The sequence below is a fragment of the Pseudomonas sp. 313 genome, from assembly GCF_000316965.1.
GTDB classification, from domain to species: domain Bacteria; phylum Pseudomonadota; class Gammaproteobacteria; order Pseudomonadales; family Pseudomonadaceae; genus Chryseomonas; species Chryseomonas benzopyrenica.
This window is the reverse complement of the sequence record NZ_ANBZ01000023.1, coordinates 57,294-100,742: the sequence shown is the minus strand read 5'-3', so window position 1 is coordinate 100,742 and position 43,449 is coordinate 57,294. Positions and strand designations below refer to the sequence as shown.

Here is a 43,449-nt window from a genome sequence, read left to right as displayed (position 1 = left end):
ACTGGAGAAGCAGACTACACCCCACTCCCGCATCTGGTCTCGCCACTGGAAGTACGGTGCGCCCATAGGGATGCCTAGGCGCTTAGCTTCGCGGGTGCGAGCAATAACGCAGCCGTCGTTGTTGCTCAGCACCACGACTGGCACGGCGTCGAGCCAAGGTCGGTAGACGCGTTCACAGCTGGCGTAGAAACTGTTGCAGTCAATCAGCGCGAACATAGGCTGTGCAGGTTGTGTGTGGCCACGCCCCACACGTGCAGCGATTCGGTGACGGCCAACGCCCTGTAATCGGTGTTTTCAGGCTGCAGCCACACGCCCGCACCGGAGATCTGCAGGCGCTTGACCGTCATTCCTCCGTCCACGTACGCGACAACTACGTTGCCTGACCGCGCCTCGAGGGCGCGGTTGACCACCAGCACATCCCCATCATAGATCCCAGCGCCAATCATACTTGGCCCACTCACTCGCAAAGGTAGACGTTGGGTGCCCGCAAATCGACCAAGTCGTCGATCGATAGAGTGAGCTCCTCGTAGTCGGCGGCAGGTGATGGGAAACCCGCCGGCACCCGGCTGTCCACGTACTGAGAGAATATTTTTGCGGGGCTGAGGCGCCCCAGAATAGTGACCCGCATTGTCGTACTGCTCTGCGATAACTGTATATATATACAGATACCAGAGGAGCGCCACGTGGGTCAATTTAACTGCGATGACCGGAGGGTTCATGTGCGGACGATTCAGCCAATACCGAACAGCAATCGAGTACCTCGAGGCGCTGCGCTACGACAAGCCCATCGATAGCGGCATCGACCCAGAGCCCATCAGCCGCTACAACGTACCGCCCCGCTCCAGGGTATTGGTGTTCTTTGAGACCGCTTCTGGTCTGCGCATGGCCAAGCTCCCGTGGGGTTACCAGCCCTGGTGGGCCAAGGGCAAACGCCCGCCGGCAATTAACGCTCGCGTGGAGACGGTCTCCACCAGCAAGTTCTTTCGGGATGTCTGGCGCACCGGCCGCATGTTGGTCGGCGCTGACGGCTGGTACGAGTGGGTGAAAGACCCGGTCGATCCAAAAAAGAAGCAGGCTTACTACATCCGATTGAGATCAGGCGAGCCGATGTGGTTCGCGGCGCTGGGGCAGTTCAGGCGAGAGGACAGGATGGAAGAGCAGGAAGGCGACGGGTTCGTGATCATCACGGCTGACAGCGACCAAGGGATGCTCGACATCCACGACCGGGGGCCAGTCGTGCTGCCTCCGGATCTAGCGCGGGAATGGATCGAGCCCGGCATATCGCCTGAGCGCGCCGAGGAAATCGTGAGTAATTTGGCGCTGCCGGTGCAAGCATTCGAATGGCACGCAGTGGACCGGGCGGTCGGGAACGTGAGGAACGAAGGTGCGCACTTGATCGAGCAAATCGATGACCCTTCTTTATAGGCACAGCGGGGGTTACATAGGCCGTTTTACTACCAAAGCTTTAAGCACTGGGCGCCGCCAGCCTAATCCGTACAATGCCGTTTCGTTTTACCCGAGTAGCCCCTATGAAGCGCTTGATAGTGGCGAGCCTTGCCACGCTGGTCATCACCTCCCTCGCCCTCGCCGAACCACCGTCGACCTTCACCGCCGCAAAAGCGATCGCCAAGAACAAGGTGTTCTATGACCAGGCGTCTACCGGGCTCGGAGATCTTTACTGCGGCTGCGCATGGAAGTGGGTGGGCAAATCAGGCGGGCGAATCGACGCCGCCTCGTGCGGTTACGATACGCGGGCTCAGCAGACGCGCGCGGAGCGGATTGAATGGGAACACATCGTGCCAGCCTGGATCTTCGGCCACCAACGGCAGTGCTGGCAGAACGGTGGGAGGAAGAACTGCGTGGCGGACGACCCAGTCTTCAGGGCGATGGAGGCCGACCTTTTCAATCTTTACCCGTCCGTGGGTGAAGTGAACGGCGACCGCAGCAATTACCAGTATGGGTTGGTGGCTGGCGGCGCTGCCCTTTACGGCGCATGCACCACCAGAGTGGACTTCAAGGCACGCTCCGCCGAGCCGCGTGATGAGGTGAAGGGCCTGGTTGCCAGATCGACATTCTACATGTACGACCGCTATGGTTTAACGATGTCGCGTCAACAACAACAGCTGCTGATGGCCTGGGATCGCCAGCATCCGGTTTCGACGTGGGAACGGGAGTGGGACAGCCGCACGGCAAAAGTCATGGGGCACCACAACCCCTTCATTACTGGCGAGCGCGCTTGGACATTGGGGCACAAGCCATTGCGAGAAGGGCTTGTGAGCCTGCTTCCTACCAGGATCGCAGCGCCCTCTTCCGCTAAAGCCGTGGCCCGTGACTTGATCATTGGAAACCGGAACAGCCGGGTGTATCACCTGCCGCAGGACTGCCCGAGCTACGCCAAAGTGGCGCCTAAAAACCAGGAGTTTTTCTCCAATGAGTCCGCAGCTATCGCCGCGGATTACAGGAAGGCCGGGAACTGTCGCTAGCTCTTCTTGGATTCACTGATAGACCCCGTTCTCGATACGCTTCAGATAATCTTCGACTGCCAGAAACCCCACCGGGTTATCGATAACGTCCAGCGGCACATCGCCGTCCAGATACCTGCAGGGGCGCCCTAGCCATTCTTCAGCCAGCTTCTGAGTGCCGAACACGTGGGTCGCGTGCTCCAGCACTTTCGCGTACTGAAAAGCAATGGCACTCTGCTGCGAATTTAGGTGTGCTGGTTGCTTATTGCCCTGGCGCTGAATGGTTCTGATGGACTTACCAAAAATGCGACTCATGATCTTCTTCGTTGAATACAGATCAGATAGCGCAAGCATGTCTTTCACATCTTCCAGAGGAAAGCCTTTGACCGTGAGCCTGTAGACCATGACCGGGCTGAGCTGGTCAGTACTTTTTTGGAGAAGGTATTCCGTTGGCTTACGGGGGGCGGACGCTGCCCAGCGAGCGCAAGCGTGTGAGGAATCCATGGCGTGACCTCCGGATGCTACATATGACATGATTTTAGAGCCATTTGGCGCACCATATGGCAGGTAGGTGCTTGGATCTGGTATCGCTCTGTCCATCGTCTCAGTCAATTGCGTGCATCACCCGACGCACACTCCGAATGTTCATTTCCACCTTGCGCAGCTGAGCTGCCCGGCGTCGACGGTCGGAACACGCTCTAGCTCTCCTTGAGGAGAACGTGGCGGTAGCTCACCGTCGGCACTGGCCGCAATCGGCCCAGAGTGTGTAAAAACGCTTCGTCAAAATTGAAGTGCGCGCGTCTACGTGAAATCTGAAATTTTTCGGCACCTCAGCAGATGTGGATTTCGCCCAGATGCGCGATTTCCAGTCCGGTTTTGAGTACCTGTCGCGCTCGAAAACGTTTTTACACAGCCTCGGCCAAAAGCAGTCCTTGAGAGCGATCGACCCGAAGCAGATTGTGTCCAGGGTTCTAGAACATGATTTCCACCTGCATGTGGTGGAATTGCAAAACACTGGTCCGCTGACCCACATGGCACTCGCTAGCTTGGTAGCTTTCGCCTCCGGCTTGCTGGGGCGCCCCGCCCAGGGGCAGATGGTAGTACTGGCGATATGAGCCTGGGAGGCAACATCACTCCAGTGGAAAGCATTGCGGAGTGTCTGCAGGTGGCTTTTGATGCGGGCGGCAAGCGGGTCGCGTTGCCTATGAGCAGCGCGGTGGATCTGCCAACCATCCCCCCAGAACTGTTCACCAAGTTTCAGACGAGTTTTTACGCGGATCCCGTCGATGCGGTGATCAAGGCTTTAGGTGTGGATTGAGCTTCGAGTTTTAGATTTGTACCGAGCAACGATGACGCCCTGCTTTCCAGGCTATGAGATCTGTCCCGGGCTGAGTGGACACTGACTTAAGGTGGATGTCGTCCAAGGGCCCCTCTCCTGGGGTAAATGGTGACGGTCTGCAGGTAAATTGAAGAGGTCGCCAGGCAAGGGCTCTGTCACCGCTGGAGGTGCTGTTCGTGAAGCATTTTGTTATTTTGCCGACTGAAACGGTCGCAGACATTACCTGTGATGTGTGTTGTCAGAGTACTCGCGTTGAAGGTCATGGTTTCCAGTTTGGAACCCTTCAGGCTCATTGGGGGTATGGCTCCAAGCATGATGGCGAGCGTTATGAGGTGCATCTCTGTGAGGCCTGCTTTTTCCGAGCGCTGAGTGGTCTCCGCCGCGAGCGTATGGTCAACACCATGTTCGACGAGAATCCCGATAGGGCTGGCGATGAGTTCGGCCTTGTGCAGCGGAGCGAATTCTGGAAAGACAACTGAGCTCGGTTCAGATGGGACTATGGATACGGGTAGGAAGTGGGGCGTTAGCCTCGCAGATGTAATGCAGCAGAGAAGATCACGTGTTTACTAATTCGACTGCCGAGAGACTGACACGCTGATGTTGAGTACGTGCGATCTCCCTCCACTCGGTACTGGTGCCCAAGCTCGCTACCTTGTGCATCACGAATTGAAAGGATCTCCAGTAACGGCTCCATCAACCAGCGACCCACCTCGTTCATATGCCCGGGACTCACAAGATACGCCTGCTCCAGCCAGGCGTGCTCGGTCTGCGCAGCTATGACCTGTTCCAGCAATGGAACCGACGGAACCATTAGCATGCTTCGAAAGGCCGCGTTTCCATCGTCCTCAACGATCTGCAGGTAGAACCAGGGCCAGGTCATCTCTAGCTCGACATATGACCAGAACTGCACGCCATCTGGCGCTGTGGAGAGCCCAGGAAGCAGTTCCGCATTCCGACTAGTTTTGAACACGCGCCAATCTCCTAATGATAATTGTACTTGATTGATGAACAATATATTTTGTAGTCATATATTGTTCAATCGCGCTTCATCGTTCCATTTTGCGGAGCAGCAAAATGGAAGTCCGGGATTCGTTCGGGAAAGCGTTGAGGCTCGTGCGGCAGCGTAGGGGGCTGGCACAGGAAGATTTCTCGCTCGTTAGCAGTCGTACCTTCGTCAGCATGCTGGAGCGCGGGGCAACGAGCCCGACTCTCGAAAAGCTCGATAGCCTCTGCACGGTGCTCGACACTCACCCTGTCACCCTCTTGGCCCTGACCTACTTGCTTGGATCCGAAGCTCCTGAAAGTTTTGAGCAGCTCCTGGAGAAGGTTGGTGAGGAGTTGAGAGCTCTAGTCGAACCTGACTGATTACTCAGCGAGGCTGTGTGAGGGGCCGGTTCCGTGGCCGCACAGTGAGTGTTGATCTTGCTGTCCCTCTGTCCCCCTGTGGCTGGCCTGGAGGTCCTGTTTTTGGCAGGGCTTATAGTTTTTGTGGGCGTCAGAAAATATGTGGATTCTGACTTTTTGGGGCTCATATGTCCGTCGCGCAAGCTATTTTAAATCGAGTCAAGCACATGCCAAAGGGGAGGCCATTTGCCGGCGCGGTGTTCGCGCAGGTCGGTTCCCGTGCGTCGATTAATAAAGCGCTTTCTAGGCTGGTGCAATCAGGCACGCTGGAGCGAGTCGCTCGCGGTGTCTACATGCGCCCCAAAATGAGCAAGTACACCGGCAGGGTGGTGCGCCCGAGTCCGCTGGCTGTCGTGGAGGTCATCACGAAGGCGAACGGCGAGACGATCCAGATACACGGCGCGGAGGCTGTTCGGAGGTTGGGCCTCAGCACACAGATGCAGGTGTTGCCGACCTTTTACACCAGCGGATCTACTCGCGAGATCAAGGTTGGCAATGCGGTGGTTCGCCTCCGCCACGTATCCAAGGACCGCTTGCAGCACGCCGGCACGACGGTAGGTGTGGCGCTTACTGCTCTCTACTACATCGGGAAAGAAGGGCTGTCCGCTAATGTGGTTTCCAAGATTGTTAGTGCGCTGAGCGGCGAAGAGCTGATGAAGCTCCGGGCCTGCAAGATGCCGGAGTGGATGCGGTCGGCATTGCGCTTTGCTGCCAAGGAGATTGAGTAGTGCGCAATAGCACCTACCCGACTCCACCTACTGGCAGCTACCAAAGCCTGAGGCGAGACGTGGCTGGCTTTTCTGACAAGACAATGTGACTTACTGCGCATTTAGCAAAACATGAAATTCGTCGAAGATCACCAGGCCGACACCGTCCAGCGCCGGATCATCCTGCAGCCGCCGGGTAAGGATGCCCTCGGTGACCACTTCGATGCGGGTGCGCGGCCCTACCCGGCTTTCCAGGCGGATGCGATAGCCCACCGTCTCGCCGACGCCTTCACCCAGCTCCGCGGCCAGACGCTCGGCTGCGGCGCGGGCCGCCAGCCGTCGGGGTTCGAGCAGCAGGATGCGCTGACCGGCCAGCCAGGGTTCGTCCAGCAGCGCCAGGGGCACCCGGGTGGTCTTGCCGGCGCCGGGCGGCGCTTCCAGCACACAGTCATCACGGCGGGCGAGGGCCTGGCGCAGGTCGGGCAGGACAACATCGATGGGCAAGGGCGTCATGGGGCTCGGCCGGTGGTCTCAACGGGGCGGGCAGTATAAAGCGTCTCGCCCGCCGTGATTCCGGCCGCTATAGTGGCGTCCTCATCCAACCGGAGGTTGTCTATGTCGATGCGTACCCGCGCGGTGTGTGGCGTCCTCGCCGCCGCCCTGTTCACCCAGCTGACCGCTTGCGGTTCGCTGTTCTATCCCGAGCGCCGCGGCCAGATCACCGGCAGTGGCCGGATCGATCCGGGCATCGTCGCCCTCGATGCCATCGGCCTGCTGTTCTACATCATTCCCGGCCTGATCGCCTTTGGCGTGGACTTCGCCACCGGCGCCATCTACCTGCCCGACAACAAGCGCGCCGAGGTCGATCCCAGCGAGCTGAACAAGGCGGTGAATCCGGACGGCAGCGTCGATCGCGCGCGCCTCAAGGCCATCATCCAGCAGGCCACCGGTCACAACCTGCCGCTGGACGATCCGCGCCTGCTGCAGCGCAGCGGCAGCAACGAGCAGCTCGCCAGCCTGGGTCTCGCGCCGCGCGCCTGATGAGCGACCCGCACCGCACCGAGCGGCTCCTGCGTCGCGCCACCGCCGCCTCGGTAGCGGTGGCTACGACGCTGATCCTGGCCAAGGCCGTGGCCTGGTGGTTCAGCGGCTCGGTCAGTCTGCTCGCCGGCCTGACCGATTCGCTGCTCGATGGCCTGGCCTCGGTGTTCAACCTGCTGGCAGTGCACTACGCCCTCAAGCCCGCGGACGACGACCACCGCTACGGTCATGGCAAGGCCGAATCCCTGGCCGGCATCGCCCAGGCGGTGTTCATCGGCGTCAGCGCCGTACTCATCGCCTGGCAGGCCATCGGTCGCCTGCAGCAACCCGAGCCCCTTGGCGCCCATGCCCTGGGTATCGTCGTCACCCTGTTTTCCCTGGTCCTGACCGCCGTGCTGGTGGCCTACCAGCAACACGTCATCCGTCTCACCGATTCCACGGTGGTCCGCGCCGACGCTCTGCACTATCGCTCCGACCTGCTGCTCAACGTCGGCATCCTGATCGCCCTGACGCTGACCGGCTTCGGCTGGTACTGGCTGGATCCGCTGTTCGGCCTGGCCATCGCCCTCTACATCCTCTGGAGCGCCTATGGCATCGCCCGTGACTCCTTCGGCGTGCTGATGGACCAGGAACTGCCCGCCGACATCAGCGAGCACATGCTGCAGCTGGCCTGCCAGGTACCCGGCGTGATTGGTGCCCATGACCTGCGTACCCGTCTCTCCGGCAATCACTGGTTCGTGCAACTGCACCTGGAGCTGCCGGGGCAGATGAGCCTGTCCCGCGCTCATGTGCTGTGCGACGAGGTGGAAGCGGCCATCCGCGCCGAGTATCCCCAGGCCGAGGTGCTGGTCCACGCCGATCCGCTGGATGCGCCCGACGTGCCCCATCGTCATCCGCTGCCGCCCGCCACCTGAGCGGAACCCGGCACCGTTGCGCTCCCTCGAATCTGCATAGCCTGATTTGAGAGCGTCCCAGACGGCGCCGGAGTTCACCATGAAAACCCTGCACCCGGTCGCGCGCCTCGCCGACCTGCGCGAAGACCGTGGCACCGCGGTCAAGATCGAAGACATCGAAATCCTGCTACTGCGCGTCGGCGACCAGGTGCGGGCCTTCCAGACCCACTGCCCCCATGCCGGCGCCCCGCTGGCCGAGGGCGCCGTCTGCCAGGGGCGGCTGGTCTGTCCCTGGCACAAGGCGAGCTTTGCCGTCGACGATGGCAGCCTGTGCGAACCGCCGGCGCTGGATGCGCTGCAGCGCTATCCGGTCGAGGTGCGTGAGGGCGAGGTGCTGGTGGGCAGCGAGCCACTGCCGGTACAGGCGGCCGAAACTCAACGCGACGAGCGCCTGTTCGTCGTCGTGGGCGCGGGCGCCGCAGGCACGGCCGCCGCCGCTGCCCTGCGTGAGTTCGGTTACGGCGGGCGCCTCTTGTTGATCGGCCACGAACCGGGGGAGCCCTATGATCGGACCGCCCTGTCCAAATTCGTCCTCCAGGGCGACAAGGCCCCCGACGAAGCGCCGCCGCTGCGCGAGGCCGACTTCTTCCGCCAGCAGCGCATCGAACGCCTGCACGCCGAGGTAATCCGCCTGGATCCCCAGACCCGCCAGCTGGAACTCGCCAACGGACAGACCCTGACCTACGACGGCTGTGTGCTCGCCACCGGTGGTGAACCCAGGCCGCTTGACGTTCCCGGCGCCGACCTCAAGGGCATCCAACTGTTGCGGACCCGCGCTGACGCGGCCGCCATCCTGGCCGACTTGCCCGCCGAGGGCCGCGCGGTGATCGTCGGTGCCAGCTTCATCGGCCTGGAAGCCGCCTCCGCCTTGCGCAAGCAGGGCCTGGCGGTGGACGTGGTCTCCCCCGCCTCCCTACCCTTCGTCAAGCAGATGGGCGAGACCCTGGGCCAGCACTTCAAGACCCTGCACGAGGCCAATGGCATCATCTTCCACGCGCCCAGCGAGGTGATCGGCTTCGAAGGCGAGGGTCAGGTCCGCCAGGTCAGGCTCAAGGACGGTACCCGCCTACCCGCCGACCTAGTACTGGTGGGTACCGGTATCGCCCCGGCGACTGCCTTCCTCGTCAACCTGCCCCTGGCTGACGACGGCAGCGTCCCGGTCGACGGCCAGCTCAGGGCCGCCGAGGGTCTCTACGCCGTCGGCGATCTGGCCACCTTCCCCTATGCCGGTCAGCCGACCCGGATCGAGCACTGGCGCTTGGCCCAGCAACACGGCCGCCTGGCGGCACGCAACCTGCTCGGCCACGCCGAAACTTACGCGGACGTGCCGTTCTTCTGGACCCTGCATCACGGCAAGCGTTACGAGTACCTCGGCCATCCGCGCCAGTGGGATGACATGCACCTCGACGGCAGCCTGGGTGATCAGACCTTCGTCGCCCTGTTGCTGGCCGAGGATCTGGTAGTGGGTGTAGTCGCCTGCCAACGAGAGCGTGCCACCGCGGTGCTGAGCCAGCTCATGCGGCAGCCTCTGCCGCGGGCTCGCGCCTTGGAGATTCTGGCCGGGTCTTGATCCAACCAGGACGCGCTCGGGTGACCGGGCACGTCCTCATTGGACGGATAGCCAGCTTTTGGGCGCTCAGTTCTTGCCATTGAACATGTCGGCGAACATCTGCTTGTGGGCGGCGTAGTAATCGGCCACGACCTTGTCGGCGGAGCTTTCCCGGGCCTGCAGCATCAGCTGCTGCAGGTCGCCGTCCGGCAGGTGGTAATGGGCGAAGAAGGTGGCGATCTTCGGATACTCGGCCGGAAAGTCCTTGCGTGCGATGGCGTGAATCTGTTCCGCCGTACCGAAGACGCCCTTGGGATCGTCGAGATAGCGCAGCTTCCACTTGGAAAACATCCAGTGCGGACTCCAGGCATTGATCACCGACCACTTGCCGCGTTTCAGATTGCGATCCATCTCGGTGAGCATGCCGACTTCGGACGACGCGACGATCTTGTAGCCCTTGAGCTGGTAGACGTCGAAGGCCTTCTCGGTGAGCTTGTACTGGCCATTGCCGACTTCCGAGGAAAGGATCTTGCCATCGAGCTTGGCCCGCACCTCAGGCTTCTTCAGATCCTCGACGCTGGAGAGTTCGCTCTTGGGAATGGAGTCCGGCACCGCCATGCCCAGCTTGCCCTCGTAGAGCACGCCCAGGTCGGTGAGCCTGTCCTTGTGCTTGTCGACGAACACCGCATGGGTGGTGGGCAGCCAGACCATGGGAATGAGATCGATGCTGCCATTGGCCATGGCCTGGAACTGGATGCCGATGTCGGCCTGCACCATCTTCACCGGCAGCTTGAGTTGGTCTTCGATGGCAATCTGGGCGAGCTTCGCGGTGATTTCCGCGTCCGACCAGTTGACCCAGCCGATGCGGACCGGCCCCTGGGCAGCGTGAATGCCCTGGCTGGCGATCGTCAGGCCCAACACGGCGACCAGACCCAGGACCTTGCGCTTCATGTTCTGTACGACATTCATCAGCTCTATCTCCGGCGTTTGTAGTGTTGTTGTTGCTGGCAGTCTCAAGTCGAAGAACGCATTGTTGTTAGGGTTGAAGGGCCTGTGCCTGCACGGCCGCGCCGCTGCAGGGAGGGCTTGCTACAGCGCCTGCTCGAGGGCCGGCAGGGCTTCGAACAGATCGGCTACCAGGGTGTAGTCGGCGACCTGGGTGATGGGCGCCTCGCCATCCTGGTTGATGGCGACGATGACCTTGGAGCCGCTCATGCCCGCCAGATGCTGGATGGCGCCACTGATGCCCACGGCCAGATAGAGGTCGGGCGCGACATGCTTGCCGGTCTGGCCCACCTGCAGATCGTTACCCGCAAAGCCGGCATCCACCGCGGCACGGGAGGCTCCGACAGCGCCGCCTAGTCGATCGGCGACCCGCTCGACCAGGGCGAAATTCTCCCGACTGCCCAGGCCACGCCCACCGGACACCACTACGCGCGCACTGCCCAACTCGGGCCGTGCGCTGGTGCTTAGCACCTCGCTGACGAGACGACTCGCGGCCGGTGCCAGCGCCTCCTCGATCCGCACGATCGGGCAAGACGTCGCGCATCGCTCAGCCTCGGCGAAAGCGGACGCGCGCACGGTCAGGACTCGCACCTCATCGAGGGATTCGACGCAGGCGATGGCATTGCCGGCATAGATCGGTCGGCGGAACACCGTCGGGCTGTCGATGGCGATGACCTCGGCGATCATCCCGACATCCAGCAAGGCAGCCACGCGCGGCAGGACGCTGCGACCCTGGGTGCTCGCCTCGGCCAGCACATGCCCAGGACGGCGTCCCGCCAGCCTGGCGATCAGCTCGGCCTGGACTTCGGGCGCACACGACTCGGCGGTCTCGGCCACCAGCACCCGCTCTACCCCGGCGAAGGCTGCAGCCTGCTCTGCTGCGGCGCAAACGCCCGGCCCGATCAGCAGTAGCTCGATCGGTTGCGTCAGCTCCCTGGCCGCCATGATGACGTTTGCCGTGGCGGCCTTGAGCTGGCCAAGGTGATGTTCGGCGACGATCAGACTGGACATCAGAGCACTCCTGCACGCTGTTTGAGGTGGCTTACCAGCTCGTCGACGGACTGGACCCGGATGCCCGCCGTCCGCTGGATCGGGGGCTGCACGCCCAGTAGGCGGGTATGCGTTCTGGTCGCGACGCCCAGGGTCGTACCGTCAAGCACCTCCAGGGGCTTTTTCTTGGCCTTCATGATCGCCGGCAGCGAGGCATAGCGGGCCTCGTTGAGCCGCAGATCGCAGGTGACGACGGCGGGCGAACGCAGCGCGACGGTCTGGCGCCCGCCATCGATCTCGCGCTCGACGATCCACTCGCCCGCCGCATGGCTCAGGGCCGAGGCGCAGGTGGCCTGGGGCAGACCGACGAGCTGCGCCAGCATCTGGCCCGTCTGGCTGTTCTCCTGGTCGATGGCCTGCTTGCCGAACAGCACAAGGTCTGGGCGCTCGCGCTCGACCACCCGGGCCAGCGCCTTGGCCACGTTGAGCGGTTCCAGGGGGCCTGGCAGCTCCACCAGCAGCGCTCGGTCGGCCCCCAGGGCCAAGGCCGTGCGCAACTGCTCCTGCGCCGCACTGCTGCCGACCGTCACCACCACGACCTCCTGGGCGACGCCCCTTTCCTTCAGGCGGACGGCCTCCTCCACGGCGATTTCGCAAAAGGGATTCAGTGCCATCTTGATGCCGGTCAGTTCGACGTCGGAACCGTCGGCCTTTACGCGAACCTTGATGTTCGGATCGATAGCGCGCTTCACCGCAACGAGCACTTTCATCGTCTCTCCTGGGGCTATTGAGGCCATGACAACCACCGGCAATGGCCCAATCCTAGCCAGAGCCCATCACCTTCGGCAAGAGAAATGTACACGACAGATTTATTTGTTGACACACCTGTACATTGAATCCAGATTGAGCGAAAACACGCCTGATGTCGTTCGCCCGGAGAGCCCGAGATGTCCACCGATCCGCTCCTGCAGCCGTACCAGCTCAAGCACCTGACCCTGCGCAATCGCATCATCACCACTTCCCATGAGCCGGCTTATCCCGAGGACGGCATGCCCAAGGCGCTGTACCGGGCCTACCATGTCGAACGTGCCAAGGCCGGGGTCGCCCTGACCATGACGGCCGGTTCGGCGGCCGTCTCCCGCGACAGCCCGCCGGTGTTCAACAACGTGCTGGCCTGGAAGGACGAGGTAGTGGGCTGGCTGCGGGACCTGACGGACGAATGCCACGAGCATGGCGCCGCGGTGATGATCCAGCTCACCCACCTGGGCCGGCGCACCCGCTGGGACAAGGCCGACTGGCTGCCGGTGGTCTCGCCCTCCCATGAGCGCGAACCCGCGCACCGGGCCTTTCCCAAGCAGATCGAAGACTGGGATATCGAGCGCATCGTCAAGGACTACGTCGACGCCGCCGAGCGCATGAAGTACGCCGGCCTCGACGGTCTGGAGCTGCAGGCCTACGGCCATCTGATGGACCAGTTCTGGTCGCCGCTGACCAACACCCTGGACGGCCCCTATGGCGGCTCGCTGGAAAACCGCATGCGCTTCACCTTCGAGATCCTGCGCGGCATTCGCCAGCGTTGCGGCGAGGACTTCCTGGTGGGGATTCGCTACACCGGCGACGAGACGTTGCCAGGCGGCATCGATGCCAACGAAGGCATGACCATCTCCCAGTTGCTCAAGGACAGTGGCCTGGTGGACTTCCTCAACGTGATCCGCGGCCATATCGAGACCGATGCGGGCCTTACCGATGTGATCCCGATCCAGGGCATGCGCAACTCGCCGCACCTGGATTTCGCCGGCGAGATCCGCTCGGCCACCGGCTTCCCGACCTTCCATGCGGCGAAGATTCCCGATGTCGCCACCGCGCGCCACGCCATCGCTTCCGGCAAGGTCGACATGATTGGCATGACCCGGGCGCACATGACCGATCCGCACATCGTGCGCAAGATCATCGAGAAGCGCGAAGAAGAGATCCGCCCCTGCGTTGGCGCCAACTACTGCCTGGATCGCATCTACCAGGGCGGTGCGGCCTATTGCATCCACAATGCCGCCACCGGCCGCGAGACCACCATGCCCCACGATATCCCCAGGGCGGCGGTGCCGCGCAAGGTGGTGATCATCGGCACCGGTCCGGCGGGGCTGGAAGCCGCCCGGGTAGCCGGCGAACGCGGGCACCGCGTCAAGGTGTTCGAAGCGGCCCATCGACCGGGTGGCCAGATCCGCCTGACCGCCCAGAACGAAAGACGGCGCGAGATGCTCAGCATCATCGACTGGCGCATGGCCCAGTGCGAACGCCTGGGCGTGGAGTTCGCCTTTAACACCTGGGCCGAAGCCGATACGGTGCTGGCCGAAGAACCCGACGTGGTGATCGTCGCCACCGGCGGCCTGCCCCACACCGAGATCCTCAGCCAGGGCAACGACCTCACCGTCTCGACCTGGGACATCATCTCCGGCGACGTCAAACCCGGGCGCCAAGTGCTGATCTTCGACGACGCCGGCGACCATGCCGCCCTGCAGGCCGCGGAAGTCATCGCCAAGAGCGGCGCCGGCGTGGAGATCGTCACCCCCGACCGGGCCTTTTCCGCCGAAGTCATGGCGATGAACCTGGTGCCCTACATGAGGACGCTGCAGGACCTCGACGTGACCTTCACGGTGACCTACCGCGTCGACCGGGTCGAGCGGCGCGATGGCAGGCTGGTCGCTACCTTCAAGAGCGACTACGGTCCCGTCCACAAGGAACGCATAGTCGATCAGGTGGTGGTGAACCACGGGACGGTGCCGCTGGACGATCTCTATTTCGAACTAAGGCCGCAGTCGAAGAACGATGGCGCCGTGGAGCACCAGGACCTGATCGCCGGCAAGCCGCAGAACATCGTCACCAACCCGGCCGGGCGTTTCCAGCTGTTCCGCATCGGCGATGCCGTGGCCGCGCGCAATACCCATGCGGCGGTCTACGATGCGCTGCGACTGATGAAGGACCTGTAGTGCCGCTGCACGCCTTTCCCCGCCTCCGGATCGGGGGCCAGGGCGTGAGGACCGCCGCCCTAGTATTCGTCGGTTGTCGGCGCCTGCCGGAAGGTCTCGCTGAGCGGTACGAAGACTCCAGGCTCGGTCTCAGCATAGCCGAACTTGCCGAAGAAGCGGTCGAGCTCGCGTTGGGCAGGCCGCTCGCCGGTAAAGATGCTGGTGTAGTGCGGAATACGCCGGAAGCGCTCGGTCAGTCCCTCGTCGGTCTTCATGGAGATATAGCCAATCTGCGTCAGGTACAGCGTGCGCGCCCGGGTGTCGGCCGCATCGGCGTCGTAGCCGAAGCGCCGGAACATGGTGGACAGCGCCGCCATGCGCGTGCGGTCGGCAGCGGCGATGGCCGCTGCCACCTCTTCGGACTGCAACGCCCAGCTGCGTACCGCGAACTCGAACTGGGAGTCGAACAGCGTGTTGTCCAACCAGCATTCGAAGACGTTGAGGATCGCCTCGGCGATGCTCTCCGCGTAGCTTTCGCACTGCCGGATCAGGTTGCCGGTATTCTTGTCGCGCCAGCGCTCGAGCAGTGCCGCCAGCAATTGCTCCCGATCCTCGAAAAACCAGTAGAAACTGGTTCGTGACAGCTTCAGCCGTTTGGCGAGCGGCATCACCTTGACCCCGTCGATGCCGGACTCCTTCAAGGCCTCGTAGGCCGCCTCCAGCCAGCCATCGGCCGAACCCCGCCAGCCACTGTCCGCGTCCTTGTCCCGCGCCTTGCTCTGTCGCGCCATCGACCTCTCATCCCGTGCAATACTGTCCGGCAACTGTACAGCACCGCGCTTTTTCTGTGCACGAAGGTGAGTCCTGGCTTCTCGACGGTCATGGCCGTGTGAATCCGGGGCTGAAGACATGACCCTGGCGACCGCTCGCCCTCTGCTCAGGCTGGCTCCCATGCAGCGCTCCGAATCCATGCGCCGTTCCAAGGGCTATCGCCGGCTCATTCCGTCCATGAACGCCCTGCTGGTGTTCGAGGCCGCCGCTCGCCTCGGCAGCTTCACCGTCGCCGCCCAGGAACTCGGCGTTACCCAGGCCGCCGTGAGCAAGCAGATCCGCTTTCTCGAAGAATTGCTGGATACCCGCCTGTTCCACCGCCTGCACAGGGCCATCCAGCTCACCCCCGAGGGCAGCGCGCTGTTTCTGGTCATGGGCGATTCGCTGCAGCGCATCGCGGCGACCTTCGACAAGATCCTCGATGGCCAGGCCGAGCACGAGATCGTCCTGGCCTGCACCAGCGCCTTCTCCCACCTGCGGGTCATGCCCCGCCTGCCGGCCCTGCAGGCACTGCTGCCCGATCTCCGGCTGCGGCTGGTCCCGCCGCTGCATCGCGAGGCCGACCTGGCCATCCGCTACGGCAATGGCAGCTGGGATGACGGCACGGCTACCCTGCTGTTCGACGAAGAGGTCTTTCCGGTCTGCGCACCCGAATGGCTGACGAGCCATGCCGCACCGCACTCCATCGCGGACCTCTACCAGAGCCCGCTCATCGACTCGGATGCGACACTGGAAGGCTGGATGACCTGGAGCACCTGGTTCCGCGCCCTGGACCATACCCCACCGCGGCTGCGCATCGGCCTGCGCTGCACCCACTATGCCGATACCATCCGGGCGGCTACTCAGGGCCTGGGGATCGCCCTGGGCTGGAATCGCCTGGTCGCCCCCCTGCTGGCCGACGGCCACCTGATCCGGGTGACGGATTTCATCGTCAAGCCACGCGACGCCTATTACCTGGTGACACCCCATGGCCGCCAGTCGGTGGCCAGCGATCTGCTGCTGGCCTGGCTGCAGGAGGAGCCAATCGCCCGCGAACCGCTCTAGGCCTGGCTTCCCTGGCATAACCATGGCTCATGCCAGCGTAACAATAAAGCGCGTTGACCCCTTTCGGGGGCACTTCGATACTGCGGCCACACATCCCGGTAAACGTCTCCCTTGAGGTGCCCCATGGACAATGCCCCTGCCAAGAGCCATCGCGACCTGCTCGCCCAGCGCCAGCCGGGCCATGGTCTTCCTGGTGAGCTGTATGGCCGACAGGATGTCTTCGCGACCGACCTCGAGGTCTTCTACACCCGGCACTGGATCGTGGTCGGCGTCACTGCGGACATTCCCGAGCCGGGCGACGTCTCCACCCTGGATATCGGCAAGGCCTCGATCATCCTGGTACGTGACGACGACGAGAACATCCGGGCGTTTCGTAACGTCTGCAGGCATCGCGGCGCGCGGCTCAAGGAAGCGGGCAAATCCACCGTGGGCATGCTGGTCTGCCCCTATCACCAATGGACCTACGACCTCGACGGCCAACTGAAACATGCCGCGCACATGGGCAAGGACTTCGACGCCAGCTGTCGCAGTCTCATACCGGTGGCCGTACGGATAGTGGGTGCCCATATCCTGGTCTGCCTGAGTGACGAGTCGCCCCAGGACATCGACGCCCTCGCCACCGAGATGGCACCACGCTTCGCCCCCTATGCCCTGCAGTACAGCAAGATCGCCTACGAGAGCGAGATCATCGAGAACGGCAACTGGAAGCTGGTTATCGAGAACAACCGCGAGTGCTATCACTGCGCCGCCGGTCACCCCGAGTTGAACGCCTCCTTCCTGCCGGAAGACTTCGGTGTCTGTACCGACGGCATGAGTCCGGAATCGCTCCAGGCCCTGGCGGCCTATCAGGCGAAGAACGCCCAGGCCCGTCAGAGCTGGGAAGACCAAGGCCACCTCTGTGCCGCCGTCGAACACCTGGAAGAGGACAGCATCACCCAGTTCCGCTCGCAGCGCCTGGTCATCGCCAATCATGGCGAATCCCAGACCCTGACCACCCAGGTGGCCTGCACCCGCTTGCTGGGCGACCTGACGCGCCGCGACCTGGGCGATGTGCATTTCTGGACCCACAATTCCTGGACCCACGTCATGAGCGATCACGCCGTGGTGTCCTACATCATCCCGCTCGGACCGGACCAGACCCTGGTCAGGACCAAATGGCTGGTTCATGCCGATGCCGTGGAGGGTGTCGACTACGACCTCCAGACCCTGACCGAGGTCTGGCAGGCGACCAACCTGCAGGACGCCGGACTTGTCGCCATCACCCATCGCGGCACCCAGGATCCCGCCTATGTGCCCGGCCCCTTCTCGACCTTCACCGAGACCTACGTCGAGCAGTTCACCCGCTGGTACGCTGCCCGCCTCGCGGCCCACGGAGTGTGAGGAATACCATGACGACCCTCACCGCCTTCGCCTCCCTGCAAGACAGCCGGCTCAGCGACGTCCAGACCTGGTCGGCGTTCGGCACGTCCTGGAGCAGTGCCGAACAGAAGATCCTCGAATGCTGCGCCATCCAGGTCGAGACCGACGACGTCAAGACCTTCGTCTTCCGCTGCCCCGATTTCGCAGCCCTCGCCTTCGAGCCCGGACAGTTCATCACCCTGTCGCTGACCCTCGACGGCCTGAGTCTCTCGCGGTGCTACACCCTGTCCTCCACGCCGACCCGCCCCTTCAACTTTGCCATCACCGTCAAGCGTGTGCCCGGCGGGCCGGTGTCGAACTGGCTGCACGATCACCTGCAGGTCGGCAGTCGCCTGCTGGCCGCCGGTCCGGCAGGTATCTTCACCCCGGTTGGGCATCCCCAGCGCAAACTGCTCTATCTGTCCGCCGGCTCGGGCGTCACGCCGCTGATGGCCATGACTCGCGCCGCCTTCGACCTGGGTGGCGACCCGGACCTCGCCTTCGTCCACAGTGCCCGTACCCCCCAGGACATCATCTTTCGCGCCGAACTGGCACAGCTGCAGGCCGCGCGACGGCACCTCAAGGTTTTCGCCATCTGTGAGGCGTCCGGCGCCGAAACGGACTGGCAGGGCCCGCTCGGCCGCCTTGATCTCGCCCTGCTGGAGCGACTGGTGCCGGACTTTCGCGAGCGCGAGGTCTTTACCTGCGGCCCCCAGGGCTATATGGACGCCGTCCAGCGCACCCTGCGCGAAGGAGGGTTCGATCTCTCCCACTATCATCAGGAAAGCTTCGCCATCGGCAGCCCGACGGCCCCTGTCGATGCCGCGCCGGCCACGGTCGGCGAAACCCTTTTCACCGTCACCCTGGCCCGCTCGGGAAAGGTATTCAAGATGGCAGGCGACCAGACCGTGCTCAGCGCTGCCAAGCGTGCCGGGGCCATCGTGCCTTCCTCCTGTGGCCAGGGTCTGTGTGGCACCTGCAAGACGGCCCTGCTCGAAGGCCAGGTGGAGATGCAGCACACCGGCGGCATTCGCCAGCGTGAGATAGATCGCGGGCTACGACTCCTGTGCTGCAGCAAACCCACCTCCGATCTGGTGCTCGACCTCTAGCGGTCGTCAGGCATCGCCAACGCGCCTGCATCGGTACTCTTCAGCAGCACGAGCCAGACGTCATCCCGGTATCCGACCGCCATGTGACTGCGCGCTATCGGCACCCAGCGCAGTTGCCTGCCAGATGCGCTGGGTGCTGAACTGACGATTGCTTCCAGCGTTTGGCTTCCGCGTAGAACTCCTGCGCGCCTGGACACCTCTCAACGTAAACGGCCAGGCCTGTGATCGACAGCGATCCAGCCAAAGGCCTTGAGAGAGCCTGAGCCCCCATGAGTGACCACATGCCCACTGCGCCTCGCCCCTATCGCATCGGCCTGATCGCCGACACCCACGGCCTGATGCGCCCCCAGGCACTGGAGGCCCTGGCCGGCAGCGATTTCATCCTGCACGCTGGCGACATCGGCAAGCCGGAGATCCTCGACGCCCTGCGCGAGCTGGCACCTCTGGCCGTGGTCAGGGGCAACAACGACGACGTGCCCTGGGCCGATGACATCCCAGAGCGCGTCACCCTGACCCTGGCCGGGGTCGACGTCCATATGCTGCACATCCTGCCGGAGCTCGACCTGGAGACCGCCGGCGCTGCGGTGCGCGTGGTGGTCAGCGGGCACTCGCACAAGCCGCTGATCGAAACGCGTGATGGCGTACTCTACGTCAACCCCGGCAGCGCCGGCCCACGGCGCTTTCGCCTGCCGATCAGCGTCGGCCGCCTGACCCTGGACGCCGGCCAGATCCAGGCCGAGATCCTGGAACTCACTCCCTGAAGGAACCCCGATGAGCATCGACTACTACTCCTACGAACCCGCCCAGGGCCATGGCCTGCCCCACGATCCCTTCAACGCCATCGTCGCGCCGCGCCCCATTGGCTGGATCTCTTCGCAAAGCGAAGCCGGCATCCTCAACCTGGCGCCCTACAGCTTCTTCAACGCCTTCAACTACAAGCCGCCGCTGATCGGCTTTTCCAGCCAGGGCTACAAGGACAGCGTGGCCAATATCGAGCGCACCGGTGAATTCGTCTGGAATCTGGCCACCCGCGAACTGGCCGAGGAGATGAACGCCAGCAGCGCCATGGTCGGGCCGGAGGTGGACGAGTTCGCTCTGGCGGGCCTCGAACCCGCACCCTCCACCCTCGTCAAGGTGCCACGGGTTGCCCGGGCCCAGGTGGCCTTCGAATGCAGGCTGAGCCAGATCGTACGGCTCAAGACCGCTGCCGGTGACGACCTGGACCAGTGGCTGGTGCTGGGCGAGGTGGTAGCGGCCCATATCGACAAGCGCCTGCTCAAGGACGGCATTTATCAGACCGCAGCCGCTCGTCCCATCGTACGGGGCGGCGGCCCGGCCGACTATTTCGAGATCACCGAGGCCGCGCTGTTTCGCATGCGCCGCCCGGACTGACCGGCGCGCTCCGGAATGCAAAACGGCGCCCTTGGGCGCCGTTGTTGTTCTCGCGAGGGCTAATTCGCCGCACTGACGCGGAAATTCAGGCGCGGGAAATGCACCTGGATGGCCCCCAGCTGCTCATCGTGGCGACGGATCACCAGGGCTTCGCTATCGGCATGGACCAGCTCACCTACCACGGGATCCACGCCATAGTCGGTCGCCGCCACGCTCACTCGCTCGCCCCAGGCAAAGCCCTCCACGGCCAGCGCCTGGTCACGCGGCAAGGCCACCGGCTCCGCCGTCCTGGCGATCTCCAGCGCCTCGGCGGCGCCGAGATCCTCGTGGGTACCGTGGCCGAAACCCAGCACCCGAGCGAACCAGGCGGCGATCTCGGGGCGCTCGTCGATCAAGGGCGCCAGCTGCGGCGTGCTCTTGAGGAACCAGAAGTTGTGGGCCAGGGCGATGTCGGCCACCGAGGGCGCGCCGAAGAGGAATTCACCGGAGGCACGCTGGAGCTGGATCTCCAACCGGGTTAGCAGCGTCGGCAACTGCTGCCGGGCCTGATCGGGGCTGAGGCGGTTCAGACTGCCGCCGCTGAACAGCGCCTTGCGGTCATCCAGAAAGGCCTGGGCCTGCTCCGGCGGCAGGCTGGCCAGGCGCGGCCCCATGATCTCCGGCTGGAACATCAGCGCCACGGCGTGCTGGAACAGCACCGAGTCCGCCCAGCCGGCAAAGGCGGCCACGACCGCCTCCTGGCCTTCCGGGAACAACGCCGGCACGGCCTTTTCCGCCTCCAGGCGGCGAGCGATCAGGGCCGTGTCGCAATAGACGTCCGCATCCACCTGCAGCACCGGCGTCTTGCGATAGCCACCGGTGAGGGCCACCAGCTCAGGCTTGGGCAGCATCCGCGGAATGATCACCGAACGCCAGGCCAGCCCCTTGAAGCCCAGCAGCAGGCGCGCCTTCTCGGCGAAGGGCGATTGCCAGTAGTGATGCAGAATCAGCTCGGACATGACAGCACTCCTGAATCAGCCGCGGATAGGGTGCCGGACAGGGCCAGCACCAGGGATTCCTTGGCTCGTTTGGGTAGCTTCTTGATCTGGATTTCGCGGCGCAGGGCGGCCGACTTGTCGCCGCAGGCTTCCACATAGACCAGCGCCTGGGCCGGGCTGGAGGCGAAGAAGCGGGCACCGCGGCCACTGCGGTGCTGGGCGAAACGGCGCTCGGGATCATCGCTGATGCCGCAATAGAGCGCCTGATTCTCGGCACGCACCAGGTAGACATACCAGGTGCGCGCGGGTGGCAGGGGGTCGTCGCTCACCGTCAGGCGAACCACTCCCGGGCGGTACGCCAGACGCACACGCCAACGAAGTAGATGCCGCTGGCGAACCAGAGCACCATCAGCCACAGCGGCTTGTCGGGATGCACGAACACCATCATCGCGCTGCTGAGCAGCCAGATGGAGGTCACGGTGATGTTCACCGCCATCAGCTGGCGCACACGGAAGGGATGCAGGAACTTGACCCGGGTCAGGGTCAGGGCGGCCAGTACCAGCACCACCGCCATGCTGAACCAGGGCGCCAGGTCCAGCACGTAGAAATACAGCGCCACTACGTTCCAGGCTGCGGGAAAGCCGACGAAGTAGTTGTCGGCGCTCTTCATGTTCACATTGCAGAAACAGAACAGCGACGACAATAGGATGATGCCCACCGCCACCAGTTCGAAGTGCGGCGGCAAGGGGACGAAGCGATAGATGAAGATGGCCGGAATGAACACGTAGGTCAGGTAGTCGACCACCAGGTCCAGCGCCGAACCGTCGAAGTGGGGCAATACCCGCTTGACCTCGAACTTGCGCGCCAGGGTGCCGTCGAGACCGTCGACGAGCAGGGCGATGCCGAGCCACATCAGGCAACCCTTGGGTTGACCGTCGACCAGAGCGAGCAGCGCCAGAAGCGCGAGGATCACACCACTGGAGGTCACCGCATGGGCGCCCCAGGCCTTGGCTTTTGTCAGCATGAGCGGATGGGAAATGGAGTTCACGGGCGTCTCTCTATGATGACGGCTTCGACTGCCCGGCGCACCGCTCGTTCTAGCGATGCGCTGCGAAATCGACAATGAAGCCGGTGAACGGCAAGGCGGACCTTGACCGCCGACCCCGGAAACCGGGCGCCAAACATCGAGGATACCGCGCCTTGAGGTCCTTTGCCCGCCTTCCCGCCGAACGCCCGTGATTGGGTTCGCAGGTAGACCGGGGCGGATGGGTGTCCACCCCGGTCGCGTCTCAGTGCAGGATCTGCCCGAGGAACAGGCGCGTACGCTCATTCTGCGGGTTGTCGAAGAACTGGTCCGGAGCGGCCTGCTCGACGATTTCGCCCTTGTCCATGAAGATCACCCGGTTGGCCACGGTGCGGGCGAAGCCCATCTCATGGGTTACGCAGAGCATGGTCATGCCGTCCTGGGCCAGACCGATCATGGTGTCCAGCACCTCCTTCACCATCTCCGGGTCGAGCGCCGAGGTCGGCTCATCGAACAGCATGATGCGCGGCTGCATGCACAGCGCCCGGGCGATGGCCACGCGCTGCTGCTGGCCACCGGACAGCTGGCCCGGAAACTTGTGGGCCTGCTCGGGAATGCGCACCCGCTGCAGGTAGTGCATGGCAATCTCTTCGGCCTGCTTCTTCGGCAGCTTGCGTACCCACATGGGCGCCAGGGTGCAGTTCTGCAGCACGGTCAGGTGCGGGAAGAGGTTGAAGTGCTGGAACACCATGCCGACTTCGCTGCGAATGGTCTCGATCTGCTTGAGATCGTTGGTCAGCTCGGTGCCGTCGACGATGATCTGGCCCTTCTGGTGCTCTTCCAGGCGATTGATGCAGCGGATGGTGGTGGACTTGCCCGAGCCGGACGGTCCGCACAGCACGATGCGCTCGCCCTGGGTCACGGTCAGGTTGATGTCCTTGAGCACGTGGAACTGGCCGTACCACTTGTTCACGTCCTTGAGCTGGATCATGACCTTGCTGCTGTCGACCGGCTGCTTGTTGCTTACGTTCATCTGTTGACTCCTAACGCTTGTGGCCGGTGTTCAGCTTGCGCTCCAGACGGGCGGAGTAGCTGGACATGGCGAAACAGAAAATCCAGAAGACCAGGGCGGCGAACACATAGCCTTCGGTGGACAGACCAGGCCAGGCCGGGTCGGAGGTGGCGCGCTTGATGCTGTTGAGCAGGTCGAACAGGCCGATGATGACCACCAGGCTCGAATCCTTGAACAGCGCGATGAAGGTGTTGACGATGCCCGGGATCACCAGCTTGAGCGCCTGCGGCAGGATCACCAGACCGGTGGTCCGCCAGTAGCCCAGGCCCATGGCCGCGGCGGCTTCGTACTGGCCCTTGGGAATGGCCTGCATGCCACCCCGCACCACCTCGGCGATATAGGCCGCCTCGAAGATGATCACCATGACGATGGCGCGCAACAGCTTGTCGAGGTTCATGCCATCGGGCAGGAACAGCGGCAGCATCACCGACGACAGGAACAGCACCGTGATCAGGGGGATACCCCGCCAGAACTCGATCATGGTCACGCAGATGACCTTGATCGCCGGCAGCTTGGAGCGCCGTCCCAGGGCCAGCAGAATGCCCAGCGGCAAGGCGCCGACGATGCCTACGGCGGCGATCACCACGGTCAGCATCAGGCCACCCCATTCGGTGGTGGGCACAACGCGCAGACCGAAACCGCCATACAGCAGCCAGAAGGCCACCAGCGGATAGATCACCAGCAGGGCCAGACCGTAGCGAGCCTTGTGCTTGAAACTGTCGAGGAACAGCGGGATGGCGCCGATTACGGCGATCACCACGGTCAGATCCACACGCCAGCGCTGATCGCCGGGGTAGAAGCCGTACATGAACTGCCCGAAGCGCTCCTTGATGAACACCCAGCAGGCGCCGCCCGGGGCGCAATCGGCACGGGTGCTGCCGCTCCAGGTGGCATTGATGAAGGCCCAGTTCACCACCGGCGGTACGATCAGCCAGACGATGTAGAGACCGAACAGCGTCAGCAGGGTATTGCCGATGCTGGAAAACAGATTGCCCCGAATCCAGGCCAGGGCACCGACGCTGGAAGGCGGCGGCGGCAGGTCCGGTTTGAAGGTATGGGTCTGGTTACTCATACGCGCTCCTTAACGCTCGATCAGCGCGATGCGCTTGTTGTACCAGTTCATCAGGATGCTGATGCTGATGCTGATGGCCAGGTAGACGCTCATGGTGATGGCCATGGTCTCGATGGCCTGGCCGGTCTGGTTCAGGACGGTGCCGGCGAACAGCGCCACCATCTCCGGATAGCCCACCGCGGCGCCCAGCGAGGAGTTCTTCATCAGGTTCAGATACTGGTTGGTCAGTGGCGGAATGATCACCCGCAAGGCCTGGGGAATGATCACCAGCCGCAAGGTCAGGCCCGGACGCAGCCCCAGGGAGCTGGCCGCCTCGGTCTGACCGTGGCTGACCGCCTGGATACCACCGCGCACCGTCTCGCCGATGAAGGCCGCGGTATAGACCGACAGGGCCAATGCCAGGGAGACCAGCTCGGGGATGATCACCCAGCCGCCGCGCAGGTTGAAGCCCTGCAATTCCGGCACTTCCCAGTGCAACGGCCTGCCGAAGACCAGGGCCGCCAGCAGCGGGATCCCGATCAGCAGCGCCAGCACGGTCCACAGCACCGGAAAGCGCTGGCCGGTGGCATGCCGCCGTTTGCGCGCCCAGCGCACCACCACCACGCTGGCGACGATGGCGATCAGCAGCGCGATCAGACCGGGTAAAAAGCCGGCATCGGCGATCGGCGCCGGCATGTACAGGCCGCGGTTGTTGACGAAGAAGGCATCGCCCAGGGTCAGGCTCTGGCGCGGACCCGGCAGCGGCGCGAGCACGGCGAAATAGACGAAGAAGATCAGCAGCAGCGGCGGAATGTTGCGGAAGGTCTCGATATAGACCGTGGCGACCTTGCGCAGCAGCCAGTTGTTCGACAACCGCGCCACACCCACGCTGAAGCCGATGATGGTCGCCAGGAAGATCCCGATGACCGACACCAGCAGGGTGTTGAGCAGACCGACCAGGAAGACGCGCCCGTAGGTATCGCCTTCGCTGTACGGAATCAGGTGCTGGGGAATGCCGAAGCCGGCGGTGTTGTTGAGAAAGCCGAAGCCGGAGGTGATGCCCCGGTTGGCGAGGTTGGTCTGGGTGTTGTCGAACAGGAACCAGCCGAAGGCCACCACGGCGACCACGGCCACGATCTGGAACAGCCAGGAGCGTACCTGCGGGTCGGTGAGCAGCGACCCACGGACCGGTGCGGACGGTTTGCTAACGTTTTGCATCTACTTGGAGCCTCATTAAATTCTCGCCCCACAGCGCGGGTAGCGCTGCAGGGCGAGAATCTGCACATCCGGAAGGTGTTCGGCGACTAAGGCGCCGAGATCAACGGACCGGCGGGGCGTACTGCAGACCGCCTGCATTCCACAGGGCGTTGAGGCCCCGCTTGATCTTCAGGTCGCTGCCCATGCCGACGTTGCGCTCGAAGACTTCGCCGTAGTTGCCCACCTGCTTGACGATCTTCACCGCCCAGTCCTTCGGCAGCTTCAGATCCTTACCGAATTCGCCATCGGCGCCGAGCAGACGACGCACGTCAGGGTTCTTGGAGTCCTTGGCCTGGGCTTCGACGTTGGCGGAGGTCAGACCCAGCTCTTCGGCGTTGACCATGGCGAACAGCGACCACTTGACCACGGTCAGCCAGTCTTCGTCGCCACGCCGCACGGCCGGTGCCAGCGGCTCCTTGGAGATCACCTCGGGCAGCACGACGTAGTCGTCGGGCTTGGACAGCTTGTTGCGCTGGGCGTACAGCTGCGACTGGTCGGAGGTCAGGACGTCGCAACGACCGGCTTCCAGCGACTTGGCGCTCTCGTCCGAGGTGCTGTAGGTGATGGGGGTGAACTTCATGCCGTTGGAACGGAAGTAGTCGGCCAGGTTGAGTTCGGTGGTGGTACCGGCCTGGATGCACACGGTGGCGCCGTCCAGTTCCTTGGCGCTCTTCACACCCAGCTTATTGCTCACCAGGAAGCCCTGGCCGTCATAGTAGGTGACGCCGGCGAAGATCAGACCCATGCCGCCATCGCGGGAGCTGGTCCAGGTGGTGTTGCGCGACAGCACGTCGATCTCGCCGGATTGCAGCGCGGTGAAACGCTCCTTGGCGGTCAGGGGAGTGAAGCGAACCTTGGTGGAGTCACCGAAGACTGCAGCGGCCACGGCGCGGCAGACGTCGACGTCAATGCCCTTGTAGTCACCCTTGGAGTCGGTGAAGGAGAAGCCCGGCAGGCCATCGCTGACGCCGCATTGCACGAAACCTTTGTTCTTCACCGCATCCAGGGTAGCGCCTGCGTGAGCCATGCCGGACAGGCCAAGAGCAGCGGCGGTGGTCAGAATTGCCAGGGTAGACTTCACCATCTTCATCGATAAGCTCCACTTTGTTTATGAATTACGTTCCAGTTGCACGGCAGCACGATGTCTCTCGCCTGATTGCCGTGGAACCCGCCCACCCGATCCCTGGGCGTCCTTCATCAAGGGAAGAAGGAGACGCACTGGAAGGCATGACGAAGCAGTGAGTCAGTGTTACCTGTTAGTGCACTACCTGGCCGCAGCCTAGATGAGGCAATTTGCGGACCAGTGAATGCGACAGAAGCTCACTTGGCTCAAACCCGGCAATCGCGAGACTTCGAGCAAAAAGCCGGACGAATAAATTACGAAAATGCGACACGCATTTTGTGCACCATCTGTTACCACACCCATTTTTAGTGGCACCAAACTGGAGCAAAGCCTTGGAAAATTCGCCTCTTGTGCTGGAATCGCCCAGCGGAACCGCCGATAGCTGCGTCATTTGGTTGCATGGCCTGGGAGCCACCCAGCATGACTTCGAACCCGTTGCCGAATTGTTGCAGCGCACCCTGACCACAACCCGCTTCGTCCTGCCTCAGGCACCGACCCAGGCGGTCACCATCAATGGTGGCTGGGCCATGCCCTCCTGGTACGACATCCTGGCCATGAATCCGGCCCGGGCCATCGACCGCGCTCAGCTGGATGCATCGGCCGCCACGGTGCAGGCGCTGATCGAGACCCAGCAGGCCCAGGGCATTCCTGCCGAACGCATCGTGCTGGCCGGCTTCTCCCAGGGGGGCGCCGTGGTTCTGCATACCGCCTACAACACCGCCTGCCCCACCCTGGGTGGCGTCATGGCGCTATCGACCTATGCGCCCAGCTTCGAAGACGCCCAGGTCAACCGCGGTGGTGCCACCCCGGTGCTGTGCCTGCATGGCGACCAGGATGACGTGGTACCCCTGGCCCTGGGGCGCGCTGCCTACGAGGCGCTGGTGGCCGCCGGCGTGGAAGCGCTCTGGCACAGCTATCCCATGCGCCACGAGGTCATTCCCGCGGAAATCCAGGATATTCAGGGCTGGCTGCTGGCACGTCTCGGCGGAAAATAAAGACCGAATCGCCGAGCCGTTGCGTTTTTGGAAACCGGTCGACAGTTTGCGGAATCCGGGCACGAATGGAGGCCCGGACAGGGCCAAGCGAACGAACTTTGAGGTACCCATCCGGTCCAGTAGGGGTGCCTGAAGGTCGTGATGTGCATGGAGCAGCTATGGCCCGAGTTTTCCTTTCAGCCCCCGGGGTGATCCTTTGATGGCTGCCCCCTTGTCGGCCTGGCTGGCCGAAGTACCGGTCGCTTCCCTGAAGGACCTGCGCCTGTTCAAGGGCGTGGAGACCTACCTGCTGGAAGCCCTGATCGCCCGCTCGGCCACCCGTAGCCTGGTCGCCGGTGAGTGCCTGCTCTCGCCCGCCATGATCAACCAGTACATGTACCTCATCCTGGAAGGTCGCCTGCGAGTCCACCTGGGCTCGCCGGAAAATCCGCCCATCTATCTGCTCGGCCCAGGCGAATGCTCGGGCGAGATCAGCTTCATGGACAACGAGCGGCCCAGCGCCCACGTCATCGCCGAAGCCGACACCCAGGTGCTTTGCCTGCATCGCGACCTGGTGCTGGAGCTGATCGAGCGTTCTTCCAAGGCCATGCACAACTTGCTCGGCATCCTCTGTGAGCGGATGCGCCGTGGCAACCAGCTCATCGTCGACACCGAACGCAACGCCAATGTCGATACGCTGACCGGCCTGTTCAATCGGCGGCGCCTCGAGCAGCTGTTCGAGCGCGAGAGCACCCGTTGCGCCTTCAATCGGCAGCCCCTGAGCCTGCTGATGCTGGATGTCGATCACTTCAAGCGCTACAACGACACCCATGGTCATCTGGCGGGCGACTATGCCCTGTGCCTGGTCGCCAATACCCTGCGCGACCAGTTGAGACCCAAGGACAGCATGGCGCGCTATGGGGGCGAGGAGTTCGTCATCCTGTTGCCGGAAATCGATCGCGACGAGGCGATCGCCATTGCCGAGCGCCTGCGCCAGAGCCTGGCGGAGATCAAGGATTTCTATTCGCCCTGCGGCAAGCTACCGGGCGTCACCGTGTCGATTGGCCTGGCGCAGATGCGCAAGGCCGATTCCCTGGACGAACTGGTCGGGCGCGCGGACAAGTCGCTCTATCAGGCCAAGAATGCCGGGCGCAATCGGATCAGCGGCTGATCCGATTGCGCCCGTGTTCGGCAGGTAGTTGTTGCCGGGCACGTCGGTTGCTTTACACTGCGGTCTCATTCCGCTTTCGATGATCGAGACCCTCCGTGCTCAAGGCACTCAAAAAATTTCTGGGCAAGGATCAGGAGGTCGCTCAGCCGACCCCCTCTCCTGCGCCCCAAGCTACTCCCAGCGTCGCTCCCGCAGCTCCCTCCGCTCCCGCCCCGGCCGCACTCGAGCCCCAGGTCGAGCGGCCGCCACGCAAACCCCGGAACCAGAACGAAGCCCGCGCCCAGGAGCCCCGCCCTCAGGCGGACAAGGCTGCCAAGCCGCGTCGTGAGCGCAGCCCGCGCAAGCCCAAGCCGGTTGACACCTGGAAGCTGGAAGACTTCGCGGTCGAGCCGCAGGAAGGCAAGACGCGCTTCCACGACTTCAAGCTGGATCCGCGCCTGATGCACGGCATCCATGACCTTGGCTTTCCCTACTGCACGCCGATCCAGGCGGAAGTACTGGGCTTTACCCTCAAGGGCAAGGACGCCATTGGCCGTGCGCAGACCGGCACCGGCAAGACCGCTGCCTTCCTGATCTCGACGATCACCCAGCTGCTGACCACCCCGCCGCCCAAGGAAAGGTACATGGGTGAGCCGCGGGCACTGATCATCGCGCCAACCCGCGAGCTGGTAGTGCAGATCGCCAACGACGCCCTGGATCTGGCCAAGTACACCGGCCTGAACGTCATGAGCTTTGTCGGCGGCATGGACTTCGACAAGCAGCTCAAGCAGCTCGAAGCACGCTATTGCGACATCCTGGTCGCCACCCCCGGCCGTCTGCTGGACTTCAACCAGCGCGGTGAGGTGCACCTGGACATGGTCGAGGTGATGGTGCTGGACGAGGCCGACCGCATGCTGGACATGGGCTTCATCCCCCAGGTCCGCCAGATCATCCGCCAGACGCCGCCCAAGAGCGAACGCCAGACCCTGCTGTTCTCCGCCACCTTCACCGATGACGTGATGAACCTGGCACGGCAGTGGACCACCGATCCGGCCATCGTCGAGATCGAGCCGGAAAGCGTGGCCAGCGATACCGTCGAGCAGCACGTCTACGCCGTGTCCTCCAGCGACAAGTATCGCCTGCTCTACAACCTGGTCGCCCAGAACAACTGGGAGCGGGTGATGGTGTTCGCCAACCGTCGCGACGAGGTGCGCCGCATCGAAGAACGCCTGACCAAGGACGGCATCAGCGCCGCCCAGATGTCCGGCGATGTGCCCCAGCACAAGCGCATCAAGACCCTGGAAGGCTTCCGCGCCGGCAAGATCCGCGTGCTGGTGGCCACCGACGTGGCCGGTCGCGGCATTCACGTCGACGGCATCAGCCACGTGATCAACTTCACCCTGCCGGAAGACCCGGACGACTACGTGCACCGCATCGGTCGTACCGGTCGCGCCGGCGCCAGCGGTACCTCCATCAGCTTCGCCGGTGAGGACGACGCCTTCGCCCTGCCGCCCATCGAAACCCTGCTGGGGCGCAAGATCGGTTGCGAGATGCCGCCAGCCGAGTTGCTCAAGCCCGTCCCGCGGCAGCGCTGAGTAGCGCTGCCCCACCACGGCTCCTATGGGCCGCGGTAGGTTGGGCTGAGCGCAGCGAAGCCCAACATTGCCTCGAGGGCCGCCACTGTTGGGCTTCGACGATGGAACCGTCTCAACCCAACCTACGGTCTATCATGGTCATGACTGCGATAAGCCAGTCGCTCCTACAAGATAGGTCCTAGAGTGGATGACGGCGCAGCCTCATCCACCAACAGCCGGAGCACTACGTGGAAAACGCTGTGCGGTTTTCCCCTACGTCGTCCAACGCCCCGCGGCGTCTTGGTCGCTGGCACGCCCCTCCACCCAGCGCGGGCCCTCGGATGTGTCCTCCTTCTTCCAGAAGGGTGCGCGGGTCTTGAGATAGTCCATCACGAAATTGCAGGCCTCGAAGGCCGCCTGGCGATGGGCGCTGGCGGTACCGACGAAGACGATGGGTTCGCCCGGCTCCAGGCGACCGATGCGATGCAGGATATCGACGTTAAGCAGCGGCCAGCGCTGATTCGCCTCTTCGACGATGCGCGCCAGGGCCTTCTCGGTCATGCCGGGAAAGTGCTCGAGGAACAGCCCGCCGACGTCGCGCCCAGCGTTGAAGTCCCGTACATAACCGACGAAACCCACCACGGCACCGATGCCGGTGTTGGCGGCATGCAGGGCATTGAGCTCCTGGCCAGGATCGAAAGCCGCAGCCTGTACACGAATGGCCATGCCTAGCCTCCGGTCACGGTGGGAAAGAAGGCGACTTCGTCGCCATCGCGCAGCGGCTCGGCCAGCCCGCAGAGTTCTTCATTGCGGGCGCACATGAGACCGCGCTCGCCCAGAGTCTCGGTCCAGATTCCACCGCGCTGGACCAGGTGCTCGCGCAGGTCGCCAACGGTGGCCAGATCAGGCTCCCAGGCCAGACTGTCCTCGGCGAGACCCAGCACCTCGCGATAGCGGGCGAAGAATTGCACGCGGATCATGCCGGCTGCTCCTTGGCGCGGAAGTGGCCACTCTTGCCGCCGTTCTTTTCCAGCAGGCGTACCGCCTCGATGGTCATGCCCCGATCGACCGCCTTGCACATGTCGTAAAGGGTCAGGGCCGCGACACTGGCTGCGGTCAGGGCCTCCATCTCCACCCCGGTCTGCCCGGACAGCTTGCAGGTGGCGGTGATCCGCACCGCATCGGGCGCTTCCGCGGCCAGCTGGACCTTGACGCCGGTCAGCATCAGCGGATGGCAGAGCGGGATGAGATCGGCGGTCTTCTTGGCCGCCTGGATGCCGGCGATACGGGCCACAGCGAAGACATCGCCCTTGGGGTGGCCGCCGCTCTGGATCAGGTCGAGGGTTTCCGGACGCATGCGCACCCGGGCTTCGGCGGTGGCTTCACGGAAGGTCACCTGCTTGTCGGTGACATCGACCATGTTGGCACGGCCTTGGGAATCGAGATGGGTCAGCACGGCATGACTCCTGGAAAGGACCTGCCATTGTAGACCTGCGGCTAGGGATTTGATCCCCGCCCGTGACCAGACGGGGATCGTGGGCTGTGTCTAAAAAGTGCCTGCGCTCGGTCATGCTGCGTTAACAATCCGTTCGGAATGCTCATTTACCACTCGTAAACTCCGCTTCCTCACGGATTTTTGCCTTGCCTGACCTTCGCTCGGCTACTTTTCAGACAAGCCCTAGCACTTACAGATGGGACTCTGCGTATTCGGCGAGGATGGACCGGGGTACGCCCTGCAGGGTGATGTGCACTCCGTGGTTGAAGCCCTTGAAGCGCTCGGACAGGTAGGTGAGACCCGAGCTGGTGGCGGAAAGGTAAGGCGTATCGATCTGCGCCAGGTTGCCCAGACAGATCACCTTGGAGCCGCTACCGGCGCGGGTGATGATGGTCTTCATCTGGTGTGGCGTGAGGTTCTGGCATTCGTCGATGAGGATCAGACTCTGCTGGAAGCTGCGACCGCGGATGTAGTTCAGCGATTTGAACTGCAACGGCACCTTGCTGAGGATGTAGTCCACGCTGCCGTGGGGGTTGTGGTCGTCCATGTGCAGGGCTTCGAGGTTGTCGGTGATGGCGCCCAGCCAGGGCTCCATCTTCTCGGCCTCGGTCCCGGGCAGGAAGCCGATGTCCTCGTCCAGGCCCTGGACGCTGCGGGTGGCGATGATCCGCCGGTATCTCTTGGTGACCATGGTCTGCTCGATGGCCGCGGCCAGCGCCAGGATGGTCTTGCCCGAACCCGCCGCACCGGTCAGGTTGACCAGGTGGATATCCGGCTCCAGCAGGGCGAACAGCGCCAGCGCTTGGTAGATGTCCCGCGGCTTCAGTCCCCAGGCTTCCTGGTGCATCAGGGGCTCCTGGTGCATGTCGAGCAGGATCACCTCGCCGTCACGCACCGCCTTGACCCAGCCGACGAAGCCCTGCTCGTCGAGCACGAAGTCATTGACGTTGAACGGCGGCATTTCGGCCGACAGCTGCACCCGGTGCCAGACCCGGCCCAGCTCCTGCCGGCTTTCCACCTTGCTCACGTTGTCCCAGAAGGACCCCGGCAGGTTGTGATAACCCTGGGACAGCAGGGAGACATCATCGAGCAACTGGTCGGTCTGGTAGTCCTCGGCGGCGATGCCGCAACCACGCGCCTTGAGGCGCATGTTGATGTCCTTGGTGACCAGCACCACCCGCTCCTGGGGATGCTGGGTGCGCAATTCGACGAGCTGGTTGATGATGCGGTTGTCGTTGATGTCGTCGGGCAGGCAGGCCATGGGGCCGGCGCGGCGGCCCATGAGGATGGACAGTCGCCCCTTGGCCTCGCCCTTGCCGCGGGGAATGGGTACGCCCCGCTCGACGTCCTCGGGCGAGGATTCGGCGAGCACGCTGTCGATCAGGCGGATCGCCTGCCGGCATTCGGCGGCAACGTTGTGCTTGCCGGTCTTGAGCTTGTCGAGTTCCTCCAGGACCGTCATGGGGATGGCGACGTGATGCTCCTCGAAATTGAGCAGCGCGTTGGGATCGTGGATCAGTACGTTGGTGTCGAGCACATAGAGGGTGGGCTGGGTGGGGCGGGAACGTCCGTGATCATCCATACTCGGTCACCTCGTAGAAACGCTTGACTCGCAAGCCTGTCGACGGAGCGCCAGAACGACGCTCCGCGGCGAAAGGTGCCGTCGCTCCAGCAGCGGGTTCACGGACCGGCCAACATGAGGGCACGGGACCCGAGAGATGCGACGGACACTTCGGTAATAACGCAAAAGACCTGAGGCACAAAAGCTTTTTTTGGCCGCATCCAATTTTTTTCACGGAGCTGTCGATGTTGCCGCCCGACCCGGCAACCTCGCCCCGAGACCGTGGTCAATACCTATCGACTCCATCGGCAAGGCCCACTGGAGCCGAGCGGCGGAGACTTCTAGAATGGCGCCTCGCCCAGAGGAGCCAAGCCGATGCTGATGGTGATTTCCCCCGCCAAGACGCTGGACTACAGCACACCGCCCAGCACGTCCCGCCATACCCTGCCGCAATACCTGGAGCACTCCCGCGAACTGATCGACGGACTTCGCCAGCTCGCCCCGGCAGAGGTCGCCGCGCTCATGGGGGTGTCCGACAAGATCGCCACCCTCAATGTCGCCCGCTTCGGCAGCTGGACCCCGGATTTCACGCCGGAGAATGCCAAGCAGGCGCTGCTGGCGTTCAAGGGTGACGTCTACACCGGCCTTGCCGCCGAGGATTTCCAGGAAGACGACTTCGATTTCGCCCAGCGCCACCTACGCATGCTGTCCGGTCTTTACGGCCTGCTGCGCCCGCTGGACCTGATGCAGCCCTATCGCCTGGAAATGGGCACCAAGTTCGCCAATCCGCGCGGCAAGGATCTCTATGCCTTCTGGGGCGAGCGTATCAGCGACTGGCTCAAGGCGGATCTCGCGGCCCAGGGGGACGACGTCCTGCTGAATCTGGCCTCGAACGAATATTTCAGCGCGGTGCGCCGGGCGCGCCTGCAGGCCCGCGTCGTGGATGTGGAATTTCGCGATCTCAAGAATGGCGACTACAAGATCATCAGTTTCTACGCCAAGAAGGCGCGCGGCCTGATGGCGCGGCACGTGATCAAGCAGCGCGTCTCCACGGTGGACGAGTTGCGCGAGTTCGGTGACCAGGGCTATCGCTACTCGACCGAGCGCTCCTCGGCCGACACGCTGGTGTTCCTGCGCGATACACCGCCGGATTAGCCGGGCGAATCGACGGATGGCACAATTGCCCGCATGCTGGGCCACCGAACTGGCTAGAGGGTCACATTCGACGCCTGCCATCCGTGAAAGACTGTCATCTCCCTCCAATAAAAAAGGTTTCAGCCCCGTAGCGGAGATGCTTCAGGCAAGAAAAGTTGCCAGACGTCTCAAAATCGCTGCCTTTCCGGAAAAAGGAAATTTTGCTGAGAACCACTTTCGTTTGATTCTGTCTTTGTCTGGTCCTTGCCCTAGGCCATGATGGCCAATGGCAATCAGTCCGCACGTTCAATTTGTACCGGTCGACGCTTCGGCCGGTTGATCTTTTCGAAGCATGGACGCTTCGTCCCGACCTCAGGGACAGCGGCCACAAATCAGCAGACGCTGAAGGAGTAACGCCCATGATTCCCGTCATCCTGTCCGGTGGTAGCGGCTCGCGACTCTGGCCCCTCTCGCGCAAGCTCTACCCCAAGCAGTTCCTGGCCCTGACCAGCGAACAGACCATGTTCCAGGAGACTATCAATCGCCTGGGCTGCGAGGGCAGCATCGATTGCCCCATCATCGTCTGCAACGCCGAACACCGCTATCTGGTGGAAGAGCAGCTCAAGGCCGTCGAGTGCAAGCCCCAGGCGCTGATCATGGAGCCCTTCGGTCGCAACACTGCCCCGGCCGTGGCCATCGCCGCCATGCAACTGGTCGCTGACGGCAAGGACGACCTGATGCTGGTGCTGCCCGCCGATCACGTGATCGAGGACGAAGCCCAGTTCAAGGCCGCCCTGCAACAGGCCGCCGCCGCCGCCGAGCGTGGCGAGATGGTGCTGTTCGGCATTCCGGCCACCGCGCCCGAGACCGGCTACGGCTACATCAAGACCGGTTCCAACGATGGCCTGCCCCAGGGCGTGTCCCACGTCGAGCGCTTCGTCGAGAAGCCCGACGCCGTCACCGCCACCGAATACGTGGCTTCCGGCGACTACTGCTGGAACAGCGGCATCTTCCTGTTCCGCGCCAGCCGTTTCCTGGAAGAACTGAAGAAGCACGACACCGACATCTATGACACCTGCCTGCTGGCGCTAGAGCGCAGCAGCATCGACGGCATCAACATCAGCATCGATGCCGCCACCTTCGCCGTCTGCCCGGACAACTCCATCGACTACGCCGTGATGGAAAAGACCACCCGCGCCTGCGTGGTGCCCATGAGCGCCGGCTGGAACGATGTCGGCTCCTGGTCCGCGCTGTGGGACGTCCATGCCAAGGACAGCAACGGCAACGTCATCAAGGGCGACGTCGTCCTGCATGACAGCCGCAACTGCCTGGTGCACGGCAATGGCAAGCTGGTGACCCTGGTCGGTCTGGACGACGTGGTCGTGGTGGAAACCAAGGACGCCGTCATGATCGCCCACAAGGACAAGGTCCAGGACGTCAAGAAGCTGGTCAACACCCTCGAGAAGCAGAATCGCAACGAGGTCAAGGCCCACCAGGAAGTCTTCCGTCCCTGGGGTTCCTACGACTCCATCGACATGGGCCAGCGCTTCCAGGTCAAGCGCATCACCGTCAAGCCGGGCGCCCAGCTGTCGCTGCAGATGCACCACCACCGTGCCGAGCACTGGATCGTGGTCTCCGGTACTGCCGAGGTCACCTGTGACGACAAGGTCTTCCTGCTGACCGAGAACCAGTCCACCTACCTGCCGATGACCTCCGTGCACCGCCTGGCCAACCCCGGCAAGGTACCGCTGGAGCTGATCGAAGTGCAGTCCGGTGGCTACCTGGGCGAAGACGACATCGTCCGCTTCGAAGACATCTACGGCCGCGTCGACACCCAGGCCCTGGAAGTCGCCAAGGCCGGCAAGGCGCCCACGCGCTAAGCACTGCCAACAGGCACCAAACAGACACCGGCTCAGGCCGGTGTCTGTGTTTTCGGCAGCCGCTCGGCAAAACGGGTTAGGCTTGTCGTTTCCCCTTTTCGCCATCGGATCCGCCGCATGACCGCTCCCACCCTGCTCCGCCTCGCTCAACTGGACGAGGCGCTGGCCGCCTACGACGGCTTCATCCTCGACCTCTGGGGCGTTCTGATCGACGGCTACGAGACCTTTCCCGGTGCCCGCGCCTGGCTGGAGCGTCGCGCCGCCGAGGGCAAGCCGGTGTGGTTCCTCAGCAATGCCTCCCGCGATGCAGACGGCATGGTCGAAGAGCTGGGCAAGCTGGGCGTGTCGCGCGACCTCTTCGCCGGCATCACCACCTCGGGCCAGTTGGCCATCGACGCCTTTCAGCAGGATCCGCAATTTCGCGAAGGCGGCATCTACCTGTCCGGCCCTGGCACCGGCCAGGTCGGCTGGCCCGCGGAGATCCGCGAGCGCTTCGTCGAGGATATCGACCAGGCCGCCATCATCCTCGGCGTCGGCAGCTTTCCGGAAGACGAGCTGGAGACCCGCTTCGCGCCCTTGGCGACTGCCCTGGACAAGCCTTTTCTCTGCGCCAACCCGGATCGTAACGTGGTGTCCGGGGGTCTACCCTTCTATGCGGCCGGCAAGCTGGCCGATCGTTTCGCCGCCCTGGGTGGCACGGTCACCTGGTATGGCAAGCCCGATCCCTATGCCTTCCATTGCGCGGCAGGGGCGCTGGCCGAACGGGGTGCCAGGCACCTGCTGTTCGTCGGCGACTCCCTGGTGACCGATGTGCCCGGTGCAGTGGCGGCAGGTATCGACTGCCTCTGGCTGGCCACAACTGGCATCCACCGCGAGGCGCTTGGGCTGGGCTTCAACCAGGAGCCGACCCGCGAGGGTCTCGAGCCGCTGCTCAGGCAACATCCCGAGCGCCCGCGCTTCGCCGCGGCCGGTCTGGCCTAATCCTTTTCCGTACGCCGAGGTATCGATGAGTAAGAAGCACGTAATGGTCTTCAACCGCCTGCCCGAAGAACTGGTGGAGCGTCTGCGCCAGCACTTCACGGTCGAGGTGATCCCCTTCAGTGCCAACATCGACCTCTTCGCCGCCTCCGCGGCCAAGGCCCAAGGCCTGATCGGCGCCAGTCGCAAGCTCGGCGAGCAGGAACTGGAGATGGCCACCACCCTGGAAGCCATCGCCAGCGTTTCGGTCGGCTACGACAGCTATGACGTGGACTACCTGACCAAGCGCGGCATCCTGCTCACCAACACCCCTGACGTATTGACCGACACCACCGCCGACCTGGGCTTCACCCTGCTGATGAGCGCCGCCCGACGAGTGCCGGAGCTGGACGCCTTCGTCAAGGCCGGCCTCTGGCGCAAGGGCATCGGCGAAGAGCATTTCGGCACCGACATCCATGGCCGCACCCTGGGCATCGTCGGGGCCGGTCGCATCGGCGCCGCCATTGCCAAGCGTGGCCATTTCGGCTTCGACATGCCGATCCTCTACACCGCCAACAGCGCCAAGCCCGAGCTGGAAGAGCAGATGGGTGCCCAGCGCCGCGAGCTGGACGAGCTGCTCAGCGAAGCCGACTTCGTCTGCCTGGTGGTGCCCCTGTCGGCGGCCACCGAAGGACTCATAGGGGCACGCGAGTTGGGCCTGATGAAGTCCAGCGCCATCCTGATCAACCTGGCGCGCGGCCCGGTCATCGACGAGGCGGCGCTGATCGAGGCGCTGCGCAGTGGCCAGATCCGTGGCGCGGGCCTGGACGTCTATACCCGCGAACCGCTGGAGGCCTCGCCGCTGTTCGAGCTGCCCAATGTGGTGACCCTGCCGCACATCGGCTCGGCCACCCACGAGACCCGCTACGCCATGGCCGAACGCGCGGTGAACAACCTGATCGCTGCCCTCGAAGGCAAGCAGCCGACCGATCTGGTCAATCCGGCGGCCCTGGACCGCCGCTAGGCGCTGATCGCCCACCGCCAGCCCAGGCGGCGTGCCGTCCGGCCGCTTAAAGGCTATACTGCCGCGCCGCTCTCGGGTCGGCCGCCCTGGCCGGGTGGGCCTCTCTCAGTGTGTCAGGCCACCCCTCCGATCGGGCCCCTTCGCGGCCCGGTTCGTGCGACCCGAATTGCGCGCCCGTCTCGCCACCGCCCGTGGTCGAGACGCAAGAAACCGCCAAGAGGAGCGCGTACATGACCGTGATCAAGCAGGATGACCTGATCCAGAGCGTTGCCGACGCCCTGCAGTTCATCTCCTATTACCACCCCGTCGACTTCATCCAGGCCATGCACGAGGCCTATCTGCGCGAAGAATCCGCCGCCGCGCGCGACTCCATCGCCCAGATCCTGATCAACTCGCGGATGTGCGCCACCGGCCACCGGCCGATCTGCCAGGACACCGGCATCGTCACCGTCTTCGCCAAGGTCGGCATGGACGTGCGCTGGGACGGCGCCACCCTGAGCCTGGACGAGATGATCAACGAGGGCGTCCGTCGCGCCTACAACCTGCCGGAAAACGTCTTGCGCGCCTCGATCCTGGCCGACCCGGCCGGTGCCCGCAAGAACACCAAGGACAACACCCCGGCGGTGATCCACTACCAGATCGTTCCCGGCAACACCGTGGAGATCGACGTCGCGGCCAAGGGCGGCGGCTCCGAGAACAAGTCGAAGATGGCCATGCTCAATCCGTCCGACTCCATCGTCGACTGGGTGCTCAAGACCGTGCCGACCATGGGCGCCGGCTGGTGCCCGCCGGGCATGCTGGGCATCGGCATCGGCGGCACCGCCGAGAAGGCCGCGGTACTGGCCAAGGAATCGCTGATGGACGAGATCGACATCCATGAGCTCAAGGCCCGCGGCCCGCAGAATCGTCTGGAAGAGCTGCGCCTGGAGATCTTCGACAAGGTCAACCAGCTGGGCATCGGTGCCCAGGGCCTGGGCGGCCTGACCACGGTACTGGACGTCAAGATCAAGGATTACCCGACCCACGCCGCCTCCCTGCCGGTGTGCATGATCCCCAACTGCGCCGCCACCCGTCACGCCCACTTCGTGCTCGACGGCTCCGGCCCCGCCAGCCTGGAAGCCCCGCCGCTGGACGCCTATCCGGAAATCGTCTGGGAAGCCGGTCCGAGCGCTCGTCGCGTCGACCTCGACACCCTGACCCCGGAAGAGGTGCAGAGCTGGCAGCCGGGCGAGACCGTGCTGCTCAACGGCAAGATGCTCACCGGTCGCGATGCCGCCCACAAGCGCATGGTCGACATGCTCAACAAGGGCGAGTCGCTGCCGGTGGACCTTAAGGGCCGCTTCATCTACTACGTCGGCCCGGTCGATCCGGTGGGCGACGAGGTGGTCGGCCCGGCCGGTCCTACCACGGCGACCCGCATGGACAAGTTCACCCGCCAGATCCTCGACCAGACCGGCCTGCTGGGCATGATCGGCAAGTCCGAGCGCGGTCCCATCGCCATCGAGGCGATCAAGGACCACAAGGCGGTCTACCTGATGGCCGTGGGCGGCGCCGCCTACCTGGTGGCCCAGGCCATCAAGGGCGCCCAGGTGCTGGCCTTCCCGGAACTGGGGATGGAAGCCATCTATGAGTTCGAGGTGAAGGACATGCCGGTGACCGTGGCCGTGGACACCCGTGGCGAATCGGTGCACATCACCGGTCCGCAGCTGTGGCAGAAGAAGATCGCCGACAGCCTTGCCGTCGAGATCTAGGTTCCGCCCCACGAAAAAGCCCAGCCCAGTGCTGGGCTTTTCTCGTTCAGCGCCTGGGTTCCAGTACTTGCCACTGCTCCAGCCAGTCACGGCGGATGAACACCTGGCCGTGGGACCTGACGCGTCGCACCTCCTCCAGATCGAGATCGGCATACAGCCACTGACTGAGGGCGGGACAGAGTTCGCTACTCTGGGCGACCACCCCGTCCGCAGGCATGCCACGATCAGGAGGGACGAAGAGGCCTGCCCGGCCGACATTTTCGTCCAATGCCGGCGACCAGGGTGCCAAACCCACCGTCGGCGACTGCAAGACGGCGACCTGGTTTTCCAGCGCCCGGGCCTGGGCACCGACCCGCACTCGGTGAAAGCCGGCGACGGTATCGGTGCAACTCGGTACCAGGATCAGGTCCGCGCCCGCTTCGGCCAGATGACGGCCCAGCAGCGGGAATTCGCTGTCGTAGCAGATCAGGACGCCCACTCGACCTAGGGCCGTATCGAACGTCCGCAAGCCCTCGCGCCCTCCGACGATGTTCCACTCTTCCCGCTCGAAGCGGGTCATCATCAGCTTGTCCTGATAGCCCAGGCAGCCTTCGGGACCAAACAGCCAGGCCCGGTTGCGATACCGGCCGTCGTCGTCGAGGACCGGCAACGAGCCGGGTTGCAGGTAGAGCTGCAACCGGCGCGCGAGGTCTTCGCAGAGCGCGCGCCAGGCCGGGATCAAAGGCTGGATGCCGGCAATGGAGCCCTGCAGGTCGCTGCGCTCGCCAGGAGGCAGCTGACCGCTGAGCACCAGGCCGGCGTATTCGGGCAGCAGCAGGAGTTGGCTACCCCTGGCGGCGGCGGCCTCGCAGAGTTCTGTGAGGTGCGCGGCATAGGCGTCCCAGGTCTCCAGCAATTCGATGGCGTATTGGCAGGCGGCCAGGCGGATCATGGCAACTCCTTGAGCCAGAAGGTCATGGGTTTGGGCGATTCGGCCATCTCGTCGAGATCCTGCCAGAAGTAGTGGGTCAGCAATTTCGGATGCTCGACGAAGCCCTCGCCATGCCAGAGGCCGTGCAGAGGTCGATAACCTACTGGACGGCGCGGATGGTCATCCGGGCGCTGCACGGCGCAGAAGGCGCACCAGGTGAAGCGCCCCAATTGCCGGGCCCGCGCCTCGCGCTCGGCAAAGAAGCGCCGGCCGAATCCCTGGCCCCGATAGGCCGGCAGCAAGAGGGATTCACCGAAGTAGTAGATCCGTTCCACCGGCCAGCCCTGGGCGCGGAAGGGCTGCTGGAACTCCGCGGTCTCGTCCGCCAGCGGCAAGGCGGTCGCGGCACCCACCACCCGCCCGGCATCGCGAACCAACACGCAAAGGCTGTCCGGCGCCTCCGCATAGGTCTGCAGATAGCGGGACTCGTAGTCCAGAGTGCCGTCGTAGAGATAGGGAAACTCGCGAAAGACCGCGATGCGCAATTCGGCGAGTTCGGGAATCAGCGGGGTGATGGCAGCGCCGTGGAGGAGTTGGATGTCCATGGACTCTTCTGGTTAAGCAGGAGACGTGAATGGCTATGTCGGCCTCGTAGCGGCACCCTACCATGTGCGGGCAAAGCCATTTTTTCGTCCACGACAGGAACCGCCATGACCACGACCGACCTCATCGACGCCTACTACGCCGCCTTCAATGCCGGCGATATGGACATCTTTCTGGAGTTGCTCACCGAGGATGTGGTCCACGACATCAACCAGGGCGAGCGTCAGGTGGGCAAGGCCGCCTTCGCAGCCTTCATGGCGCACATGAATCGCTGCTATCGCGAACGCCTGACCGATTTGGTCGTTATGGCCGAACCCAGCGGGCGCCGCGCCGCCGCCGAATTCGTCATCCATGGCGAGTACCTGGCCAGCGACGAAGGCCTGCCACCGGCCAGCGGCCAGACCTATCGCCTGCCGGTGGGGGCCTTCTTCGAGATCCGCGACGGCAAGGTGGCGCGGGTGACCAACTACTACAACCTCAACGACTGGATCGCCCAGGTCGGCGGCTGACGTCCGTCAGTTGACGGGAGCACTGCCCGCCGGCAGGAGTCGCATGGAGACCACCCCTGACCCAGGAGTTTCCATGCCCACCCTTCCCAGCGATTCCGTCTGCAGCCTGGCCCCCGTCTTCGCCATCCAGCCCGATCAGGTCGAGGCCTTCAAGCGCCTGGGCGAGGCCATGCTGCAGCGCACCCAGAGCGAACCCGGCTGCCTCTACTACGGTTTCTGCTACGACGGCGCCACAGCGCGTTGCCGCGAGGGCTACCGCGATGCCCAGGCGCTGCTGGCCCACCTGGACAACGTCGGCGATCTGCTGGAACAGGCCCAGGCCATCGCCACCCTGGAGCGCTTCGAGGTATTCGGCGCGGCCGATCAGCTGGAGCAGCTACGCGAGCCGCTGGCGGCGCTGAACGCCCGCTTCTTCGTCATGGCCGCAGGCTTCCGCCGCTAGCCTGGGGTGGCTTCTGCGGCGGCGCCAGACGCGGCAGCAGCACCTTGAGAATGCGCTTGCGGGTCGGCACCACCAGCCGCTCCTGGAACAGCACGCAGAGCACCACCACCGCCAGCAGGAACAGCCAATACCATTCGATGGAATTGGTATAGGCCCCGGCGGCGGCGATGCAGACCTCGCGATTACCGCTGAGACAGGCTTTAAGATCGCCGCCGATCAACTGCTCCAGGGTCATGTAGATGCCCGACAGGGGCACGTGCAGGGCGAACATCGACAGCGAGGCCGCGCCCAGCCGCGGTGACCAGTGACGGATGCGCTCACTGGCCGGCTCCTGAGCCAGCGCGGCCAGGTAGACCAGGATCAGCTGTGACGGCAGGAACAGGCCGTTATGGAACAGGAAGTACCAGAACTTGGGCCCATGGGTGAACAGTGCCGTACCCAGGGCGAAGCTCAGGACCAGGTAGCTCGCCAAGAGCACCCGCTGCCGCTCCGACGGTGCCCAGCCTCGCTCGTACTGGCGGCGAAAGATGGCATACAGCAGGATGCCGGCGAGAAACTCCGGCAAACGGAACAAGGGCACCCGCTGCAGGAGGCCGGTGAAAGGCATGCCGTAGTTCTGGTTGGCGATCACCAGCAGCGGCGGGATCAGATAGAGCGCCCAGACCAGCAGCAACAGCTGCCAGGGACGTTCGCTGGTCATCAGCCGCGGTGCCAGCTTGGGAAAGGTCAGATAGAAGAAGAACAGCGCCGAGATCGACCAGAGCGGCGCATTGAAGGTGAGATAGTAGGGATTC

Annotated in this window: 45 protein-coding genes and 3 pseudogenes (1 of these 48 cut by a window edge); 25 read left to right on the top strand and 23 right to left on the bottom strand. The window is 63.8% G+C overall.

The window, feature by feature from the left end; all coding sequences use genetic code 11:
• Positions 1–216, bottom strand: a pseudogene (locus C722_RS25625) (DNA polymerase V subunit UmuC); the annotation flags it as partial.
• Positions 204–446, bottom strand: coding sequence for a LexA family transcriptional regulator (locus tag C722_RS26610; protein ID WP_017639157.1), 243 nt, complete (start codon positions 444–446; stop codon positions 204–206). The pseudogene C722_RS25625 and the gene C722_RS26610, both read right to left, overlap by 13 nt.
• Positions 447–717: 271 nt before the next feature.
• Between C722_RS26610 and C722_RS0103420 the strand changes: the two genes are divergently transcribed.
• Positions 718–1,425 (top strand): SOS response-associated peptidase family protein, encoded by a 708-nt coding sequence (locus C722_RS0103420; RefSeq protein ID WP_026083620.1) that lies wholly within the window; start codon positions 718–720, stop codon positions 1,423–1,425.
• Positions 1,426–1,529: 104 nt separating this feature from the next.
• Positions 1,530–2,483 carry an endonuclease gene (locus C722_RS0103415; RefSeq protein WP_017639154.1) on the top strand — a complete coding sequence of 318 codons (954 nt, stop codon included), beginning with the start codon at positions 1,530–1,532 and terminating at the stop codon, positions 2,481–2,483.
• Positions 2,484–2,495: 12 nt separating this feature from the next.
• On the opposite strand, the gene C722_RS0103410 is transcribed toward C722_RS0103415, so the two are convergent.
• Positions 2,496–2,966 carry an antitoxin Xre/MbcA/ParS toxin-binding domain-containing protein gene (locus C722_RS0103410; protein ID WP_017639153.1) on the bottom strand — a complete coding sequence of 157 codons (471 nt, stop codon included), beginning with the start codon at positions 2,964–2,966 and terminating at the stop codon, positions 2,496–2,498.
• 458 nt (positions 2,967–3,424) lie between these two features.
• Here C722_RS0103410 and C722_RS26900 point away from each other — a divergent pair.
• Both C722_RS26900 and C722_RS0103395 read left to right on the top strand, forming a co-directional pair.
• Positions 3,425–3,780 (top strand): annotated as a pseudogene (locus C722_RS26900) (S16 family serine protease); the annotation flags it as partial.
• A gap of 191 nt (positions 3,781–3,971) precedes the next feature.
• Complete coding sequence (locus C722_RS0103395) at positions 3,972–4,280, top strand: hypothetical protein (RefSeq protein ID WP_026083617.1); 309 nt, start codon at positions 3,972–3,974, stop codon at positions 4,278–4,280.
• A gap of 44 nt (positions 4,281–4,324) precedes the next feature.
• On the opposite strand, the gene C722_RS0103390 is transcribed toward C722_RS0103395, so the two are convergent.
• Entirely contained in the window at positions 4,325–4,771 is a 447-nt protein-coding gene (locus tag C722_RS0103390) for a hypothetical protein (protein ID WP_003292632.1), read from the bottom strand.
• A gap of 104 nt (positions 4,772–4,875) precedes the next feature.
• Between C722_RS0103390 and C722_RS0103385 the strand changes: the two genes are divergently transcribed.
• Complete coding sequence (locus C722_RS0103385; protein ID WP_003292631.1) at positions 4,876–5,166, top strand: helix-turn-helix domain-containing protein; 291 nt, start codon at positions 4,876–4,878, stop codon at positions 5,164–5,166.
• Between the two features lie 167 nt (positions 5,167–5,333).
• Complete coding sequence (locus C722_RS0103380) at positions 5,334–5,933, top strand: DUF6088 family protein (RefSeq protein ID WP_015275564.1); 600 nt, start codon at positions 5,334–5,336, stop codon at positions 5,931–5,933.
• A 111-nt stretch (positions 5,934–6,044) separates the two neighbouring features.
• Here C722_RS0103380 and C722_RS24560 read toward each other — a convergent pair.
• Positions 6,045–6,425: pseudogene (locus C722_RS24560) on the bottom strand (DEAD/DEAH box helicase); the annotation flags it as partial.
• Positions 6,426–6,527: 102 nt separating this feature from the next.
• Here C722_RS24560 and C722_RS0103370 point away from each other — a divergent pair.
• The 3 genes from C722_RS0103370 to C722_RS0103360 all read left to right on the top strand — a co-directional run bounded on the left by C722_RS0103370 (position 6,528) and on the right by C722_RS0103360 (position 9,476).
• Positions 6,528–6,953, top strand: a complete 426-nt coding sequence (locus tag C722_RS0103370; protein ID WP_017639149.1) for a hypothetical protein — start codon at positions 6,528–6,530, stop codon at positions 6,951–6,953.
• A complete protein-coding gene (locus C722_RS0103365) occupies positions 6,953–7,867 on the top strand; it encodes a cation diffusion facilitator family transporter (protein WP_017639148.1) in 915 nt (304 codons plus the stop codon). The genes C722_RS0103370 and C722_RS0103365 overlap by 1 nt, the downstream gene beginning before the upstream one ends.
• A gap of 79 nt (positions 7,868–7,946) precedes the next feature.
• Positions 7,947–9,476 carry an apoptosis inducing factor family protein gene (locus C722_RS0103360; RefSeq protein WP_017639147.1) on the top strand — a complete coding sequence of 510 codons (1,530 nt, stop codon included), beginning with the start codon at positions 7,947–7,949 and terminating at the stop codon, positions 9,474–9,476.
• Positions 9,477–9,542: 66 nt separating this feature from the next.
• On the opposite strand, the gene C722_RS0103355 is transcribed toward C722_RS0103360, so the two are convergent.
• From C722_RS0103355 to C722_RS0103345, 3 genes are all read right to left on the bottom strand, one after another.
• Positions 9,543–10,424, bottom strand: a complete 882-nt coding sequence (locus C722_RS0103355; protein WP_017639146.1) for a glycine betaine ABC transporter substrate-binding protein — start codon at positions 10,422–10,424, stop codon at positions 9,543–9,545.
• A 120-nt stretch (positions 10,425–10,544) separates the two neighbouring features.
• Entirely contained in the window at positions 10,545–11,471 is a 927-nt protein-coding gene (locus C722_RS0103350; protein ID WP_017639145.1) for an electron transfer flavoprotein subunit alpha/FixB family protein, read from the bottom strand.
• Complete coding sequence (locus C722_RS0103345) at positions 11,471–12,220, bottom strand: electron transfer flavoprotein subunit beta/FixA family protein (protein WP_017639144.1); 750 nt, start codon at positions 12,218–12,220, stop codon at positions 11,471–11,473. Before C722_RS0103345 ends, C722_RS0103350 begins: the two co-directional genes overlap by 1 nt.
• A gap of 177 nt (positions 12,221–12,397) precedes the next feature.
• On the opposite strand from C722_RS0103345, the gene C722_RS0103340 reads away from it, so the two are divergent.
• Positions 12,398–14,434 carry an NADH:flavin oxidoreductase gene (locus C722_RS0103340; RefSeq protein WP_017639143.1) on the top strand — a complete coding sequence of 679 codons (2,037 nt, stop codon included), beginning with the start codon at positions 12,398–12,400 and terminating at the stop codon, positions 14,432–14,434.
• A 59-nt stretch (positions 14,435–14,493) separates the two neighbouring features.
• Here C722_RS0103340 and C722_RS0103335 read toward each other — a convergent pair whose 3' ends face one another.
• Positions 14,494–15,204, bottom strand: coding sequence for a TetR/AcrR family transcriptional regulator (locus tag C722_RS0103335; RefSeq protein WP_017639142.1), 711 nt, complete (start codon positions 15,202–15,204; stop codon positions 14,494–14,496).
• A gap of 160 nt (positions 15,205–15,364) precedes the next feature.
• On the opposite strand from C722_RS0103335, the gene C722_RS0103330 reads away from it, so the two are divergent.
• The 5 genes from C722_RS0103330 to C722_RS0103305 all read left to right on the top strand — a co-directional run bounded on the left by C722_RS0103330 (position 15,365) and on the right by C722_RS0103305 (position 20,187).
• Positions 15,365–16,288: a LysR substrate-binding domain-containing protein gene (locus tag C722_RS0103330; RefSeq protein WP_017639141.1), complete on the top strand. Its 924-nt coding sequence runs from the start codon at positions 15,365–15,367 to the stop codon at positions 16,286–16,288.
• A gap of 123 nt (positions 16,289–16,411) precedes the next feature.
• Positions 16,412–17,668 (top strand): SRPBCC family protein, encoded by a 1,257-nt coding sequence (locus C722_RS0103325; protein WP_017639140.1) that lies wholly within the window; start codon positions 16,412–16,414, stop codon positions 17,666–17,668.
• 8 nt (positions 17,669–17,676) lie between these two features.
• Complete coding sequence (locus tag C722_RS0103320; protein ID WP_017639139.1) at positions 17,677–18,795, top strand: hybrid-cluster NAD(P)-dependent oxidoreductase; 1,119 nt, start codon at positions 17,677–17,679, stop codon at positions 18,793–18,795.
• A 281-nt stretch (positions 18,796–19,076) separates the two neighbouring features.
• Positions 19,077–19,556 carry a metallophosphoesterase family protein gene (locus C722_RS0103310; protein ID WP_017639138.1) on the top strand — a complete coding sequence of 160 codons (480 nt, stop codon included), beginning with the start codon at positions 19,077–19,079 and terminating at the stop codon, positions 19,554–19,556.
• Positions 19,557–19,566: 10 nt separating this feature from the next.
• Positions 19,567–20,187 carry a flavin reductase family protein gene (locus tag C722_RS0103305; protein ID WP_017639137.1) on the top strand — a complete coding sequence of 207 codons (621 nt, stop codon included), beginning with the start codon at positions 19,567–19,569 and terminating at the stop codon, positions 20,185–20,187.
• Between the two features lie 59 nt (positions 20,188–20,246).
• Here C722_RS0103305 and C722_RS0103300 read toward each other — a convergent pair whose 3' ends face one another.
• From C722_RS0103300 to C722_RS0103270, 7 genes are all read right to left on the bottom strand, one after another.
• On the bottom strand, positions 20,247–21,185 hold the full coding sequence (locus C722_RS0103300) for a glutathione S-transferase family protein (protein ID WP_017639136.1): 939 nt from the start codon (positions 21,183–21,185) through the stop codon (positions 20,247–20,249).
• A complete protein-coding gene (locus tag C722_RS0103295) occupies positions 21,173–21,493 on the bottom strand; it encodes a GIY-YIG nuclease family protein (protein ID WP_177323649.1) in 321 nt (106 codons plus the stop codon). The genes C722_RS0103300 and C722_RS0103295 overlap by 13 nt, the downstream gene beginning before the upstream one ends.
• A 2-nt stretch (positions 21,494–21,495) precedes the next feature.
• Positions 21,496–22,188: a phosphatidylcholine synthase gene (pcsA, locus tag C722_RS0103290; protein ID WP_085982652.1), complete on the bottom strand. Its 693-nt coding sequence runs from the start codon at positions 22,186–22,188 to the stop codon at positions 21,496–21,498.
• 265 nt (positions 22,189–22,453) lie between these two features.
• The gene (locus C722_RS0103285; RefSeq protein ID WP_017639134.1) at positions 22,454–23,221 is read right to left on the bottom strand and encodes an amino acid ABC transporter ATP-binding protein; all 768 of its coding nucleotides are present in this window, start codon (positions 23,219–23,221) and stop codon (positions 22,454–22,456) included.
• Between the two features lie 10 nt (positions 23,222–23,231).
• Positions 23,232–24,332 carry an amino acid ABC transporter permease gene (locus C722_RS0103280; RefSeq protein WP_017639133.1) on the bottom strand — a complete coding sequence of 367 codons (1,101 nt, stop codon included), beginning with the start codon at positions 24,330–24,332 and terminating at the stop codon, positions 23,232–23,234.
• Positions 24,333–24,341: 9 nt separating this feature from the next.
• Positions 24,342–25,529: an amino acid ABC transporter permease gene (locus tag C722_RS0103275; protein WP_017639132.1), complete on the bottom strand. Its 1,188-nt coding sequence runs from the start codon at positions 25,527–25,529 to the stop codon at positions 24,342–24,344.
• 100 nt (positions 25,530–25,629) lie between these two features.
• The gene (locus C722_RS0103270) at positions 25,630–26,658 is read right to left on the bottom strand and encodes an amino acid ABC transporter substrate-binding protein (RefSeq protein ID WP_017639131.1); all 1,029 of its coding nucleotides are present in this window, start codon (positions 26,656–26,658) and stop codon (positions 25,630–25,632) included.
• Positions 26,659–27,041: 383 nt separating this feature from the next.
• Between C722_RS0103270 and C722_RS0103265 the strand changes: the two genes are divergently transcribed.
• The 3 genes from C722_RS0103265 (at position 27,042) to rhlB (ending at position 30,410) form a co-directional block, all read left to right on the top strand.
• The gene (locus C722_RS0103265; protein WP_017639130.1) at positions 27,042–27,686 is read left to right on the top strand and encodes an alpha/beta hydrolase; all 645 of its coding nucleotides are present in this window, start codon (positions 27,042–27,044) and stop codon (positions 27,684–27,686) included.
• A 199-nt stretch (positions 27,687–27,885) separates the two neighbouring features.
• Positions 27,886–28,836 (top strand): GGDEF domain-containing protein, encoded by a 951-nt coding sequence (locus C722_RS0103260; RefSeq protein ID WP_037063028.1) that lies wholly within the window; start codon positions 27,886–27,888, stop codon positions 28,834–28,836.
• Positions 28,837–28,931: 95 nt separating this feature from the next.
• Positions 28,932–30,410 carry an ATP-dependent RNA helicase RhlB gene (rhlB, locus tag C722_RS0103255; protein WP_017639128.1) on the top strand — a complete coding sequence of 493 codons (1,479 nt, stop codon included), beginning with the start codon at positions 28,932–28,934 and terminating at the stop codon, positions 30,408–30,410.
• A gap of 252 nt (positions 30,411–30,662) precedes the next feature.
• Here the strand turns inward: rhlB and moaE are convergent, their stop codons facing one another.
• The 4 genes from moaE to C722_RS0103235 form a co-directional block, all read right to left on the bottom strand.
• Positions 30,663–31,115: a molybdopterin synthase catalytic subunit MoaE gene (gene moaE / locus C722_RS0103250; RefSeq protein ID WP_017639127.1), complete on the bottom strand. Its 453-nt coding sequence runs from the start codon at positions 31,113–31,115 to the stop codon at positions 30,663–30,665.
• 2 nt (positions 31,116–31,117) lie between these two features.
• On the bottom strand, positions 31,118–31,369 hold the full coding sequence (locus C722_RS0103245) for a MoaD/ThiS family protein (RefSeq protein WP_017639126.1): 252 nt from the start codon (positions 31,367–31,369) through the stop codon (positions 31,118–31,120).
• Complete coding sequence (gene moaC, locus C722_RS0103240) at positions 31,366–31,845, bottom strand: cyclic pyranopterin monophosphate synthase MoaC (RefSeq protein ID WP_017639125.1); 480 nt, start codon at positions 31,843–31,845, stop codon at positions 31,366–31,368. Before moaC ends, C722_RS0103245 begins: the two co-directional genes overlap by 4 nt.
• Before the next feature lie 229 nt (positions 31,846–32,074).
• Positions 32,075–33,466: a PhoH family protein gene (locus C722_RS0103235; RefSeq protein WP_017639124.1), complete on the bottom strand. Its 1,392-nt coding sequence runs from the start codon at positions 33,464–33,466 to the stop codon at positions 32,075–32,077.
• A gap of 354 nt (positions 33,467–33,820) precedes the next feature.
• Here C722_RS0103235 and yaaA point away from each other — a divergent pair, with 354 nt between their 5' ends.
• The 5 genes from yaaA to C722_RS0103205 all read left to right on the top strand — a co-directional run bounded on the left by yaaA (position 33,821) and on the right by C722_RS0103205 (position 40,191).
• Positions 33,821–34,600 carry a peroxide stress protein YaaA gene (yaaA, locus tag C722_RS0103230; protein ID WP_017639123.1) on the top strand — a complete coding sequence of 260 codons (780 nt, stop codon included), beginning with the start codon at positions 33,821–33,823 and terminating at the stop codon, positions 34,598–34,600.
• 398 nt (positions 34,601–34,998) lie between these two features.
• Positions 34,999–36,459 (top strand): mannose-1-phosphate guanylyltransferase/mannose-6-phosphate isomerase, encoded by a 1,461-nt coding sequence (locus C722_RS0103225; protein ID WP_017639122.1) that lies wholly within the window; start codon positions 34,999–35,001, stop codon positions 36,457–36,459.
• A 117-nt stretch (positions 36,460–36,576) separates the two neighbouring features.
• Entirely contained in the window at positions 36,577–37,440 is an 864-nt protein-coding gene (locus C722_RS0103220; RefSeq protein ID WP_017639121.1) for a TIGR01459 family HAD-type hydrolase, read from the top strand.
• A gap of 25 nt (positions 37,441–37,465) precedes the next feature.
• Positions 37,466–38,440 (top strand): D-glycerate dehydrogenase, encoded by a 975-nt coding sequence (locus C722_RS0103215; protein ID WP_026083614.1) that lies wholly within the window; start codon positions 37,466–37,468, stop codon positions 38,438–38,440.
• 230 nt (positions 38,441–38,670) lie between these two features.
• Positions 38,671–40,191 (top strand): fumarate hydratase, encoded by a 1,521-nt coding sequence (locus C722_RS0103205; RefSeq protein WP_017639118.1) that lies wholly within the window; start codon positions 38,671–38,673, stop codon positions 40,189–40,191.
• Between the two features lie 46 nt (positions 40,192–40,237).
• Here C722_RS0103205 and C722_RS0103200 read toward each other — a convergent pair whose 3' ends face one another.
• Positions 40,238–41,122, bottom strand: a complete 885-nt coding sequence (locus C722_RS0103200; RefSeq protein ID WP_017639117.1) for a carbon-nitrogen hydrolase family protein — start codon at positions 41,120–41,122, stop codon at positions 40,238–40,240.
• Entirely contained in the window at positions 41,119–41,706 is a 588-nt protein-coding gene (locus tag C722_RS0103195) for a GNAT family N-acetyltransferase (RefSeq protein WP_017639116.1), read from the bottom strand. Before C722_RS0103195 ends, C722_RS0103200 begins: the two co-directional genes overlap by 4 nt.
• A 105-nt stretch (positions 41,707–41,811) precedes the next feature.
• Here C722_RS0103195 and C722_RS0103190 point away from each other — a divergent pair, with 105 nt between their 5' ends.
• Both C722_RS0103190 and C722_RS0103185 read left to right on the top strand, forming a co-directional pair.
• Positions 41,812–42,213 carry a ketosteroid isomerase-related protein gene (locus tag C722_RS0103190; protein WP_017639115.1) on the top strand — a complete coding sequence of 134 codons (402 nt, stop codon included), beginning with the start codon at positions 41,812–41,814 and terminating at the stop codon, positions 42,211–42,213.
• Positions 42,214–42,286: 73 nt separating this feature from the next.
• Positions 42,287–42,655 (top strand): putative quinol monooxygenase, encoded by a 369-nt coding sequence (locus tag C722_RS0103185; RefSeq protein ID WP_017639114.1) that lies wholly within the window; start codon positions 42,287–42,289, stop codon positions 42,653–42,655.
• On the opposite strand, the gene C722_RS0103180 is transcribed toward C722_RS0103185, so the two are convergent.
• On the bottom strand, positions 42,630–43,449 hold the 3' portion of the coding sequence (locus C722_RS0103180) for an acyltransferase (protein ID WP_026083613.1). It continues 485 nt past the right edge of the window; only the last 820 of its 1,305 coding nucleotides appear in the window; its start codon lies beyond the right edge, outside the window; it ends in the stop codon at positions 42,630–42,632. The two genes, C722_RS0103185 and C722_RS0103180, sit on opposite strands and share 26 nt — an antisense overlap.

Bases quoted from the DNA above. Each gene is read 5' to 3' on its own strand.
- C722_RS0103275 (WP_017639132.1), bottom strand. From the start codon at position 25,529: ATGCAAAACGTTAGCAAACCGTCCGCACCGGTCCGTGGGTCGCTGCTC.
- moaE (WP_017639127.1), bottom strand. From the start codon at position 31,115: ATGGCCATTCGTGTACAGGCTGCGGCTTTCGATCCTGGCCAGGAGCTC.
- C722_RS0103300 (WP_017639136.1), bottom strand. From the start codon at position 21,185: ATGTCCGAGCTGATTCTGCATCACTACTGGCAATCGCCCTTCGCCGAG.
- C722_RS0103355 (WP_017639146.1), bottom strand. From the start codon at position 10,424: ATGAATGTCGTACAGAACATGAAGCGCAAGGTCCTGGGTCTGGTCGCC.
- C722_RS0103305 (WP_017639137.1), top strand. From the start codon at position 19,567: ATGAGCATCGACTACTACTCCTACGAACCCGCCCAGGGCCATGGCCTG.
- C722_RS0103410 (WP_017639153.1), bottom strand. From the start codon at position 2,966: ATGGATTCCTCACACGCTTGCGCTCGCTGGGCAGCGTCCGCCCCCCGT.
- C722_RS0103415 (WP_017639154.1), top strand. From the start codon at position 1,530: ATGAAGCGCTTGATAGTGGCGAGCCTTGCCACGCTGGTCATCACCTCC.
- yaaA (WP_017639123.1), top strand. From the start codon at position 33,821: ATGCTGATGGTGATTTCCCCCGCCAAGACGCTGGACTACAGCACACCG.
- C722_RS0103200 (WP_017639117.1), bottom strand. From the start codon at position 41,122: ATGATCCGCCTGGCCGCCTGCCAATACGCCATCGAATTGCTGGAGACC.
- C722_RS0103350 (WP_017639145.1), bottom strand. From the start codon at position 11,471: ATGTCCAGTCTGATCGTCGCCGAACATCACCTTGGCCAGCTCAAGGCC.
- C722_RS0103185 (WP_017639114.1), top strand. From the start codon at position 42,287: ATGCCCACCCTTCCCAGCGATTCCGTCTGCAGCCTGGCCCCCGTCTTC.
- C722_RS0103225 (WP_017639122.1), top strand. From the start codon at position 34,999: ATGATTCCCGTCATCCTGTCCGGTGGTAGCGGCTCGCGACTCTGGCCC.
- C722_RS0103345 (WP_017639144.1), bottom strand. From the start codon at position 12,220: ATGAAAGTGCTCGTTGCGGTGAAGCGCGCTATCGATCCGAACATCAAG.
- C722_RS0103325 (WP_017639140.1), top strand. From the start codon at position 16,412: ATGGACAATGCCCCTGCCAAGAGCCATCGCGACCTGCTCGCCCAGCGC.
- C722_RS0103335 (WP_017639142.1), bottom strand. From the start codon at position 15,204: ATGGCGCGACAGAGCAAGGCGCGGGACAAGGACGCGGACAGTGGCTGG.
- C722_RS0103260 (WP_037063028.1), top strand. From the start codon at position 27,886: ATGGCTGCCCCCTTGTCGGCCTGGCTGGCCGAAGTACCGGTCGCTTCC.
- C722_RS0103205 (WP_017639118.1), top strand. From the start codon at position 38,671: ATGACCGTGATCAAGCAGGATGACCTGATCCAGAGCGTTGCCGACGCC.
- C722_RS0103310 (WP_017639138.1), top strand. From the start codon at position 19,077: ATGCCCACTGCGCCTCGCCCCTATCGCATCGGCCTGATCGCCGACACC.
- C722_RS0103235 (WP_017639124.1), bottom strand. From the start codon at position 33,466: ATGGATGATCACGGACGTTCCCGCCCCACCCAGCCCACCCTCTATGTG.
- C722_RS0103360 (WP_017639147.1), top strand. From the start codon at position 7,947: ATGAAAACCCTGCACCCGGTCGCGCGCCTCGCCGACCTGCGCGAAGAC.
- C722_RS0103285 (WP_017639134.1), bottom strand. From the start codon at position 23,221: ATGAACGTAAGCAACAAGCAGCCGGTCGACAGCAGCAAGGTCATGATC.
- C722_RS0103220 (WP_017639121.1), top strand. From the start codon at position 36,577: ATGACCGCTCCCACCCTGCTCCGCCTCGCTCAACTGGACGAGGCGCTG.
- C722_RS0103320 (WP_017639139.1), top strand. From the start codon at position 17,677: ATGACGACCCTCACCGCCTTCGCCTCCCTGCAAGACAGCCGGCTCAGC.
- C722_RS0103330 (WP_017639141.1), top strand. From the start codon at position 15,365: ATGCAGCGCTCCGAATCCATGCGCCGTTCCAAGGGCTATCGCCGGCTC.
- C722_RS26610 (WP_017639157.1), bottom strand. From the start codon at position 446: ATGATTGGCGCTGGGATCTATGATGGGGATGTGCTGGTGGTCAACCGC.
- C722_RS0103420 (WP_026083620.1), top strand. From the start codon at position 718: ATGTGCGGACGATTCAGCCAATACCGAACAGCAATCGAGTACCTCGAG.
- C722_RS0103245 (WP_017639126.1), bottom strand. From the start codon at position 31,369: ATGATCCGCGTGCAATTCTTCGCCCGCTATCGCGAGGTGCTGGGTCTC.
- C722_RS0103270 (WP_017639131.1), bottom strand. From the start codon at position 26,658: ATGAAGATGGTGAAGTCTACCCTGGCAATTCTGACCACCGCCGCTGCT.
- C722_RS0103195 (WP_017639116.1), bottom strand. From the start codon at position 41,706: ATGGACATCCAACTCCTCCACGGCGCTGCCATCACCCCGCTGATTCCC.
- pcsA (WP_085982652.1), bottom strand. From the start codon at position 22,188: ATGCTGACAAAAGCCAAGGCCTGGGGCGCCCATGCGGTGACCTCCAGT.
- C722_RS0103340 (WP_017639143.1), top strand. From the start codon at position 12,398: ATGTCCACCGATCCGCTCCTGCAGCCGTACCAGCTCAAGCACCTGACC.
- C722_RS0103365 (WP_017639148.1), top strand. From the start codon at position 6,953: ATGAGCGACCCGCACCGCACCGAGCGGCTCCTGCGTCGCGCCACCGCC.
- C722_RS0103215 (WP_026083614.1), top strand. From the start codon at position 37,466: ATGAGTAAGAAGCACGTAATGGTCTTCAACCGCCTGCCCGAAGAACTG.
- C722_RS0103370 (WP_017639149.1), top strand. From the start codon at position 6,528: ATGTCGATGCGTACCCGCGCGGTGTGTGGCGTCCTCGCCGCCGCCCTG.
- C722_RS0103385 (WP_003292631.1), top strand. From the start codon at position 4,876: ATGGAAGTCCGGGATTCGTTCGGGAAAGCGTTGAGGCTCGTGCGGCAG.
- C722_RS0103380 (WP_015275564.1), top strand. From the start codon at position 5,334: ATGTCCGTCGCGCAAGCTATTTTAAATCGAGTCAAGCACATGCCAAAG.
- C722_RS0103190 (WP_017639115.1), top strand. From the start codon at position 41,812: ATGACCACGACCGACCTCATCGACGCCTACTACGCCGCCTTCAATGCC.
- C722_RS0103280 (WP_017639133.1), bottom strand. From the start codon at position 24,332: ATGAGTAACCAGACCCATACCTTCAAACCGGACCTGCCGCCGCCGCCT.